At 41.7% G+C, this 57671-nt stretch carries 51 protein-coding genes and 2 pseudogenes (2 of these 53 only partly in view); 17 read left to right on the top strand and 36 right to left on the bottom strand.

Annotated elements, in window-relative coordinates; genetic code table 11:
* From ACXAEO_RS07970 to ACXAEO_RS07950, 5 genes and pseudogenes are all read left to right on the top strand, one after another.
* Positions 1-256: the final stretch of a GerAB/ArcD/ProY family transporter gene (locus tag ACXAEO_RS07970; protein ID WP_474879934.1), read on the top strand. Its footprint begins 890 nt before the window's first position; 256 of the gene's 1146 nt are visible here — the last part of the coding sequence; its start codon lies off the left edge, out of view; the stop codon is at positions 254-256.
* A gap of 158 nt (positions 257-414) precedes the next feature.
* Positions 415-2038 (top strand): annotated as a pseudogene (locus ACXAEO_RS07965) (spore germination protein).
* Positions 2039-2070: 32 nt separating this feature from the next.
* Positions 2071-3273, top strand: coding sequence for a Ger(x)C family spore germination protein (locus ACXAEO_RS07960; protein WP_474879933.1), 1203 nt, complete (start codon positions 2071-2073; stop codon positions 3271-3273).
* A gap of 3 nt (positions 3274-3276) precedes the next feature.
* Positions 3277-3501 carry a hypothetical protein gene (locus ACXAEO_RS07955; protein ID WP_474879932.1) on the top strand — a complete coding sequence of 75 codons (225 nt, stop codon included), beginning with the start codon at positions 3277-3279 and terminating at the stop codon, positions 3499-3501.
* Between the two features lie 35 nt (positions 3502-3536).
* Complete coding sequence (locus ACXAEO_RS07950; RefSeq protein ID WP_474879931.1) at positions 3537-4649, top strand: GerAB/ArcD/ProY family transporter; 1113 nt, start codon at positions 3537-3539, stop codon at positions 4647-4649.
* A gap of 251 nt (positions 4650-4900) precedes the next feature.
* On the opposite strand, the gene ACXAEO_RS07945 is transcribed toward ACXAEO_RS07950, so the two are convergent.
* The 6 genes from ACXAEO_RS07945 to ACXAEO_RS07920 all read right to left on the bottom strand — a co-directional run bounded on the left by ACXAEO_RS07945 (position 4901) and on the right by ACXAEO_RS07920 (position 12177).
* On the bottom strand, positions 4901-5050 hold the full coding sequence (locus tag ACXAEO_RS07945; RefSeq protein WP_474879930.1) for a hypothetical protein: 150 nt from the start codon (positions 5048-5050) through the stop codon (positions 4901-4903).
* Between the two features lie 2 nt (positions 5051-5052).
* Complete coding sequence (locus tag ACXAEO_RS07940; protein WP_474879929.1) at positions 5053-6495, bottom strand: carbon starvation CstA family protein; 1443 nt, start codon at positions 6493-6495, stop codon at positions 5053-5055.
* A gap of 162 nt (positions 6496-6657) precedes the next feature.
* A complete protein-coding gene (locus ACXAEO_RS07935) occupies positions 6658-7386 on the bottom strand; it encodes a LytR/AlgR family response regulator transcription factor (RefSeq protein WP_474879928.1) in 729 nt (242 codons plus the stop codon).
* 149 nt (positions 7387-7535) lie between these two features.
* Entirely contained in the window at positions 7536-9257 is a 1722-nt protein-coding gene (locus ACXAEO_RS07930; RefSeq protein WP_474879927.1) for a LytS/YhcK type 5TM receptor domain-containing protein, read from the bottom strand.
* Between the two features lie 100 nt (positions 9258-9357).
* Positions 9358-11154 (bottom strand): sensor histidine kinase, encoded by a 1797-nt coding sequence (locus ACXAEO_RS07925; protein ID WP_474879926.1) that lies wholly within the window; start codon positions 11152-11154, stop codon positions 9358-9360.
* A 21-nt stretch (positions 11155-11175) separates the two neighbouring features.
* Complete coding sequence (locus tag ACXAEO_RS07920; protein ID WP_474879925.1) at positions 11176-12177, bottom strand: BMP family ABC transporter substrate-binding protein; 1002 nt, start codon at positions 12175-12177, stop codon at positions 11176-11178.
* 513 nt (positions 12178-12690) lie between these two features.
* Between ACXAEO_RS07920 and ACXAEO_RS07915 the strand changes: the two genes are divergently transcribed.
* The 3 genes from ACXAEO_RS07915 (at position 12691) to ACXAEO_RS07905 (ending at position 14447) form a co-directional block, all read left to right on the top strand.
* Complete coding sequence (locus tag ACXAEO_RS07915; RefSeq protein WP_474884040.1) at positions 12691-13512, top strand: Cof-type HAD-IIB family hydrolase; 822 nt, start codon at positions 12691-12693, stop codon at positions 13510-13512.
* Between the two features lie 184 nt (positions 13513-13696).
* A complete protein-coding gene (locus ACXAEO_RS07910) occupies positions 13697-13966 on the top strand; it encodes a GlsB/YeaQ/YmgE family stress response membrane protein (RefSeq protein ID WP_474879924.1) in 270 nt (89 codons plus the stop codon).
* A gap of 280 nt (positions 13967-14246) precedes the next feature.
* Entirely contained in the window at positions 14247-14447 is a 201-nt protein-coding gene (locus ACXAEO_RS07905; protein ID WP_474879923.1) for a hypothetical protein, read from the top strand.
* Positions 14448-14549: 102 nt separating this feature from the next.
* On the opposite strand, the gene ACXAEO_RS07900 is transcribed toward ACXAEO_RS07905, so the two are convergent.
* Together ACXAEO_RS07900 and ACXAEO_RS07895 are read right to left on the bottom strand one after the other, a co-directional pair.
* Complete coding sequence (locus ACXAEO_RS07900; protein WP_474879922.1) at positions 14550-15236, bottom strand: pseudouridine synthase; 687 nt, start codon at positions 15234-15236, stop codon at positions 14550-14552.
* Positions 15237-15398: 162 nt separating this feature from the next.
* Positions 15399-16361, bottom strand: a complete 963-nt coding sequence (locus ACXAEO_RS07895; RefSeq protein ID WP_474879921.1) for a BsuPI-related putative proteinase inhibitor — start codon at positions 16359-16361, stop codon at positions 15399-15401.
* Between the two features lie 158 nt (positions 16362-16519).
* Between ACXAEO_RS07895 and ACXAEO_RS07890 the strand changes: the two genes are divergently transcribed.
* Together ACXAEO_RS07890 and ACXAEO_RS07885 are read left to right on the top strand one after the other, a co-directional pair.
* Positions 16520-17824, top strand: coding sequence for an ATP-binding protein (locus ACXAEO_RS07890; protein ID WP_474879920.1), 1305 nt, complete (start codon positions 16520-16522; stop codon positions 17822-17824).
* Between the two features lie 133 nt (positions 17825-17957).
* Positions 17958-18113: a hypothetical protein gene (locus ACXAEO_RS07885; RefSeq protein ID WP_474879919.1), complete on the top strand. Its 156-nt coding sequence runs from the start codon at positions 17958-17960 to the stop codon at positions 18111-18113.
* Positions 18114-18340: 227 nt separating this feature from the next.
* Here the strand turns inward: ACXAEO_RS07885 and ACXAEO_RS07880 are convergent, their stop codons facing one another.
* From ACXAEO_RS07880 to ACXAEO_RS07855, 6 genes are all read right to left on the bottom strand, one after another.
* Positions 18341-19345, bottom strand: coding sequence for a LacI family DNA-binding transcriptional regulator (locus ACXAEO_RS07880; RefSeq protein ID WP_474879918.1), 1005 nt, complete (start codon positions 19343-19345; stop codon positions 18341-18343).
* A gap of 141 nt (positions 19346-19486) precedes the next feature.
* Positions 19487-20800, bottom strand: a complete 1314-nt coding sequence (locus tag ACXAEO_RS07875; RefSeq protein ID WP_474879917.1) for a GntP family permease — start codon at positions 20798-20800, stop codon at positions 19487-19489.
* Between the two features lie 149 nt (positions 20801-20949).
* Positions 20950-22227 (bottom strand): histidinol dehydrogenase, encoded by a 1278-nt coding sequence (gene hisD, locus ACXAEO_RS07870; protein ID WP_474879916.1) that lies wholly within the window; start codon positions 22225-22227, stop codon positions 20950-20952.
* Between the two features lie 317 nt (positions 22228-22544).
* Positions 22545-23981, bottom strand: coding sequence for an alanine/glycine:cation symporter family protein (locus ACXAEO_RS07865; protein WP_474884038.1), 1437 nt, complete (start codon positions 23979-23981; stop codon positions 22545-22547).
* A 191-nt stretch (positions 23982-24172) separates the two neighbouring features.
* Positions 24173-24631 (bottom strand): hypothetical protein, encoded by a 459-nt coding sequence (locus ACXAEO_RS07860; RefSeq protein ID WP_474879915.1) that lies wholly within the window; start codon positions 24629-24631, stop codon positions 24173-24175.
* 1 nt (position 24632) lies between these two features.
* Positions 24633-25424, bottom strand: a complete 792-nt coding sequence (locus ACXAEO_RS07855; protein WP_474879914.1) for a hypothetical protein — start codon at positions 25422-25424, stop codon at positions 24633-24635.
* Positions 25425-25709: 285 nt separating this feature from the next.
* Here ACXAEO_RS07855 and ACXAEO_RS07850 point away from each other — a divergent pair, with 285 nt between their 5' ends.
* Entirely contained in the window at positions 25710-26147 is a 438-nt protein-coding gene (locus ACXAEO_RS07850; protein WP_474879913.1) for a DUF3888 domain-containing protein, read from the top strand.
* A gap of 63 nt (positions 26148-26210) precedes the next feature.
* Here ACXAEO_RS07850 and ACXAEO_RS07845 read toward each other — a convergent pair whose 3' ends face one another.
* Entirely contained in the window at positions 26211-26768 is a 558-nt protein-coding gene (locus tag ACXAEO_RS07845; protein ID WP_474879912.1) for a sugar O-acetyltransferase, read from the bottom strand.
* A 220-nt stretch (positions 26769-26988) separates the two neighbouring features.
* Between ACXAEO_RS07845 and ACXAEO_RS07840 the strand changes: the two genes are divergently transcribed.
* Entirely contained in the window at positions 26989-28089 is a 1101-nt protein-coding gene (locus ACXAEO_RS07840; protein ID WP_474879911.1) for a GerAB/ArcD/ProY family transporter, read from the top strand.
* A 160-nt stretch (positions 28090-28249) separates the two neighbouring features.
* On the opposite strand, the gene ACXAEO_RS07835 is transcribed toward ACXAEO_RS07840, so the two are convergent.
* The 7 genes from ACXAEO_RS07835 to ACXAEO_RS07805 form a co-directional block, all read right to left on the bottom strand.
* Positions 28250-29443: a Ger(x)C family spore germination protein gene (locus ACXAEO_RS07835; protein WP_474879910.1), complete on the bottom strand. Its 1194-nt coding sequence runs from the start codon at positions 29441-29443 to the stop codon at positions 28250-28252.
* A complete protein-coding gene (locus tag ACXAEO_RS07830) occupies positions 29440-30999 on the bottom strand; it encodes a spore germination protein (RefSeq protein ID WP_474879909.1) in 1560 nt (519 codons plus the stop codon). The genes ACXAEO_RS07835 and ACXAEO_RS07830 overlap by 4 nt, the downstream gene beginning before the upstream one ends.
* Positions 31000-31301: 302 nt before the next feature.
* The gene (locus ACXAEO_RS07825; RefSeq protein ID WP_474884036.1) at positions 31302-32762 is read right to left on the bottom strand and encodes a CoA-acylating methylmalonate-semialdehyde dehydrogenase; all 1461 of its coding nucleotides are present in this window, start codon (positions 32760-32762) and stop codon (positions 31302-31304) included.
* Between the two features lie 46 nt (positions 32763-32808).
* On the bottom strand, positions 32809-34011 hold the full coding sequence (locus tag ACXAEO_RS07820; protein WP_474879908.1) for an iron-containing alcohol dehydrogenase: 1203 nt from the start codon (positions 34009-34011) through the stop codon (positions 32809-32811).
* A gap of 333 nt (positions 34012-34344) precedes the next feature.
* Complete coding sequence (locus ACXAEO_RS07815; protein ID WP_474879907.1) at positions 34345-36138, bottom strand: sigma 54-interacting transcriptional regulator; 1794 nt, start codon at positions 36136-36138, stop codon at positions 34345-34347.
* 93 nt (positions 36139-36231) lie between these two features.
* A complete protein-coding gene (locus ACXAEO_RS07810) occupies positions 36232-37047 on the bottom strand; it encodes a uroporphyrinogen-III synthase (protein ID WP_474879906.1) in 816 nt (271 codons plus the stop codon).
* A gap of 149 nt (positions 37048-37196) precedes the next feature.
* Entirely contained in the window at positions 37197-38210 is a 1014-nt protein-coding gene (locus ACXAEO_RS07805; protein ID WP_474884033.1) for an LLM class flavin-dependent oxidoreductase, read from the bottom strand.
* Positions 38211-38502: 292 nt separating this feature from the next.
* Between ACXAEO_RS07805 and ACXAEO_RS07800 the strand changes: the two genes are divergently transcribed.
* The gene (locus ACXAEO_RS07800; protein ID WP_474879905.1) at positions 38503-39759 is read left to right on the top strand and encodes an L-lactate MFS transporter; all 1257 of its coding nucleotides are present in this window, start codon (positions 38503-38505) and stop codon (positions 39757-39759) included.
* Between the two features lie 38 nt (positions 39760-39797).
* On the opposite strand, the pseudogene ACXAEO_RS07795 reads toward ACXAEO_RS07800, so the two are convergent.
* A pseudogene (locus tag ACXAEO_RS07795) lies at positions 39798-40794 on the bottom strand (zinc-dependent alcohol dehydrogenase family protein).
* Positions 40795-40907: 113 nt separating this feature from the next.
* Between ACXAEO_RS07795 and ACXAEO_RS07790 the strand changes: the two are divergent.
* Positions 40908-41870 carry a D-2-hydroxyacid dehydrogenase gene (locus ACXAEO_RS07790; protein ID WP_474879904.1) on the top strand — a complete coding sequence of 321 codons (963 nt, stop codon included), beginning with the start codon at positions 40908-40910 and terminating at the stop codon, positions 41868-41870.
* A gap of 152 nt (positions 41871-42022) precedes the next feature.
* Here ACXAEO_RS07790 and ACXAEO_RS07785 read toward each other — a convergent pair whose 3' ends face one another.
* On the bottom strand, positions 42023-43195 hold the full coding sequence (locus ACXAEO_RS07785) for a diguanylate cyclase domain-containing protein (protein WP_474879903.1): 1173 nt from the start codon (positions 43193-43195) through the stop codon (positions 42023-42025).
* Positions 43196-43707: 512 nt separating this feature from the next.
* Here ACXAEO_RS07785 and codB point away from each other — a divergent pair.
* Together codB and codA are read left to right on the top strand one after the other, a co-directional pair.
* A complete protein-coding gene (gene codB, locus ACXAEO_RS07780) occupies positions 43708-44976 on the top strand; it encodes a cytosine permease (RefSeq protein WP_474879902.1) in 1269 nt (422 codons plus the stop codon).
* 3 nt (positions 44977-44979) lie between these two features.
* A complete protein-coding gene (gene codA / locus ACXAEO_RS07775; RefSeq protein WP_474879901.1) occupies positions 44980-46248 on the top strand; it encodes a cytosine deaminase in 1269 nt (422 codons plus the stop codon).
* Between the two features lie 162 nt (positions 46249-46410).
* Here the strand turns inward: codA and ACXAEO_RS07770 are convergent, their stop codons facing one another.
* From ACXAEO_RS07770 to ACXAEO_RS07715, 12 genes are all read right to left on the bottom strand, one after another.
* Entirely contained in the window at positions 46411-46836 is a 426-nt protein-coding gene (locus ACXAEO_RS07770) for a threonine/serine exporter family protein (RefSeq protein ID WP_474884031.1), read from the bottom strand.
* A gap of 16 nt (positions 46837-46852) precedes the next feature.
* Positions 46853-47608, bottom strand: coding sequence for a threonine/serine exporter family protein (locus tag ACXAEO_RS07765; RefSeq protein WP_474879900.1), 756 nt, complete (start codon positions 47606-47608; stop codon positions 46853-46855).
* A gap of 253 nt (positions 47609-47861) precedes the next feature.
* Positions 47862-48056 (bottom strand): IDEAL domain-containing protein, encoded by a 195-nt coding sequence (locus ACXAEO_RS07760; RefSeq protein ID WP_474879899.1) that lies wholly within the window; start codon positions 48054-48056, stop codon positions 47862-47864.
* A gap of 250 nt (positions 48057-48306) precedes the next feature.
* Complete coding sequence (gene rbsB, locus ACXAEO_RS07755) at positions 48307-49224, bottom strand: ribose ABC transporter substrate-binding protein RbsB (protein WP_474879898.1); 918 nt, start codon at positions 49222-49224, stop codon at positions 48307-48309.
* A gap of 13 nt (positions 49225-49237) precedes the next feature.
* Positions 49238-50209, bottom strand: coding sequence for a ribose ABC transporter permease RbsC (rbsC, locus tag ACXAEO_RS07750; protein WP_474879897.1), 972 nt, complete (start codon positions 50207-50209; stop codon positions 49238-49240).
* Position 50210: 1 nt separating this feature from the next.
* Positions 50211-51692, bottom strand: coding sequence for a sugar ABC transporter ATP-binding protein (locus ACXAEO_RS07745; protein ID WP_474879896.1), 1482 nt, complete (start codon positions 51690-51692; stop codon positions 50211-50213).
* A 14-nt stretch (positions 51693-51706) separates the two neighbouring features.
* Positions 51707-52102, bottom strand: a complete 396-nt coding sequence (gene rbsD / locus ACXAEO_RS07740; RefSeq protein WP_474879895.1) for a D-ribose pyranase — start codon at positions 52100-52102, stop codon at positions 51707-51709.
* Between the two features lies 1 nt (position 52103).
* Entirely contained in the window at positions 52104-52982 is an 879-nt protein-coding gene (gene rbsK, locus ACXAEO_RS07735; protein WP_474879894.1) for a ribokinase, read from the bottom strand.
* Entirely contained in the window at positions 52982-53965 is a 984-nt protein-coding gene (locus ACXAEO_RS07730; protein WP_474879893.1) for a LacI family DNA-binding transcriptional regulator, read from the bottom strand. Before ACXAEO_RS07730 ends, rbsK begins: the two co-directional genes overlap by 1 nt.
* A 168-nt stretch (positions 53966-54133) precedes the next feature.
* Positions 54134-55405, bottom strand: coding sequence for a LysM peptidoglycan-binding domain-containing protein (locus ACXAEO_RS07725; protein ID WP_474879892.1), 1272 nt, complete (start codon positions 55403-55405; stop codon positions 54134-54136).
* Positions 55406-55560: 155 nt separating this feature from the next.
* Positions 55561-56217, bottom strand: coding sequence for a peroxiredoxin-like family protein (locus tag ACXAEO_RS07720; protein ID WP_474879891.1), 657 nt, complete (start codon positions 56215-56217; stop codon positions 55561-55563).
* 271 nt (positions 56218-56488) lie between these two features.
* Positions 56489-56806 carry a DUF3784 domain-containing protein gene (locus tag ACXAEO_RS07715; protein WP_474879890.1) on the bottom strand — a complete coding sequence of 106 codons (318 nt, stop codon included), beginning with the start codon at positions 56804-56806 and terminating at the stop codon, positions 56489-56491.
* Positions 56807-57247: 441 nt separating this feature from the next.
* Here ACXAEO_RS07715 and ACXAEO_RS07710 point away from each other — a divergent pair, with 441 nt between their 5' ends.
* Positions 57248-57671 carry the start of a bifunctional diguanylate cyclase/phosphodiesterase gene (locus ACXAEO_RS07710; RefSeq protein WP_474879889.1) on the top strand. It continues 2477 nt past the right edge of the window, so the window shows 424 of its 2901 coding nt (coding positions 1-424); the start codon lies at positions 57248-57250; its stop codon lies off the right edge, out of view.

Here is a 57671-nt window from a genome sequence, read left to right as displayed (position 1 = left end):
CTATAAAATTATGCTTTATTTTTATGCGTGTGTGCTCGGGATTGCTCAAATCTTTCAACTAAACAACTATCGACCTCTCCTCTTTCCGTTAGGAATGCTTACGGCGCTTTGCTCAATCATTGCCTATCCGAACACCGTCTATGCAGCCAAATGGGATTCGATCATCTGGATTCCGTACTCCTTAACCATTGCCTTTGTCATTCCACTTGTGTTGCTTATCATCGCCAAAATTCGATTTCGCTATGAACGGAAGTAAATCATGTTTAGCACCAGTGCAATCTTTTTAGCTAAAAGAGCTGTTGTTCCATGAAACGCTATTCATTCGTGTAAAAAACAGGAATTAGGTCATAATGATAAATACACTAGTTATTCACGCGTCTTTTTACCAAAACATCATGCATTAGAGGGTTAGTGATGAAAACAATTAAACAACTACTAAGTGAAAGCAAACGCAAAAAAGAAAGAGGACAGCAAGACTATATAAAAGAACAAACAAAAAAACTGGAAGAAGCACCTCCAGCTATGTTAAGCCCTTCGCTTGCTGAAAACATTTCCATCTTAAAGGAAAAAACGGGAAACAGCAGTGACATTGTCATTCGTCAATTTCCCATTGGAAAAGATGATGCTGTTAATATGGTCGTTGCTTATACAGACGGACTTTCTGATAAAACATTTGTCCAAGATTTCATTATTGAAACATTGATGATTGATATTCGAACAAGCTCATTAACTAAAAGGGTGTGGGAGAAAGAAGATTTGTTTAACCTTGTTCGAAACCATTCTGTTCCGGTAGCCGAAGTGACAGAAGTGTGCGATCAAAAAACCATGTTTTTCCACCTTCTGTCGGGGGATACGATTATCTTTATAGATGGATATCATAAGTGCATCGCTGCCTGTTCAAGAGGCTGGGCAGACCGCGGCATTCAAGAACCTTCCTCTCAAACGGTCGTTCGGGGACCGAAAGATGGGTTTAGCGAAACGTTACGCATCAACACCGCCCTTATTCGCAGAAGAATTAAAAATCCCGATTTATGGATTGAGATGAAACAAATTGGAGAAAAGACACAAACAGATGTGGCGGTCGTTTATTTAAATGGGGTTGTCAATCAAAAAATTGTTGAGGAAGTGCATGAGCGTCTCGATAAGATTGACATCGATTCCGTATTAGAAAGTGCCTATATTGAAGAATTGATTCAAGATGATACGTATACCCCCTTCCCAACGGTTTTGAATACGGAACGCCCCGATACGGCCGCTGGCGATTTTGGAAGGAAGAATTGTCATCATTGTCGACGGGACCCCTTTCGTCTTAATCGTTCCAGCCTTGTTTGCCCATTTCCTTCAATCAAGTGAGGACTACTATAACCGAGCGGACATCAGCATCGCTATCCGTTTTTTGCGCTATCTATCTTTTTTATTGACCTTGTTAGTTCCATCTGCCTATATCGCCGTTACGACCTTCCATCAGGAAATGCTCCCGACTTCTTTACTTGTCAGTCTTGCCGCCCAGCGGGAAGGCGTGCCTTTTCCAGCGATTGTCGAAGCGTTTTTAATGGAAATTACGTTTGAAATTTTGCGAGAGGCTGGTGTTCGAATGCCTCGCGCCGTCGGCTCAGCAATTTCTATTGTCGGGGCACTCGTACTCGGACAAGCGGCCGTAGAAGCTGGAATCGTCTCTTCCGCGATGGTCATCGTCGTTTCTTTCACGGCCATCAGTAGCTTTGTCGCTCCTTCCTCTAATATCGCTGTTTCAGTTCGGTTGCTTCGGTTTGTATTCATGATTTTAGCGGGTACACTCGGCTTGTTTGGTATTATTTTAGGGCTTTTAGTGATGCTTTTGCACTTGAACAGTTTGCGCTCTTTCGGTATTCCTTACATGGCACCGTTTTCCCCATTTATTTTAGCTGACCAAGCCGATGCCATTATCAGACTGCCGCGCTGGACCATGAAACAGAGACCCAAATTATTAAATAAAAATGATTTGATTCGAGCACGAACACCTGCACCGAAGCCGGAGACACAGGAGTCGAACGAATAAGAGATATTTTGATGACAAAAAGGAGACGTTGTATGAAAAAAATGAGCATCATTTCGTTCATTCTTTTTCTATGCTTTCCAATGTTAACAGGATGCTGGAGCAAAAATGAATTAAGTGATATTGCCATTGCAACTGCTTTAGGAATTGATAAAGCTGATGAGAAGTTTCGTGTTTCGGTTCAGCTTTTAAATCCTGGAGAAATCGCTTCAAAGACGCCGACAGATCGAACTCCTGTGTTCGTCCATTCTGTCGAAGCTGATACAATTTTTGAAGCGATGCGCAAACTAACAACATTGGCACCGCGAAAAATTTATTTATCGCATATTCGTCTTATCATTTTAGGGGAGGAATTGGCAAAAGAAGGAATATCCAAGCCGCTCGATTATTTATCGCGGGACCATGAAATGCGGACCGATTTTTTTGTGACCATTGCGAAAAATCATAGCGCTGAAGAGTTGGTCAGTGTACTTACTCCACTCGAAAAAATTCCCGCAAATCAAATATTTACAACATTGGAAATGTCGGAAAAAAACTGGGCACCGACAAGAGGTGTGAACTTAGATGAATTGATTAATAGTCTCTTGAGTGATGGCAAATCGCCTGTTTTAACCGGTATTTCTCTCCATGGTTCGGCAAAGACAGGGATGTCGATGGAAAGTGTGTCGACTGTTCAACCGGAAACAGAAATTCAAGTAACAACTCTCGGAGGATTTAAAGGAGATAAGCTTATCGGTTGGATGACAGAGAAGGAAAGCAAAGGCTTCAACTATATTACATCCAATATTGAAAATACAGTTGGCTCCTATCCTTGCCACGACCAAAAAACAGAGCGGATTACAATTGAAGTTATTCGCTCACAAGCCGAACTCATCGGACATATGAAAAATGGCAAACCCTCTATGACAGTCGAGATTACAGCAGAAGAAAACATTGGGGAAGTGCAATGTGATATCGATTTGACAAATCCGGACGTTATCAAAGAGCTTGAGAAGAAGGCTGAAGGTGAAGTGAAAGATATCGTTTATGCGTCCATTAAGCGGGCACAGGAAGACTTTCAATCAGATGTGTTCGGATTTGGAGAGGTCATTCATCGCCAACACCCGAAAAAATGGAAAACGTTGAAACAAGATTGGAATCAGCATTTTTCCGAAATGGACGTAACCGTGAAGGTTGATATTCATATTCGTCGTGTTGGAACAATTACAGAGTCTTTTCAAAAGAAAGCGAGGGAATAGGCTTTGATCACAAAACTCATCTTGCTTCTTGCAGGCACCTTCATTGTTATGTTTATTCAAATAAAGCGGCTCGCCCAGCAACAATTAAAGAGAGAAATATGGGGGTGTAGCTTTTTCTATCTTTTGGCGGTCGGACTGGCTGCCTCTATATTAATTGGCCTTTCGATTCCTACTCCCCTTAAATTACTTGAATGGATTTATGAGCCGCTTGTCACACCGTTGCTTTAAAGTACAATTGTTGTATACGAAGGAGCACGTCTTTTATGCCGAAAATTAGCTTAAGTCTCTTTCAATTATTTTCCTTGCTCGTCTTATTTGAGCTAGGGAGCGCTATTGTTGTTGGGATTGGATTGGATGCAAAAGCAGATGCGTGGCTGGCCGTCTTAGTTGGCCTTGCAATTTCCTTAGTGCTTCTTTTTTTCTTCGCCTTTTTATACGCCCATTATCCGAAAGAACCGCTGACGGTGTTTGTTCGGTCCATCATCGGAGACAAACTCGGCATCTTGCTTGCGGTTTTATATACATGTTATTTCATGTACATTGGTGCAAGGGTACTACGGGATTTTTCTTCGCTCATTATTATGGACTTGCTAAAGGAAACGCCTCCTATTATCATCCCTTTTTGCATGATGGCGGTCGTTTCTTACGGTTTGTATCTTGGCATGGAAGTCATTGCGCGAACAGGGGAGCTTTCTTTTCTCCTCACCCTCTTATTTTCAGCTCTTTTTCTAATCTTTGTATATATTTCTGGCGTTGTAAAAGCTGAGAATTTACAGCCAATGCTGGAAAATGGCTTTCTTCCGGTCTTAAAGGCGGCTGTTCCAGGCATCGTTACTTTTCCGTTCGGTGAATCGATCGTCTTTTTAATGTTTTTTTGTTTTGCAAATGAATCAAACAAACGAATCGTCATCCAAACAGGGGTTGGGGCTATTTTATTAAGCGGATGTTTAATCTGTTTGACGACGTTAACGAATACAGCGGTTCTTGGATCGTATATGGCGGGGCAATCTAGGTTTCCGTTGTTAGAAACCGTGTCAAGAATCAACATCGGAAACTTTCTCCAACGACTTGATCCCCTCATTATCGTCATTTTAGTCATCGGTGGCTTTTTTAAAATTGTTATGTTCACAGGTGCAGCGGTGCTAGGGCTTGCTTCCATCAATCCGAAGAAACAGGCAAATAAGTTTATTTTGCCTGTTTCCCTTATCATGATTATTTTATCTGTTGCCATGGCTGATAATTTGACGGAGCATTTGCAATTTGGATTGAACATCGTTCCTTGGATACACATCCCCTTCCAATTCGGGTTTCCTGCTCTTTTATGTATCATGGTGTTCATAAAAAAACGGCTAGCTCACAAAGAGCGTAATGCTTGAACATCTTCCCGCATTCTCGCTTTTTTGTATCAAAACGGTTTTCAGCACATAAAAAAAAGCAAAGCCTCCCATCACAAAGGCCTTGCTTTTAGAACAAGATCCGACCGTTTCATTTATCAGAAAGGGGACGGCGAATCATCCGTACTTTATTGTATGAAATACGAGAAAAGCTTGTCTCTGGCAAACGCCTTTTTTTACAAATAGACGTCCGAAATCTATGAAAAAGGCCGGGAATGCCCCGACCTTCTCATTCATAGGAAAACGATAATCGCTGTCGTCAAGATGATAATCGCGGTAACAAGTATTTTGAGTGACAGCGGCACGTCCTGTTTCCCTTTTGCATTAATCGCTTCTTCTTGTTGATTGACTACTTCCCGATATTTCGGATTGCAGCACCCCATTGTTATGCTACCTTTGAAATGTCTTCTTCAAGCGGCACTCCACTTTGTCGCGCTTTTTTGGCAGCCACAAAGAAGATGACGATGATGGCTGCTGTAATGATGCTTGCAGCGATATAAGACATGTTCAGAGAGAAACCGAAACCAATTGGTGCATTTAAAATGTACGTGAACGTCGCCATTGTCATAAACACACCTGGAATCATCGCAATCCAGTAGTTTTTCTTCGCAATGAACAAGTACATCGCTCCCACCCAAAGTGCAATGACAGCTGTCGATTGATTCGCCCATGAGAAGTAGCGCCATAATAATGTAAAGTCAATTTTCGTTAAGGCAAATGAAATGGCGAATAACGGAATAGCAATCCATAAGCGGCTCGCCACTTTCTTTTGCGAAATGTTTAAATAGTCGGCAATAATCATACGGGCACTGCGGAATGCTGTGTCACCAGATGTAATAGGTAGAATGATAACACCAAGAACGGCTAACGTACCGCCAATAGCGCCAAGCATTGCTGTGGAGACTTCGCTGACAACAGCTGCAGGACCGCCGTTTGCTAATAGTTCGTTCAACCCTTCTGAGCCATTAAATAAGCTCATCGCAGCAGCTGCCCAAATCATCGCGATAATCCCTTCCGCAATCATCATCCCGTAAAAAATAAAGCGGCCTTGACGTTCTGTTTCCGTCGTACGAGAAATGATAGGTGTTTGCGTTGCATGGAATCCAGAAAGTGCGCCGCAAGAAATTGTTAAGAATAATAATGGAAAGATTGGTGCATTATCTGGATGCATATTTTCAAGCGTTAATTCTGGAATTGGTGCACCTGTGAAAATAAGCGCTCCCCCTACCCCAATCGCAGAAATAAGAAGCAATGCACCGAATGCTGGGTAGAAACGACCGATAATTTTATCGATTGGCAATAAAGTAGCTAAAATATAGTAAACGAAAATGGCACCGATAATCATTCCCATCGTTGCCCAGTCCCCCATCAAGCCTTTTAATAATCCTGCAGGTGCCGTAACGAATACTGTTCCTACAAGAAGTAAAAGCAAGATGGCAAATCCATTAACAACATGTTTCATAAATTTCCCTAAAAAGCGGCCGGCAAGCTCTGGTAAGTGAGCTCCGCGATTGCGAATGGAGATCATGCCTGTCAAATAGTCATGGACAGCTCCGGCGAAAATACAACCAATTACAATCCAAATGAAGGCAACAGGTCCGTACAGAGCCCCCATGATTGGTCCAAAAATCGGTCCGACACCTGCAATGTTCAGCAGCTGAATTAATGAGTTTTTCTTTTGATTCATCGGTAAATAGTCGACACCGTCACTATGCGTGTAAGCAGGTGTCTTTCGCGCTTCGTTCACGCCAAATACTTTTTCAACAAATTTTCCGTACGTAAAATAACCGATAATTAATAAAATAATGCCTCCGATAAATGTAAGCATGTGTAAGCCTCCTTTATTGAATTCGCTTACACTCATTATAAATGAAAGCCTTTTCAAATGGTCATGAACATGTGTAACATGTTAAAAATGAGGCATAACATGCATAAAAGTCAGATTGACGGGTTATAGCCCGGCTTTTTTCACCGAATATGTCACATTGGGCTATAACTCAAGGCGGGATCGGAGTCCTTTCACATAATTGCGACTAACAGACAGCTTCTCCTCTTTTCCTTCAATTTCAAGGTGATAGGCACCGTTAAACCATGGAATCAGGCGCTTTACATAGTCAAGGTTCACAAGATAACTTTTATGAATCCGGTAAAAAGAAAATTCCTTCAGTCTCGCTTCCAAATCTTTTAACGCTGTTTTCGTTTCATATTCTTGCTGTTTTAGTACGACTCGCGTCACCCGTTCATCGCGATACACGTATAAAATATCCTTCGGTTCTAGGTAAACGATTTCTTCATCTCCCTCAATCGCTAGTTTAGACGGGTGGGTTCCTTCTTGTTTTTTGTTTCCTATTAGCAGCTTTTCCAGTCTCATCACGGTTTCATGAAGTCGCTCTTCATCAAACGGCTTTACTAAATAATCGACGGCTTCATGTCGGAACGCTTCAGCCGCAAAATTCGGGTATGCAGTGGCAAAGACAAGAAGCGGAACTTTTTTCAGCTCTTTCAGCATAGCAGCCGCTTCCATTCCGTTCATTTTCGGCATTTCAATATCTAAAAAAATGACATCTGGCTGGATTTGAAGTGCTTTTGTAATGCAGCTTTCCCCGGAATCTGCCTCTCCTGCTACTTCGATTTGTTCGTATTCATTGAGCAAATGTTTCATCTCATCACGGCTGTAGCGCTCATCATCGACGATTAACACTTTTATTTTACGTTTCATAGCATTTGTCTCTCTTTCTCCCAATTTTGAATGAATCTAGAAAATTTGAATGATCATTCAGGAGGTCTAAAAACCTCTTGTGAACACGAAATAAAGTCGTGCTCAATTATGAAGTACCATGTCTATCATACACGGAAGCGAGTTCTAGATTATGATAGTTGAAACGAGACGCGCGTTCCTTTGTCGGGTTCACTTTCGATGTGTAAACGAGCAGATTCGCCAAACATCATGACAAGGCGGCGGTTGACGTTGTATAATCCCATACCCGTCCCCTTTTCGGAATGAACGAGCTCGTTTCCTACTTTTTTTCGTCTCTCTTCTTCCATTCCTCTTCCGTTATCTTGAACAGATACACAGACGGTTTCGCCATCACGCTGAACGGTAATTTCAATTTCACAGTTGCGCTCTTTATCTTTAATGCCATGCTTGACCGCATTTTCTACAATGGGCTGTAAAATGAGTGGAGGGATTTTTTGCTGAAGAGCCGCCTCATCGACATGAAAATGAATTTCTAGCTTATCAATAAAGCGCGCTTCTTCAATAGATAAGTACGCTTTTACATGCTTTAATTCTTCTTCAAGCGATGTCCATTTAGCGGTCGTTCCCGTTAGATTTTGGCGCAAAAAATGAGAAAGGGCAATAAGCAGTTTCCGAGCTTGGCCAGGGTCTGTCCGAATGAGCGACACGATAATATTTAATGAGTTAAAAAGAAAATGCGGACTAATTTGTGCTTGCAATGCTTTAATTTCCGCTTCTTTTGCGAGCTGGTACGCCTTGTCTGCCTCAGCAACATCAAGCTGATTGCTTAATAGTGAACTCAGTCCCCTCACAAGCTGAATGACAACAGGTGTAATGTCTTTTTCAGATTGAAAGTAAAATTTGAGCGTCCCAATCGTTTTCTCCCTCTGCTTCAAAGGCGCAATGACAACCGCATTTAACGGACAGTCTTCGTGTATGCATTGAATGCCTTCATGAGAGGCGACGATCAAGTGTCCTTCCTTAATCACTTTTTTCGTCAAGTCTGTTTGAATCAAATTTCCGGCATGATGATGGTCTTCGGCAATTCCGACATGCGCCAAAATTTTTTCGTGGTCTGTAACAGCAATTGCGCTTGCCCCGACTTCACGAAATAAAATGAGACACGCCCCTCGTGCGGAGTCGCTGTTCAATCCTTTTCTTAAATAAGACAGCGTCAGTTCAGCAATGCGCAACGCCTTTTGTGCTTGGAGAGCCCCCATTTTCTCTTCTTCGCTCAACACACTGCGAATAATGACTAAAAAAAGTGCCGACCCAAGTCCATTCGCCATGATCATCGGTACACCAATACCTTGAACGAGGGCTAACGATTGAGAAAACGGCCTTGCAAGAAGGAGAATCATCATCATTTGAATGAACTCTGCGAAAGCTCCGAGCATAAAGGCGGTGGACAAAGAAACATGTCGGTTCTTCCGATGGAACGCCCCCGCAATAACACCTGCTACAACGGCCGACAGCCCGCAGGCAATATCAGTGAAGCCGCCGAGTGTAAAACGATGGATACCCGCAATCAACCCGGCCCCAATCCCTACTTTATACCCGCCAAGCAACCCTGCAATAATAACGCCAATTACTCTCGAGTTGGCAATGGCTTCATCATGCGCTAGACTTGATGCCCAACGGTTAAATTGGGAAGAATCCGGATGAAAAGTCAGTCCAGAATAAGTGCCGATAATGCCAAAGAAGCCAAAAAACAAAATGGCCATATACTGTTGTTTTCGTCCAAGCTCACCGTGGTGAATGAGCTGGCGAAAAAAGCGGAAGCGAGTTAGCACAAAGGCGATGGTCACAAGAATTCCTAGCCTCTCAATCATCGTCAGCATAAGTTCAAACATAGGATGTTCTTCCCTCCTCTTCCTTCCTTAACAGTTATTGTAGCAAATAACAGAAGCCAATTGCATCTACCTTCTGTGCGTTTGAGTGAGTGCCAATGCGTTATTTCAGGAGAGGAAGGTTGATGACAAACGTTGTGCCTTCATGTGATGTGGAAACCAGTTCGATGCTTCCGCCATGATTTTGAAGAATCGTTTGGACGATAGTCAACCCTAAGCCTGTGCCATTTTCTTTTGAAGTTGAGAACGGATTGTATAAAGAGGCGACCATCTCGTTTGGAATGCCGGTGCCGGTGTCTTTTATGTAAAGGTGATAAACGTCGTCCTCCATACGGGAATACATGGTGATGGTTCCTCGTTCCTTGATGGCATCTATGCTATTTCGAATCAAATTGTGAAGAACTTGTTTCAGCTGATTCGGATCCGCAGGGACGGCCAGTCTTTGTAAATCAACGATGAATTCAACATGCTTGTCATTTGGCAGCGAAGTTTGCTTCATTAATGGTAAAATTTCTTGAGTAATGTCTTCAATGAAGGTTTTTTGCAAAATAGGTGCAGCCGGCTTGGAAAGAAGCAGCATTTCTTCAATAATGGAGTTAATCCGTTCAATTTCTTTCATGACGAGCGGCAAATGGAACCGTTCACGTTCTAAGTCCGAAATGGATTGATTCATTAACGTTAAAAATCCTTGAATGACCGCTAGTGGATTTCGGATTTCATGGGCGGCCCCTGCCGCTAATTCTCCGACTAAGGCAAGCTTTTCTGATTGGTGAATTTTATGCTCAAGCTCTTGCGTTTTCGTAATATCGACGAAATAAAAAATTCTCCCGATGATGTCTTGTTCATCGTTTATCAGTTCGGATTGGGATACTAATAACTGATAACGCTTTTGATTAACTATGAACGGGACCTTTACGTTTTGGCAAATCGTCTTTGATAATAAAATCTCCCAAAATTCCTTGTTTTCGTCATACAAACTAGATTGTGTAACTGTTTTTAGAGTATTCAGCTGAAACAAGCTTTTAGCTGCCGTATTAAGCGAAAAGTGAGTCGTTTTGTCATCCACGGTTATAATGCCTACAGGCAAGGAATTCAAAATTTGTTCCCGATACTTTTTGTCAGCCAAAATTGTCTTAAACGACTCTTGCAGTCGAAGCGACATTTCATTGATGGACGTAGTTAAGTGCTGCAACTCCACTTGACTTGTTTCATCAAGTGTTAAACCATACTGTCCGTTGGCGATATGCTCAACTTTGTCCACCATTCGCTCAATCGGCTTCGTTAAGCTGCCGCTAATTCGATAAGAAACGTAAACGGATAATGCAATGACCACTAATGTGATAAAAAACAATAATAGCAAGGACTTTTCAATAATGGAGGGAAACTGATTGGAATGGTTCGTTAAAGAAGAGAGAGTCTCCTCCTCTAACGAACGCAATTCTTGCTGTAACTCTTCCATTTTCGGGAGGTATTCGTTTGTAATGTATTTTCTAGCCCCTTCATTGTCTCCATATTGAATGAGTCCATGCACATTGTTTAGCACAGAAAAATCAAGCAGCTCCATTTTGATGTGCATGTTTTTAAGCGGCTCGGTCACATTTGCTTCATGTTCCTGAGCATTATACGGTTCGACTGATTGATACATTTGAATAAACCCGTCTTTGGAATGAGTCGGGTCATACGTTTCCACCATGTATTTTTTAATCGCTAATTCTTCTTGCCACTTAGAAATCAGCATCAGCTCAGGAATGTGGTTGTTTTTAATTTTTTCGCTTACGTGACTGATTTCTTCAATAGATTGGACAAATAGAAGTGAAAAGCCGCTTAATAATATTGTATTCAAAAGGAGAATGACTAATATTTTACTGCGAAATGACATGCTCCAAAAACGTTTCTCCATAACACCATTCCTTATCCTCTATTATTCAAAGGATAAATCTTTCTTCTCTATCTCATTTATCTCTGAACGAATATATTGTTTTTCTTTTTCAGTAAACATGGGACCTAGTGGCGCCATTTTGTAAACGCCATCGGCTTCAGTCAAGATGACTTCTCCTGACGGGATGCCATCTTCGCTAAAAAAGTCTTTCATAATCGCGACGTATGCCATGGACATATCGTTTAATATACTCGTCAGAACATGGTTTTCTCCCATATAAGATTGATCGTCCAAATAGCCGATCACAAACACATTTCGTTCTTTCGCGTAATTAATCACATCACGATTATAACCATTTCCTTTAGAGAAAATGACATCCACACCACGATCAATCATTTCTTTCATTAACCCGACGGCCTTTTCGCCATCATCTCGACTATTTACAACTTTGTAGTCAAAGGACGCTTCCGGTTTATAGTGAGCGAGGCCTGTTTCAAATCCGGTAAATGTCTTTCTTAAATCATACGCATCTAATAAACCAACCTTGTTGTTTTTTGTTTTCAATGCAGCGGCTAACGCCGCAACATACTCTACTTTCTGCTGATTAAACGTGTAAACAGTTTGGTTCGGATGTGTCGCTGTACCGTGAATGGTAATAAAATGAACGTCTGGATATTTAGGCGCAAGCGCTGTAAACACGTCAGTAAATTCCACGCCGTGCCCGATGATGACTTCGGCTCCCCCGCTTACAGCATCCGTCACCGTGCTTTTCATTTGTTCATCTGTTTTAATCTCGCTGAACAGCTCAGCTGAAACTGGAAATTGATTCTCAATTTTCAGCTTTCCTTTATAAGCAAGACTTCCCCAACTTTGGTCTTCAATGACATCTGAAGTCAAAATGGTCACCTTCGTTTGTTCAGAATCAGAAACGACCGTTGGACTCCGCAAAACTCCATTTGTTTGCACAAATAAAATAAGTAAAAAAACAACCATAACAACAATGGCCATCATTAATATACGTCTAACTTGTTGCGATTGTTGCATATAAGCTCCTTTTAACTATGTAAAACCTATTTGTTTAACTTCTTCTTGTTCGTAAAAATGGTTTATCTCAAATAAACTACTTATATAATATCATACTTATCTACTACAATATTACAAAATATAACCAATTTCGATAGATTTTTTAACGCGACAAAAAACCCTCTCTTTCCCTCTAAACGAAAGCCTCACTTGACTTCACTATATACACAGCTTTTGCCGGTACCCAATCTTGTATATTTATAGTAAGATGGTAGAATACAGCCTCTCATAATGGGGCAAAGATTTAGTGCATTTGATATAACAATCTTTTTGTGATGTCAAATATGCTAGATTAATGTAGCTATAAGTATTCTACTTTATAGCTTGATATAATGGTATCTTCTTAAAAAATATTTGCGGTGTGCTCTTTCGTCACTTTGAATAAACCGACAAAGATTCACCTCATCCGATACGACTGTTTGTTAGTCATAGCGGATTGGCTAAATCAATTAATACATGGAAGGAATTGTGATGATGACATATAAAATGATTGTACTAGACTTAGATGACACCCTACTTCGCGATGACCAAACGATTTCTCCGCGTACGAAACAGGCGCTAATGGATGCACAAGAAGCGGGCATGAAGGTCGTATTAGCGTCAGGCCGACCAACATACGGCATGCGCAAAATTGCTGAGGAGTTACGTTTAAAAGAGTATGGAAGCTTTATCCTTTCTTTTAACGGCGCGAAAATTATTAACTGCCAAACGAATGAAGAATTATTCAGCAGTACATTGTCGCCGGAAACAGCCCACCGGTTGTATGAAATTAGCCAGCGCGAAGGTGTCGGCATTTTAACATACGTAGGTGATGAAATTGTGACGGAAACAGCAGCACCTTATGCTGAAATTGAAAGCAACTTAACAGGCATGCCCTTGAAGGAAGTGGAAAGCTTTGTCGATGCTGTACAAGAGCCGGTCGTAAAAACACTCATGCTGAAAGAAGCAGAGCGATTAGCGGAAGTCGAGAAAAAACTTCAAGAAGAATTACACGGTGAACTTAGTGTGATGCGTTCAAAGCCGTTCTTTTTAGAATTTACCGAAGTTGGCGTAACGAAAGGGACAAGCTTACACTATTTAATCGGTCAGCTTGGTATTCAGCGTGAAGAAGTGATTGCGGTCGGTGACAGTTATAATGACTTAGCCATGATTGAGTTTGCAGGTCTTGGTGTCGCGATGGGCAACGCTCCTGACGATATTAAAGCAAAAGCCGATTACGTAACTGACACGAACATGAACGACGGCGTCGCCAAAGTTGTTGAACAGTTTATGCTAAAAACGGCACCAACCGTTTAATCATTTTAAAGCATTTGTAAAAGGCTGATATGCGGCCCTTTTACAAATGCTTTTTTGTTGTCTAACAGGCATACGTCTAAAAAATACGATAATCATTCGACATTTTTTCTTCATTTCATGCATAACTTGTCTCTTCTTTGGGTAAAAACAAGTAACACCATGAATCATAAGGAGGTTACACTATATGTCATTAATATGGAGTTTAATTATTGGAGGTCTTATTGGATGGTTGGCTGGAATTATTACGAAGCGTGATATTCCAGGAGGCGTTATCGGAAACATTATCGCTGGTTTTCTAGGCGCATGGATCGGAACATGGATTCTTGGGGACCTCGGTCCTGAAATTGGAGGCTTCTCCATTATTCCAGCCATTATCGGAGCTGTTATTTTAGTGTTAGTTGTCAGCTTTTTATTAGGAAAAGTGAAGCATAATCGTGGTCATGGTCACGCCTAAAAAGAAAAGACGCCTATAAATAGGCGTCTTTGATGCGTTTTGAGGCGAGAGACCGTACGGCCACATCCATACGTTTAACCCGAAGGCTTGTCTGTCGACTTACACAAATTAGCTCATCGCTATGTAAATATAACATTGTTTCGCCACTATAGCAAGAAAAAGTTTTGATTTCATCCACCCCTTTCTTTCCCCTACTATTTTTCTTCTTCCGGTTCGATTATAATGAGAAAGCAATACACAAGTATCATGAAAACGTGTCATGGAAAAGGAGACTCATATAATGTCTGATTTAAATAAAGAGCAAGCAGCTCCCGAAAAAAAGAAAGTTAGCTTAGAAGAAGCGATTAAACAGAAACTCGCAAGTAAAAAACAAAACAAAGCGACGGGAAAAGCAGGTCAAGGTCCTGTGAAAACAGCTGGAAGCATGAAAAGCCAACAAACGAAAAAGCGCAACAATCAGCGCAAACGTACAGGCGTCTAACCATTCTCTTATGGGACAATAAAGGCTCTGCCGCTGAAGCTTGTCGTTTCAGCAGCAGAGCCTTTTGTCACCGTACCTCTACACGGATGGAGGTTTTCTTTATTATAAGGAGGAAAGCAATGTTTCCCGTTCTTCATCTGTCAAGTCACGCCATTGCCCTGTTTCTAGTTCAGCAAGTTCAATATTCATGATGCGGACACGCTCAAGCTTTGTAACGGTATAGCCGAAAAAGCGGCACATTCGGCGAATTTGGCGATTCAGCCCTTGCGTTAAGATAATTCGAAACACATCATCCTCGATTTGAACTACTTCGCACGGCTTCGTTTTCCCAACTAAAATGTCCACCCCTCCGGCCATTCCTTTTAAAAACTCGTCTGTCAACGGCTTGTTGACGGTTACGATGTATTCCTTTTCATGTTCGTGTTCTGAGCGCAAAATTTTATTGACGATGTCTCCGTCATTCGTCAATAAAATGAGCCCTTCTGATGCTTTATCGAGTCGTCCGACTGGGAAGATGCGGTGTGGATAATTGATAAAGTCCATAATATTTCCTTCTATATGCTTTCCCGCCGTACATGTAATGCCGATCGGTTTATTCAAGGCAATGTAAATCGGTTCAGTTTTACTCGGAATCGGTTTGTCGTCAATGAGTACGACGTCGCCAGCGTGAACATTATCCCCTTCTTCACAAATCCGTCCATTAATCGTAATTCGCTTTCCTTTAATAAGACGATCCGTTTCCCTCCGTGAGCAAAAACCGGTTTCACTTATATATTTATTAATGCGCATTCCATTCCTCTTCTCTCATGGATATGGTAAAAATCCGTCCTTCCATTCTACCTTATTTTATGTGGAAGGACGAGTTCAAGCGTATATGCACGAAAAAAGAAGCGGTTCCGTAGGGCTAAATGGGTTGAAAAATGATGATTTTTCTTTTATGCATCCCCTTCTTTACTCAAATACGATTGTTTGGCGCTCTTCATGGCCGTTCGCTGTTAGCCAAAACTCCATCGTATATGTTCCTTTAGGTAAATCGGCTACTTGCTCGGTGAATGAAAGCTCTTCTCCTTGTTTCAGTTGAATTTCTGATGTTGCCATCGTGAACATTCGAATAGCAGAATATGAATAGACGTGTTTTCCTTCTTCATACAGATTAAAATCAAGGCGTTGACCGCTTGGGAAGAAAAGGGTTTGTTCTCTCTCCGTCTGGTTTTTAAATGTGAAAGTAAATTCATAGCCACCTTCTTCCAGCTTCTTTACCGTCGCTTTTCGTTCGATGGAACCAGCCACGATGCCTTTTTCGCCCTTACTTTCTTTCCATTGATCAACAGCGTACGCGAGCTGGACAAAATCGGAACGTAGGGCTAGTGTACGATAGTCATCGGTTTGCGTTAACATTCCTTCTGTCAAGGCTGCCGCCACATAAGGTTTATATTCATCGGAAGCTGGTAATGAAGGGATAGAAGCATATGCGCCTTCATCCAGTTCAAGTGCTTTTACAAATGCCGTGGCTGCTTGTTCGAGCGGAACGTAGGCATTCGGTTCGAAATATCCGTCCTGCGCTACTGAAATCAAGCCGCCTTGCACAGCCGCTCCAATTTCTTTTTCTGCCCAATGACCGCTCGTATCTTGAAACGTCCGTGACTCATAGCGATCTGTTAAGGAAAACATCCGATTTAAGACAACCGCAAGCTGCGCTTTCGTCATCTTTTTCTCGAAGTTTGCTTGCCCGTCTTTTTGGCCGGTAAAAATCCCTTTTGCCTTTAACAACTCGAACTGTTCATCTAATGACACCCCTACTTCCAGACACGTCATCTCACCATGTCGGCAGTTTCCGTCAATGGCCGCTGATATAGACGGCGTTATTCCAAACAGCAAGACTGCCGCTATGAATGTTGTCCCTACTTTTTTCATAAACATCCCCTCCATATGATAGGACGGTACAAACAGGAAAAAGTTACATATTGATCGATGAAAAAAGAACCGGCCCCCCTCTTCATTTTTCGGAAAAATGCGATAAAATAAAATGATAAGGCAAGCATATAAAACAGAAGAAAGTCGGGTTGCATACGATGATGAAAGACTTATTGCTGCAAATTCTTATTATTTTAGTTCCTTCTCTCTTGTTTGTCGTTATTAAAAATAAGTTATCCACTTTACGAAACGATTCTAAAATCTACATCGGTATTACAAACAGTATTAGTGTTATTCTTTGCATGATGTTCCCTATTACATTAGGAAGCGGCATGTATTTTGACTTACGAACCGTTCCGTGGCTCCTTTCGTTTTTGTATGGAGGCAAAACGACCGGATTAGTCGTTACCTTCGTTTTATTCAGCTATCGCTTATATATGGGCGGTATCGGTATGTATCCGGTATTTATCGTTTTCCCACTCGTCATCCTCTTTCTTATATTCACGCTAAAAAACTATCAAACATATAGTCTGAAAGGAAAAATGATTTATTCATCCTCCTTGCTCGTCAGTCATTTGCTCCTTATTTTTGCAACGAACGATTTTTTCAGCCGAAGTATGCTGTTTGCTTCACCAGATTATCTTTCATTTTGCTTCTTCCATATTTTCGCCAACTTGCTGGCTCTTTGGCTCAGCCTTTCGTTAAAGGAAATGATTTCGGAAAATGAACGGTTGAATTACGAAGTACAGCGCGCAGAAAAAATGAATATTGTCGGTCAACTTGCAGCAAGTGTCGCACATGAAATTCGCAATCCGATGACATCTGTTAAAGGCTTTTTACAACTTTTAAAAGAAGATGATCTTAGTCAAGAGAAAAAACATACGTACATCGACCTTTCGTTGGAAGAACTGACTCGAACCGATACAATCATCAATAATTATTTGTCTTTAGCCAAACCGACTGATGAATTAAAAGTCGTCGAGATTCGAAAAGAAGTATGTTATGTAATGGAAACAATGGCGTCGTTTTCCTCCTTTCATAATGTGAAAATGACCGTCGATGCGGATGAAGAATCCTTGTTTATAAAGGGAAACAGTGAAAAATTGAGGCAAGTGTTGATTAACATTGTGAAAAATGGAATTGAAGCGGCCTCATCAAGCATCAACCCAACGATTCACATTCGCACATCCTCGTCCCAATCGAGTATTATCATTGAAATTGAAGACAATGGAAACGGTATGTCCGAAGAAGAGGTTAATCGATTAGGGATGCCGTTTTATTCCACTAAAGAATCCGGCACAGGACTTGGAATGATGGTATGCTATCGAATTATTAAAACAATGCAAGGAACTATTCATGTTGTCAGCCGCAAAGGAGAAGGCACTTGTTTTATGATTTCATTGCCAAAAGCAAAAATGCCACAGGAGAAATATCCTGTTCAAACGCCTTCCACTCCGCTATAAAGGTAGATGTTTTTGATCGTTCACCAAAAGTTCCCTTTTCTTTGTAAATTCAGCACATTTAGTTAACATAATGATTCTCATCAAGCGAAAAAAAAGATATAATAAATAAAAACTGAATGGGATGGTGCTGATCATGTCAAATAATCAAACAATCAAAAAAGACGTAAATGTTGGCGCGAAAGTATCGCTGAACGGGCTTGTCACTGCCGTTTTTGGCAATGTTGCCCATATTAAAATCGGCGGAAAAGTCATTGCGATCCATACGAAAGATTTGAATTTAAACGCGTGATCCACATTCCTTTACACATTCAGACGAAATGAGAAGTTTTCCTTTCTTTTTTCGGTCATACGACGAGAAGCCTCGTTACATTCATTCTGCAATAAAAAGGATGATGCAGCGGGGCTTTTTATTCAATGAACGATTAACCACTATGCTGATCTTCCCGTTGCGCGGGCTTTTTAGCAGCTGAACAAAATATGAAAAGAGCCCTTTCAGTAAGGACAGGGCTCTCTTTGTTACTCTGCGAAAGAACGGACAGACGTGCGTTCAATTAATGTTCCCGGAATGAGTACAGAGAATGGTTCTTCATTCGCTTCCTCTATTTCGCTCAGCAAAATGCGAATGGTTGTGGCAATCATTTCATCGACGGGCTGTTTCCATGTTGTCAGAGAATATGGAGGCCATGAAGCCATCGTAATATCGTCAAATCCGATAATTGATATGTCATTAGGAATGGACATTCCTAATGATTTGGCCGCATCCACCGCTCCTAATGCCATAATATCATTGGCGCAAAAAAGGGCCTCTGGCCTGTTCTCGTGCTTCAATAAGCGCAGGGCAGCTCTGTACGCTTCTTCATATGTATAATGCCCTTCTGCCACAATCGGCTCGATGCCATAGCGGTTCAATGCTTCACAGAAGCCGCGCTCGCGGTCGTGGCTCGTTGATGTATTTCGATGTCCTGCAATATACGCAACGTTCCGATGTCCCCGCTCCCATAAATATTCGCCAATTTGTTTGCCTGCATTGTAATTGTCACAGCAAACCGCATGGCACGGAAAATGTTGAATGTAGCGGTTAAACAAAATAACTGGAATATCATTTTCCGCCAGCTGGGAAACGACGTTAGACGAAAGCAGTGCGTCTGTGACAATCACGCCTTCTACGTTATATTCGAGAAACTGGGAAATCTCCTCTTGCTGAAGTTCATCGTTTTTCGTATGGACGAATAAAACATGATACCCCTTCTCTCCAAGTCCTTTCGTGAACTTATCTAAAATTTCCGGATAAAATGGATTGTGAATATTGCCCATGACGAGACCAATCATGTTTGTTTTATTCATAATTAAGCCTCTTGCAAGCGCATTCGGGCGATAACCGAGCTCTTTTGCCGCCTCTAGTACACGGCGGCGTGCTTTTTCTGATACATTGGCCCCTGGCGTGAACACGCGTGAAACGGTCGATTGTGAGACACCCGCCAGACGGGCGACCTCGGTAGCATTTGCTTGTTTTTTCTTCAATGCGGACTGAACCTCCTCACATTCACATGTTTTCCTTCATTTTACTCTTTTGAACGGAATTTGAATAGATTGGGTACAAATCGAAAAAAAGACTGCTGAATCAGGAAACCACTCCTTTTCAGACAGTCTTCGTAAAATCGTTTATAGTCCTAATGAAAATAATAGAATGGCTAGTACAACACCTAAAAGCGGAACGACGACCGTTAACGCACCGAACGCTGGATAAGCATCTTGATGTGTTTCTCCTGCGATGGCACGAATGGTTGTCACTACATACCCTCCGTGTGGGAGTGAATCAAGTGCACCGGAAGAAATGGACACGACTCTGTGCAGCGATTCCGGGTTGACACCAATGTCTAAATAGTGTGGTGCCAAAAGCGGCAAGGCAATCGATTGACCGCCAGAAGCAGACCCTGTTAGGCCAGCAATGACACAGACGGCCACCGCACTCCCAATGAGCGGACTCCCTGGAATGCTTGTCATCACTTCGACCGTATGGGCAAACGCTGGTGTTGCTTTGGCAACGCCGCCGAATCCAACTACAGCCGACGTATTGGCAATCGCAATGAGCGCTCCGATGGTTCCTTCTGATACCGCATTCCAAAAGTTGATAAAATATTTTCGATGAAGAAGGTAAGTGGCCATAACCCCTCCAAGTAAAGCAACAATTAAAGCAGATTGCGCCAAGGAATCATGGAAAATAAACGAAATGATCAAAACAACCACTAACGGAATTAAACTGACGTATGGATTAGGCAAATCTTTTCGCACAGTCGTTTTATCATCTGCTCTCGCAATAAAATGCTCCCCGCTTTGAACCGCTTTCATAATCATGCGCTTCAGCCACCAGTAGCCGAAAATCATCATAAAGACAGCGACTATCAAGCTCACTTCCCAGCCTGCATATGGTGTGGTATCTAAAAACTGAATTGGAATCCAGTTTTGAATTTCAGGTGACCCTGCCGATGTCATGGTGAAAGTAGTCGAACCGAACGCAAGTGCTGCTGGAATGAATCTTCTCGGCAAATTCGCCTCTTTAAACAAGCTAATCGCCATTGGATAGACAGAGAAAGCGACGACAAACAAACTCACCCCGCCGTACGTTAATACGGCGCATGCAATGACAATCGCTAAAGCGGCATTTTTCATGCCAATTTTTCCGATAATCCACTTTGATACACTATCAGCAGCCCCGCTATCTTCCATTAATTTACCAAATATTGCGCCGATTAAAAACATTAAATACCATGATGTAATAAATCCAGCGAAACCATTCATATAGTTTCCTAGAAAATTAGCTTCTCCTTCTGCCGCTAACTGCGGAAACAGTGGTAGCCCGTTTAATACAGCGACAAACAATGCGGAAATTGGCGCTACAATGAGCAAGTTCATCCCTCGCATTGTTAAAATAATAAGAAGTGCTAATCCTCCAATAAGCCCCATCATACTAATCAACTCGTTTTCCCCCTTTGCTTCTCCCATGTTGTCACGTTCTTTCTAATGGTTACTATTTGCAAACCTCTTCATTAGAAGGAACAAAATCATTTCTTTTCCGTAAAGAAAAGTTGAAATCATCGGGAGACAGACATCCCCCGATGACTTTATCATTTTTTCCCGTAACGGCGCACACGAAGCAGCGCTTGTTCCGCATGTCCTGCGAAGTTTTCAAGCTGGCAAAGTCGAGCCGCATATTCACCGATATAAGCGCTTGCTTCTTCTGTCACCTTTTGGTAGGTCACGGTTTTCAAGAACTTTCCAACCCAAAGTCCGCCTGTATAACGTGCGGCACCTTTTGTTGGGAGAGTGTGGTTTGTTCCAATTACTTTATCACCATACGCTACGTTTGTTTCTGGACCGAGGAACAAGCAGCCATAGTTTGTCATGTTGTTTAAGAAATAATCAGGGTCTTCCGTTAAAATTTCTACATGTTCGTACGCTAATTTATCTGCTTCGGCCAATGCTTCTTCTTTGCTGTCAACGAGGATAATCGTACCGTAATCTTCCCATGATACACGTGCTACATCTGCCGTTGGAAGCACTTGCAGCTGGCGTTCAATTTCCACTAATGTTTCCTCTGCCAGCTTTTCAGATGTTGTAATTAACGCACCTGGTGATGTTGGACCATGTTCCCCTTGACCTAAAAGATCTGTTGCAATCATTTCCGCATCTGCTGTTTCATCCGCTACAACTAACGTTTCCGTTGGGCCAGCAAACAAATCAATTCCGACACGACCGTACAATTGACGTTTCGCTTCTGCTACATAAGCATTACCAGGACCGACAAGCATATCCACTGCTTCAATCGTTTCCGTCCCAACAGCCATAGCAGCCATTGCTTGAATACCGCCAAGAATATAAATTTCATCGGCCCCAGCCATGTGCATCGCTGCAACGGTCGCTGCTGGAATTTCACCGCGGATTGGAGGTGTACAAGCGATAACACGCTTCACTCCTGCCACTTTTGCAGTAAGAACACTCATATGAGCAGATGCGACCATCGGATAACGACCACCGGGAATATAGCAGCCAACGCTGTTCACTGGGATATTTTTATGCCCAAGAATCACTCCTGGCAATGTTTCTACTTCAATGTCCTGCATCGATTTGCGCTGTTCTTCGGCAAACCGTCTCACATTGCTTTGAGCAAATTGAATGTCTTCAATTGTTTGCTCTGGCACTGTGCTGATAATCTCTTCAATTTGCTCTTGTGTCAGGCGGAATTGTTCCGGTGCCCATTTGTCAAACTGCTCGGATAGTTCTCTTACTGCCGCATCCCCTTCTTTTTCAATGCGGGCAATTGTCTGGCGTACAACCTCTGACACTTGCGCATCATTTTGTGCAATTTCTGCTTCTGTTTTTCCTTGTTTTAAAAATCTAGCCATTATTAATTCCCCCTTATAAATGTATGAATACGTATTCAAATATCTGAAAATAAAAACGACATTTCCATGTCATAAACGATAAAACAAAAATGAATACGTATGCAAATTTGTAAAATGAAAAAGAGATACTATAATCTCCTTCAACATAAAACATAAAAGGCTTACACAATCTGAATGTATAAATCAGATGTTGCCTTCCTTCTATTACTAGAATAGTAGAAGCATTTTCAATTGTCAAACATTTTTTTGAAAGGGTTTGCAAAAAAACCAAGCCAAAAGAAGCCCACCGCTCCTTTATTGACGCGATGGGCCTTTTCTTATGAAACGTGCTCCTGTTGTTTCTTGTCGTAGTCTCTTTCCCAAAAATCGGCGTTTTTAATGCCAAGCGCCTTCGGGTCAAATAGAGGATCAAGTCCCCGTTTTTTCTGATCTTCATAATCTTTTAATGTTGCTAATGCTGGCTTGGCGAGAATGACAATCGCAATAACATTCAGCCATACCATAATTCCTAAACCGACATCCCCTAACGCCCAAGCTAAGGAAGCGGTTTTAACTGATCCGTAAAATGTAGCCCCAAGTAAGACAAGCTTGACGACAAACATCGCTTTTTTCCCGCTTCGTCCTTGTGTTAGATAAGCAATATTTGTCTCGGCAATGTAATAGTAAGCCATGATTGTGGTAAAGGCGAAGAAAAACAACGCGACAGCGACAAAACCTGCTCCAAAACCTGGTATGACCGTTTCAATGGCTGCTTGTGTATAGCCAGGGCCAGGCTCTACTCCTTCTACATTTTGAACGATGAACGAACCGTCTGTTGCTTGTGTGTTGTACATACCTGTAAACAAAATCATAAACGCGGTTGCCGAACATACAAACAATGTATCAATATAAACGGAAAAAGCTTGAACTAACCCTTGTTTCGCCGGGTGGGACACTTCGGCCGCCGCTGCTGGATGAGGACCGGTTCCTTGCCCTGCTTCATTTGAGTAAATGCCGCGTTTGACTCCCCAAGAAATCGCCATCCCGATTAATCCGCCAAATGCTGAGTCTAACGCAAAAGCACTTTTAAAAATAAGGGCAAGTACGCCAGGAAGCTCTCCAATGTTCATTAATACAACGAGAACTGATACGAGGATATATCCAAGCGCCATAAAAGGAACAATAACTTGAGCGACACTGGCAATGCGTTTGACTCCGCCAAAAATGATAAATGCTAACAAACCAACAATAAGGGCACCTGTAATCATCGGATCAATTCCGAACGCATTTTCCATACCAGAAGCGATGGAATTTGATTGAATCCCAGGCATGAGGATGCTCATCGCAATTAAAGCTGCTACGGCAAAAAGAGCTGCAAACCATTTTGAACCCATTCCTTTTTCGATGTAATAAGCAGGGCCACCGCGGTATTGCCCATCTTGTTTCACTTTATAAATTTGCGCCAATGTGGATTCAATGAACGCACTGGATGCACCGATGAAGGCAATCATCCACATCCAAAAAACGGCCCCCGGTCCCCCGAACGCAATCGCCGTTGCCACCCCGGCAATATTCCCTGTTCCAACACGCCCCGATAACGCAATCGATAACGCCTGGAAAGAAGAAACGCCCGCTTCCGAGCTTTTTCCTTGAAACATGAGCTGAATCATATCTTTTAAAAGTCGAACTTGTAAAAAACGGGTTAAAATAGAAAAAATAAGACCTACCCCTAATAAAATATAAATAACCCACTTGCTCCACAACACTTCATTCATAGTTGCAATGACTTGTTCCAATCAAACTCCTCCTTTTGTTGTCTTTCCTGCTTCATTTTCATATTATCGTCGATGAACGCTCCTCTCACATTATCTTTGGCAGAGAAGCTGACAAAGTTTTCGAAGAAGTTTGATAATAGAGTTTCGTTTCAGCAGCTAAGGCAAAAGGATTCAGTAAGAATGTTACGTTCTTATTTTACTTTTGCTACTCCTAAGGCATAATGACTAAATAAAATATTCTCAACCATCTCTCCTTGGGAATCATCACAATCGACAATTACGATTATTTCAGAATGGGCCCCTTTTAACAGTCTGCGCTTTTTTTTAATAACTAGCTCTGTGAATAGGCGAATGGCCAAGCCAACTATAAACCCGACAAATGCCCCTATTAATCCCCAATAAATCGGTCCCCAAGCGAGCTTAAAACCTATACTAGCACCGATAACCGAAAATGCAGTCGCAAGGGCTGCTCCTATATCAATGAGAGAGGTACCGTCTGAACGATGGATATTATCAAAAACTTTCCTTTCCTCAGTACGATTATCAAGAGGAAGGATAAATATATTTTCTTTTTTTATACCCTTTTTCTGTAGAGTGGCAACGGCCATTTCCAGGAAAGCGGTATGTTCAAATGTTGAAAACAGCTGCATTTTATTTCTTCACCTTCGTCCCTTTTAACACTTTAAAAGATGGAGATTGATGATTTTTCTTAAAGAAACTTCGTTGTTCCATGTCATATAATTTATTGTTTTCAACCGTGTTCATATATGAATCGAAAACTGCAAAACCATATATAGAAGGAAAAAATAAGAGCCATTCAGGCTCTATAACAGACGTAGCCTTTTCTGTTTCTCCTAAAAACAACAGCGAAATAGCTTCGAGAGCATGAGAGTAATAAAAGAAGACAACCGTCCAGACAATAACAAAAAATGCTGTCACAATTCTATGTATATAGAGTTGGCCTAACCCAGGAACAAACATTGACCAAATGACAGCCATAACAGGATCTCTTTTATCTAAGTAATTAATTTCAAGTGCGCCTATGCTGAAGGAATTGAACCTGTGTTCCTCACGTTCTGCTAAAACAGAAAATTTATTCAAGTCTACAGTTGTACGATAACTATCCCAGATTCCGAATATATAGACTGGAATATAAATTAATAACCACCGTGTATCTAAAATCTCCTTTGTTTTCTCAATCTCTCCTTGAAATGAATAAATCATGGCCAAATTAACATTTGATTGGATATTAATGACTACTTCCCAAATGAATAAAACAAATCCGCGCAGATATTTGGATAAAAGGAGATGCCCAAATCCAGGAAAAGCAGCACTCCACCAAGCAATGATATACGGGTTTCTCAGATGAATTTGGGTTGTACCTAGAATACTGACGTGAGCTTTGTATCTTCTTGCTGTGTTGTCGTTACTATAATTGTTCATGATTTTTTCACCTTATGAATGTCTTTTTTATCATTTCTTACCTGATGACCCTTCTTTTATACAAATTTACACATTCGGCAAAATGAAAAAGCCGCCTAAATGGGCAGCTACATTTAGGCTTCTTATTTAACGTACCCGTTAGTTGAATTTTCTTTTTTGGAAATTTGACACAAAGAAAGCAATGTCATAATAAAAACAATCGAGATAATGAATAGTAAATCGACTCTCATGAAATCTTATGATACTGGAAACCATAAAGAAACTAAACCAATGAAGGTGAACACAATGAAAAAAGCGTTAATGACTCTAATCGTTTTATCTAACTTTATTCTCTGTTCTACTGTTTATCCAGCCAATTCATATTCTCCACCAAAAGGTTCAAAGGAAGAACTGTATCAAGATATCTTTATTAGCCTTCTCCTTCCTACAATTGACTTGAAAATCGAAGAGTTTTATAAGGATATATTAACGATTGATCCCACAGTATATCCCTATGACATTGTAGTAAGAGAAGTAACAAGAATAGGTGAGGGACGAACTTTTCAATTTTTAGTAACTCTACATGTACGCCCAGTAGTTGGCGCGCATAATGATGTAGGGCTTGATGAATTTGTATTCTATATTGATAGTAGTAAATTCAAACTAATGAGATTTACCCATTTAAAGACTGAAAAAAATCTCCCACCAAATTGGAAACATATTTTAAAGAATAACAAAAAATAAAAGCTGGATTTTATCATTCATTTTTGTTTTTCGTTCACATCACCCTCGAAATGGGCAGCTAATTTAATCTAACTTTTTTATCATTTTCGCAGGATTTCCTCCGACTACTACGTTATCGGGAACATCTTTTGTTACGACGGCTCCTGAAGCGATGACAGCATTATCTCCAATCGTAACACCTGGATTAATGACCGCTCGCCCTCCAATCCATACGTTATCACCAATTGTTACAGACTTTGTGTACTCAATTTCTGTAATTCGTTCTTCTGCATTTATCGGATGAGTATTTGTGTAAATATGTACACCTGGAGCCATCATACAGTTCTTCCCAATCGTAACTCGCCCTCCATCTAAAATGGTACAGTCAAAGTTGGCATAGAAATTCTCTCCTACATGAATGTTGTACCCATAGTCACAGCGAAAATTAGATTCAATATAGATTCGTTCTCCTGTTGAGCCAAATAGTTCTTTTAACAATGCTGTACGTTTTTCATAGTCTGTCTCATCTGTCAGATTGAACAAACGAACCAGTCTTCTTGACTTTTCTCTATCCCTTACTAGTTCTTGGTCTGCTGGAAAATAAAGATCACCATTCATCATTTTTTCTTTTTCAGTTTTCATTTATCTGTTCTCCCCTTTTTCGATGTTAACTTTATGCTTGAAATCTTTTACATTCTATCATGACAAAAACAATAAAGAATACACCTCTTTCTAATTTCAAGAGGCGTTCACCTATGTATAGATGCCCCTTAATCCATGGCTTGTTATGAAAATGACTTATGAACGAATCGTTAAATGGCTATACTGCTTGATAGATTAACTTTTAAAAAGGTTGCATACGATGATACGAATTACGAAAACTCAATTATTTTCACTCATGTTATTATATGAAATTGGCAGTACCACATTGTTTGCCTTAGGGATTGGCGCAAAGCAGGATGCTTGGATTGTCATCGCTATCGCTGCTGTTCTCAGTTTAGGTTTAGTTTGGGTTTATACGGAAATTCAAAAACGATATCCTAGTCAAAACTTAGTAGAAATTTTGCAAGATTTATTGGGAAAATGGCTTGCGCTTCCATTAATTCTCCTTTATGCTTTCTATTTTTATGTAGAGGCTAGCTTTAACTTTTATGAATTTGGAGAAATTGTTCGTACAACATTTTTAACGAATACACCACAAATCGTCATTTTAAGCGTATTTATGTTTACGATTATTTATATGATTGTATTAGGATTTGGAGTGGTTGCACGAACAGCTGAAATATTAATGCCTATCCTTATTATCTTTCTCCTCACAACTTATGTTTTAGCTATGATTTCAGGAGGGCTTGATGTTGAAGAGTTGTTTCCTATTGGAGGAAACGGCGTGAAACCTATTTTCAAAGAGGTGCTGCCTGTTATCAATTTTCCGTTTGGACAAACGCTCACCTTCCTTATGTATTGGCACTTTTTAGATAAACACGAGTCTGTTCGCAACATTTCATTTCTCGCCGTTGGCGTGACAGCCAGTTTACTTATTTTATCTACCTTTATCATGATCATGATGTTAGGCGCAGAACTTACTTCACAAACAGAAATTCCGTTGTTACGAGTTCTGTTTGATATTAATATTGCGAACTTCATTACAAATCTCGATATTATTGGGGTGGGCATGATTTTTATTGGAGGCTTTTATAAAACGCTTCTTAACTTTTATGGGGCTGTATTAGTAGTGACAACCTTATGTAAACAACGTAATCAAAAATGGATGACCATTGTAATGGGGATTGGTTTTATCGTATACGCAATGCTTTTTTTGCCAGATATCGCTTTCCATCGATGGATTGGAAACGAAGTGTACATGCCTTATGTTCACACTAATTTTCAAGCCCTCCCGATTTTTATTTTAGTACTTGCTTGGTTGAAAAGTAAAATGAAAAAGCCACATGAGAAACAAAGGTGAGGACCATGTTAAATATGCAAACATTATACGAAGCGGGGATTACGATGAGCATTCTTTATCTAGGAGGATTACTCTATCTTGTAATCCTCCTGTTACTCATTTTTTATTATGCGATTGTTTATCTCGTTAAACATGTTTTCGGTAAATGAAAAGGGAAATGTTACTCCGTTGACTTCAAAGGCTGTGTTAAAAGTTGTTGTGAGCCAATATGTGCTTTCACGTTCACATTGACTTCAGCATTGCGAAAGTAATCTTCCCATTCATCTTTTAATTCATTCCATTCCTTCGGATGTTTGCGATGCAATGTATTTCCAAATCCGAAAATATCTGTTTGTAATTCTTTTTGTGCAGTTTCAATGACGTTTTTCACTTCTTTTTCAACGAGCGTTTCCAGTTCTTTTTCTAGCTTCTTCAAGTAGTCAAACTGTTCTTTTCGACTCTTGAATTTTCCGGCTCCTTGCTCTTCAACGAGGAGACCGGATGTGTCAATATCGATACTAATAGAAACTTGTTTATTTTTTACTTTAGGCACGACTTTTGAACTTGCTTTTCTAATTTCAATCGAAACTAATTTTCCTTCTTCAAGTAAAGATGGAAGAGAAAGCACTCCATTTTTTACTCCCCCAATAATCCAGTTAAACCCTCTTGCCTCTCGTTCATTAAGAAATCCAATGAACTGATCTTCTTGAAATGCGGCACCGCCTGAAAGTTTTAGTTGGGGAGCTGCGTTTTCTACCGTTTCATCACTTGAAGGATTCGTTGGTTTGACGATTTTTAATACACCTGCAACAGGATGAATGCCGTTTTTAAGTGCTTGTTTATAATAATCATTCAATTGTAAAATAGTGGAATCGAAGTTGATGCTTTGGTTTTTAAGAATCCCTTCTAAATAATTGGCAGGCACTTGTTCCATTCCATCTGGTTTAAAATGAAGAATATCCCTCGCCTGCTGATCTTTTGCTATACAAAGCCATACATATCCCCTTGCTTCTCGTGCTCTCGTAATGCCATCAAGAATGGGCAATACGCCCTCTTTCGCTAGCTGTTCGCCAATAATCATGATTTTATTATGGGCGTAAAAATTTTGACGGTCGAACTGTTGATGAGCATTTCGAATCGCTTTGAAAACCGTATCGCCTGTTCCCGTCAAAATTTTAACAGGAGACTCTGCTCCTTGACCTTCCGGCTTGAATGAAGAGGGGTTTAGTACTTGCGCTGTAAAAATAATATCGCCTGTATCAACATCTCGATCTATTCCCATTGCGACAACAATTCCAACTTCTTTTATTTCCTTTTTATCCCAACATCCCGTTAACATTACTATACAGCAAATCATTAAAATAAAACGTTTCAATTTTCTTCACGCCCATCATGGTGCTTTGGTGTTTCCCAATGAATCGATTTCGGTCGCGCATTTAGTTTCCAAAGCGGCGCTCTTATTAATGTATCTTTCCATTCACGCCAAATAATGGGAGCATGTGGAGCTAAATAAGGCGATCCAAAAGAACGTAAGGAGCACATATGTGCAAGAACAATTAAAAAGCCGATTAAAACACCATATAACCCAAGCACACCTGCCAACAAGACAAAAAATAATCGGGAGATGACTACCGCGTCGTTTATAGCCGGAACGATAAAACCAGAAATTCCCGTTAATGCCATCGCAATAACCATTGGTGCACTAACAAATCCTGCTTGAACCGCTCCTTCGCCGATAATTAAAGCACCAACAATCGAAATCGCTGATCCAACTGGTCTTGGCAAACGAACGCCTGCTTCCCTTAATATTTCAAAAGCGGTGCCAATTAATAACGTCTCAAGCAAAATGGGGAAAGGGATCGCTTCTTCAGACTCTGCCATTGTTGATAACAAAACTGTTGGAATCATTGCATGATGGTACGTTGTCAGTGCGACATAAAGCGCTGGTGTCGTAACGGTAAGAAATAAAGCTAAAAGCCTCATTAACCTAATGAGCGATGCAAAATAAGGACGAGAATAATAATCTTCACTTACTTGTAAATTCTCAACAAACAAGTGTGGAATCGTTAATACAAATGGCGTACCATCACATAAAATAGCGACTCTTCCTTCTAATAATTTTGCCGCAACAATGTCGGGCTTTTCGCTGTTCCCTACTGTCGGAAAAATGGAATGAGGATGATCTTCAATCATTTGTTCGAGATAGCCGGATTCTAAAATGGAATCAAGGTCGATGTGTTGCAACCTCGTTTTCACTTCATCAACAAGCGTTTCGTCCGCGATGCCAGCGATGTAAGCGACCCGAACCTTTGTGGATGTTTGTTTTCCAATTATGAGTTTTTCAAAGATTAAATTCGCATTAATAATTTTTCTTCGAATTAATCCAGTATTCACTTCAATGTTTTCCGTAAAGCCTTCCCTCGGTCCTCTTACGACCGATTCTGTATCAGGTTCTGTAACATTTCGGGAGGCAAAGCCTTGTGCTTCAATTGTTAACACTTTGTCATATCCATCGATAAATAGCGCGGCTTGCCCTGATAAAATATTTGTTAACACATCGTCTATTGATGAAACCTCTGACATACTGCCGGCATCAAGCACATGCTCTTTCAACACTTGGAGCACGCTCTCATGGGAAGTAAATTGACTAAGGTTTGTCCTGAATAAAGGCTTTATCATATACTCGTTAATATACTCTCTGTTTGAAAGTGTGGACATGTAGCAAAGAAACACTTTGATTGGCTTGTCAATAACCGTTTCATATTCTCTAAACACAACATCCGTGTTTTTTTCAAGCCGCTCTTTTAGTAACGCAATATTTGCTTCAATGTTTTTCTCAATTGAATCATGCGCGTGATTGAATCCTACTTTTTGTCGGGTGCCAGCTTTTTTAGCTGCGGTTTTCTTGAAAAAGCGAAAGGGTTTGACCACTTTGACCACCTTCTAAAGCTAGTTTTCCTTGTAGTGTTTGTAAGAAATAGCGATTTTAACAAAAAAGGCAATTCATTTTCTTAGAAAAGGTGCGGCACATAAAAAAGGGATTCGGAATGCGTTCATTCCAAATCCCTTTTTGCTTTTTGATTGAATGTGAAGCGATTAAATATCTTTGCCCTCAAAGGTTCACCTAAGCGGATGACACCAACCCCGCAAGGGGAGTGTCATCCGCTTAGGTCTATGAAATTTGGCATGACCGCTCTTTGGTCATATCAAATTTCATAGATCGATTTATAGAGTTAATAGCGGGCTGTCACCATTTTTTTGCGTGTATAAAACTCTACTCCATCACGTCCATTTGCATGAAGGTCCCCGTAGAATGAGCTTTTATAACCTGAGAACGGGAAGAAAGCCATCGGTGCAGGAACGCCAAGGTTAATGCCGAGCATGCCTGCGTCAATATCCTCACGGAACTGGCGAACGGCTTTGGCGCTGTCTGTATATAAGCATGCCCCGTTTGCAAATTCTGACTGATTGACGATGTCAATCGCTTCTTCTAAGCTTTCCGCACGGACAATTGACAGAACAGGTGCAAAGATTTCATCTTGCCAAATTGTCATACCTGGTTTTACTTTGTCAAAAATAGTTGGTCCGACAAAATAGCCACTGCCATTTGTTGCTGCATCGTTACGGCCGTCGCGGACAAGAACCGCTCCTTCTTTCTCTCCAACTTCAATGTATTTTATTGTGCGTTCTTTATGGGAATCACGGATTACCGGCCCGAGGAACACACCCTCATCTAAACCATTGCCGATTTTAATGTCCTCTGCCGCTTTTTGTAACCGTGCGACGACTTCTTCTCCAATATCCCCAACGGTTACGACAACAGCACAAGCCATGCAGCGCTCACCGGCCGAACCGAAAGCGGCATTAATAATGTTGGAAATCGTATTATCTAAATCAGCATCTGGCATGACGATCGAGTGATTTTTGGCCCCAGCTAATGCTTGGACACGCTTCCCGTTAGCCGCTCCTGTTTTATAAACATATTCGGCAACAGGCTGAGAACCGACAAACGATACAGCTTTAATGTCGCGATGCTCTAAAATTCCATTCACGACATCGTGCGCACCGTGAACGATGTTTAAGACGCCATTTGGTAAGCCTGCTTCCGTGAATAATTCGGCGAGGCGGTTGGCCAATAATGGTGTACGCTCAGACGGTTTTAAAATGAACGTATTGCCGCATGCAATTGCAAGCGGGAACATCCAGCATGGAACCATCATCGGGAAATTAAACGGTGTAATGCCTCCGACAACCCCAATTGGGTAGCGATACATCCCAGACTCCACGCCTGTTGCAATGTCTGGAAGCTGACTGCCCATCATCAACGTTGGCGCACCGGCAGCAAACTCCACACACTCGATTCCACGTTGTACCTCTCCATAAGCTTCTTCATAACTTTTCCCATTTTCTAATGTGACAAGCTTCGCTAGTTCATCCCAATTTTCAATAAGAAGTTGTTGATAGCGGAATAAAATACGCGCACGACGAGGCACAGCCGTTTTGCTCCACGTTTTATAAGCTTCTTTCGCGACTTCTGCCGCATCATCTAAATCTTGGCGGTTGGAAATCGGAACATATGCTAGCGCTTCACCTGTCGCTGGATTTGGAACGACTTCTGTTTTTCCAGATGCTGATTCAATCCATTTTCCACCAATAAAGTTTTTTAACATTTGAACTTTTGCTTCTGTTGTCATCATTCATTTCCCCTTTCAATGTTAGAAAAATATAAGATTAGTAGTCTCAGTTTGTCGATGAAGCTTCTGCTTTTTCGCTAAAGGTGTATTCATAGCACGCTCGATAAAGCTGAACAATTTCCTCATGAGTCGGAACCCGTGGGTTATTTCCAGGACTTCCGCTTGCCAGTGCATCCTTAGCCATCTTTGGCAGCACATTTTCAAATGATTCTCTGTCAATTCCCCACGTTTTCATGTTTGGGATTTTTAAATGTAAGCATAATCTTTTTATGTCAGATACAGTTGCTTCGACTACTTCCTTATCCGAAAGCGCTGTTAGACCTGGGTTTATTAAACGGCCAATCACCGCTAAGCGCTCCTCTGCTTGCTCTTTTGTAAACTCGAGCACCGCCGGAAGAAGCATTGCATTGGATACACCGTGCGGCACATGGAACATGGCTCCAACTGGTCGGGACATGCCGTGCACTAACGTAACAGAAGCGTTAGAAAAGGCCATGCCCGCTAACATTGAACCTAGGGCCATATGATCTCTTGCCTCCATGTTCTTGCCATCTTCATACGCCGTTCGGATGTTGTCCACAATGAGTTTAATCGCTTTTAAAGCTAATGTGTCTGTCACAGGTTGTGCACGCTTTGAAATGAACGCTTCAATCGCATGGCATAAAGCATCGACACCTGTAGCAGCGGTCACAGACGGCGGGCAAGAAAGGGTTAGCACCGGATCTACAATCGCTGCTGAAGGCATCAACTCAGGCTGTTTGAGCATCATCTTAATGTCATGTACGCTATCGGTAATCACAGTTACCGCTGTTACTTCAGACCCCGTTCCAGCTGTAGTAGGAACCGCAACAAACGGCAGAGGTTTTTGATTGAAAGGTTTTTTACCGCCATAATAGTCTCGAATATAGCCGCCATTTGTTACGAGAACCGCGACGGCTTTAGCCGTATCAATGCAGCTTCCCCCACCGACTGCAATGACAACATCGCAATGCTCTTCCTGACAAATGGCAAGTGCTTCATTTACATGAATATCTGTCGGTTCAGAATCAACACCTAAGTATGTCGCATAAGGAATCTCTTTTTCTTGCAAATACTTTTCACACAACGCTACATTTCCGATTTGCGCCATAATCGGATCACTAATAATAAGTACCTTTTTTCCTAACTCTTTTGCTAACTTCCCTATTTCAGCAAAAGAATCCTTCCCGTACAAAATATTATTTGGCATAAGTAATTGATGAAAACTCATTTTGAACATCCCCCTTTGCTCATACGCTTATTTCATTCCCCTCGCCTATTTACTATTGCAAGTCTCATGCCAACCCTACACCTGTAAGCGATTCCAATCTTTTCAACTTTTTCCCCCTTAAAAAGTGTCGGATGAACCAACATTCACCCGACGCTTTTATACACTTTTTGTACAAATACTAGACATATCACTTCTCTATATTTCAATTGATAACTGGATATAGATTTCTAAATCTGTATAATCATTAAGTTTTTAACATTGATTTGGCTGTAATGCCTCTTTAAGATTTTGGGATTCTGTATTTTGAATAAGCGTTCAATTCTTTATATGGATTTATACTAATTTATATTTGTTCATTTTTTCGTAGAGAGTAGAGCGATGAATCCCTAATTTTCGGGCCACAGCTGCTTTATTTCCGCGCTCCTCAATGAGCGCTCTTTGAATGGCCATTTTTTCTTCATGAGCAATTACATCTCTCCAATGACTTTGGTCCTTCTGTTCTACCTTCTTGTCATGCTCTTTTTTATCCAACGCTGTTTGCGGTCCTTTATCCTCTAAGAATACGTCTGGCAAATGCCCCCTCTTTATAACGGGACCATCTACAAGGCCCATAAGCATTTCCAATGTGTTAACAAGCTCCCTTATGTTGCCTGGCCATGAATAGTTCATAAAAGCATCCATCGCTTCTTTTGAAAACTCTTTTTTTTCAACTTGAAATTTCCGGCAAATTTTTTCCATATGATAAGAGGTTAAATAAGGAATATCGCTCTTTCTTTCCCGCAAAGAAGGAATGTGAATGCGGATAATATTCAATCTAAAAAAGAGGTCTTCTCTAAATTGGCCGTTTTTGACCATTTTTTCTAAATCTTTATTTGTCGCAGCAATAATTCGGACGTCAACGGCTGTTGTCTTTAAGCCGCCTACTCGCTCGACAACTCTCTCTTCTAGCACTCTTAAAATTTTCGCCTGCATATAAAGGGGCATATCCCCGATTTCATCTAAAAACAATGTTCCGTGATGTGCCAACTCCACTTTGCCCATTTTCCCGCCTTTTTTAGCTCCGGTAAAAGACCCTTCTTCATACCCGAATAATTCCGCTTCTAATAAGTGCTCTGGAATGGCGGCACAGTTGACACTGACAAAATTTCCGTTGTTGTAAAGGCTCGCGCCGTGAATTGATTTTGAAAACACTTCTTTTCCTGTTCCGCTCTCGCCTGTAATTAAAACGGTGCTTGGTACCCTCGATGCTTTCGAGGCCAATCGTTTAATTTTTAATATTTCAGGGCTCCTCCCTATAATGCCGTCAAATGTAAATTCACTGACACGCGGAGAGGTTTCGGGCAGATAACGTTTCTTATCTACTGTTCGAGACATATCTTGAACTCGATTTAAGATATGGTACAGTTCCGAAACGCCTTGAAAAATAAGCATGCCAATCGCCCCTACCACTTTGCCGTCTCGCCAAATCGGAATACGATGAACAATCATGTTTTGCCCCATTATGTTTTGAATAGACCCTCTTTCCGGAATGCCGGTTTCGACTGTGACATGTAATTTCGTATTTTCAATGATTTCTGTTACATGTTTTCCAATTGCTTCTTCTCTTGTCACGCCGATAAACTGGCTGTACGCTTTATTAAAATCACGAATGATACCTTTTGAATCAATGACCGCGACTCCTTCGTATGCAGTGTCCAATACAATTTTTAATGTTTCCAGCATATGATTGGCTTCTTCGCTCGCTTTCTTGACTTCCTTTAACTCATAAGTTAACGCTTTCATTTTTTGCTCGTTTGTGACGATTCCTAACAGTCTTTGCTCGTTGTCAATGACAGGCAAAAATCCATATGGAAAATCCATCGGCACCTCTTCAATCGCTGTATCTTCTTGAATGCTCACCCAGTCTTTCTTCATGATCGTCGCGATGTTTGTTTGCCATGATACCTCGTGAATAAGGGCATCAATGACGTCATCTTTAGAAACCATCCCTTTTAGCTGATGTGAAGAGCTCACAACAGGTAAAGCATGGAACGAACTACTTGAAAGCCGTGATAGTACTTTTTGTAACGTTTCATTTTCATAGATGATAGAAGAAGCTTCCGACATCCAATCTTTTACGAATGACATTCTCTTATCCCCCTTACTGCTTGTATGAAAAAAGCACCCGGATGGATGCTTTTTTCATGTTGATGGTATGTATATGGACAAAAAAGGAACGGATTACTCCCCTATTGCTTCATAATATTTTCCTAGTTCAATAATCATGGCGCCCATTCGCTCTCGTTCTGGAACGACGAGACGCTCTACCCCTTCTTCCTCAAGCGCTTCGGCCGTTACTTTTCCGACAGCGGTTGCTACCGCTCTGCCTTTAAATGCCTGAAGCAGTTCCGTAACTACGTTTCGCTCGCGGGCAAAGTTAAAAAGAGAACGTACTTGGATAGCCGTTGTAAAGCACACAGCATCGACTTCTTCGTTTAGCAGTTCTTCCCATAACGTCTCAACTGCTTCTCGTTCTGGGGCGATATGCTGGTAAGGAAGGAGCGGTAATACAGATGCCCCTTGGTCTTCTAAAAATGTTAATAACGACGGGGCATTTTCGCCGTGAAGCTGCACCATGACGCGCTTTCCAGAAAAATCATACCCGTCAAGCGCACGGACAAGCCCTTTTGTTGTGCCATCTTCATCGACCGCAACGGGTTTAATGCCCATTTTTTTAAGGACGGCAAATGTTTTATAGCCGCGCGAAGCAACGTTTGCCTGACGGAGAGTCTGTAAAAATCGCTCCTCCATTCCCGCTTTTTTGGCTAAGTCCAGCAACGTTTCCGTTCCGATACCTGTCGTTAAAAGCACCCAGTCTGCTCCTTCTTCGACAAAACGCCGTAAATCTGGCTCCACTTCCTCTGCCGCTAAAAAGACGGTTCCTTGTAAAGAACGAACAGCCGGAAGTCCTCCTTGCTTTTCAATTAAAATGCTCATTTCATCTGTTTTGCGTGAAGCGGCAAGGACAATTCGCTTCCCTTCTAATGCTTTTCCCATTGGATTCCCTCTTTCTAACTCAAATTAATACTGGATGAACAAGTCACCTCATGTCATTCAGGCCATTGTTCCTTGAATTGTTAAAATTATCATACTATGAGAAGAGGATGATTTATGTCTATTTTTGTCGAAAGAGAAACCTATTTTATTTACATTTTTTTCGTTCCTAGTCCTAGTTCTTCTGCAAGAAGTCGATATGATTGAATTCGATCGCCAAAACGGTGGGTAATGGTGACAAGCATCATTTCATCTGCGCCGTACAATGTTTGCAATTCCATTAGCCTTTGTTTTACTTCTTTCGGGCTGCCGATGACTATTTTTTTCCGCATTGATGCCGACCGCTCTTTCTCTTCGTTGTCTCTAAAATATGTTTTCGCTTCTTCGATGGAAGGAACGCCCTTCCCCCCGTCACCTTTTTCCTGCTGGATGTTCCATAAAAACAGACTTAAAGCGATTTCCTCCGCTTTTTCCGTTGTTTCAGCACATATAACTGAAACAGCGACAATCGTTTCTGGCTTTGTATGCTTCTTCCTTTGCTTAAAGTGTTGCAGATAGTGCTGCATAATCTCTGGCCCATTCTTCTCACTCATAAAGTGGCCAAAAGCATAGGCAACCCCATTTTCCGCTGCCAGCTTCGCACTTTTTTCGCTTGTCCCAAGAACCCAAGGCTGTGGCGGGATGGATGGAACCGGGGCTGCCTGAAGATTTTGATAGGGGTGGTCCGCAGGAAAATCGTTATACAAGAAATGAAGGAGCTCTGTAAACGATTCAGGCATTTTCCATACTTGCTGTAAAAAGTTGTCTGAAAGAGCTGTTGTCGCCTCAGATGAACCACCTGGCGCTCTGCCAATTCCTACATCCATCCGGCTTGGAAACAAAGTGGCAAGCATGTTATACGTTTCAGCCACTTTGTACGGCTTATAATGTGGAAGCAGCACCGCCCCCGAACCGATTCGGATGGTTTTCGTTTGCGCACCGATGTAGCCAAGCATCACTTCAGGGGTGGAACAAGAGAGACCGGAAAAATCATGATGTTCAGCAATCCAATACCGAGCATACCCAAGCTCTTCACCGATTTGCGCAAGCTGGAGTGATTCCTGAAGAGCTTCCCCCGCTGTTTTCCCTGAAGACATCGGAGATTGATCTAAAATGCTGACTTTTATCACAAGATTTCTCCTTTCTTGTCCGTTTTGAGTTGATAGTTATGAACACGTGGTTATCTTTTCATCATATAACAGTTTCATCACTAATGAAAAAATTATGTTTAATTATCCATAAACAGGCAGGAAATCTTCGCGAATGGATGAATGTTTTACTATAACCACTATTAAAAATAAATTTTTAAAATAGTTTGATAGTTTTGACTATTTTAAAAATAAATTGTAAAATTTATGTAAGTCATCCAGTTAAATACATTTGAATGCACCATTTATTTTTTTACAAGGGGGAAGTAACATGGGAGAGAGTAAAAACAGATGGTTCATTGCTTTATCTGCGATTGCGATTCATCTTTCGATTGGCGGTGCGTACGCTTACAGTGTATATAAAAAACCGCTAGTTGAAACAATGGGGTGGTCTTTGACTGATGTAACGTTAGCTTTCACGATTATGATGGCGCTTGCAGGATCGTCTGCGGCCATATTTGGAAAATTCGTTGAACGAAACGGCCCAAGAAAATCGGCGATTGTTGCTGCTGTTTTGTTTGGATTAGGACAAGCTGGCTCTGGATTATCTGTCGCCATGGACTCCGTAGTACTATTTTGGCTTACATACGGGTTACTTAGCGGTCTCGGTCTTGGAATCGGTTACATTTCGCCTGTTTCTACACTTGTGAAATGGTTTCCAGATCGCCGCGGTTTAGCTACGGGGATGGCCGTGCTTGGCTTCGGAACAGGAGCGCTCATTACAGCACCTGTTGCGGCAGCACTTATGGAGGCCATCAGCATTCCAACGACCTTCTATCTATTAGGCGCAGCTTATTTTCTGTTCATGATTCTTGGCGCTTCTTACATCGCCCCACCGAAAGAGGGCTGGATGCCAGATGGAATGAAAAAAGACATCGCAACAGGCAAGAAGGAATTAAAAGAAGATTTGGCACAGCTGACAGCAAAAGAAGCGGTCAGAACAAGACATTTTTGGATGCTTTGGACGATGATGCTTATTAATACAAGTGCGGGGATTATGATGATTTCAGTCGCTTCTCCGATGGCGCAGGAAGTAGTCGGGTTATCGGCCGCTGCGGCCGCTGCGATGGTCGGTATCATGGGCATTTTTAATGGTGGAGGCCGACTTGGCTGGGCAGCTGCTTCTGACTATATTGGCCGCCCTACCGTTTTCATCATTTTCTTTATCATTCAAACAGCTGCGTTCTTTCTACTTCCAAGTGTCACCAATGCGCTTTTATTCCAAGTGCTGATTTTACTTGTAGTAAGCTGTTACGGCGGAGGGTTCTCCAACTTACCAGCCTTCATTGGTGATTTATTCGGAACGAAGCAGCTCGGGGCGATTCACGGTTATTTGTTAACAACATGGTCTTTAGGCGGTGTGTTCGGTCCGATGCTCGTTACACAAATTAAAGAAACGACAGGCAGCTACATTCCGGTTTTCTATGTGTTTAACGCACTCATTGTATTTGCCTTCATTTTATCCATTCTGCTTCGTCTTGACATTAAAAAAGCGAAACAAAAACGACAACAGCAAGGCGTTGCCTAATAAAACAATCGGCATGGTATAGCACCATGCCGATTGTTTTATTCCCACGTATTGCGAAGCACAATTTTTCCGACCGCTTTTCCCGATTGTAAATATTCATGGGCTTGTGCGGCTTCCTCAAATGTAAATACACGCGGATCGATTAGTGGGCGCAGCTTTCCTGCTTCCGCCACTTCAGCGACTTTCTTTAAAATGTCTCCATGATGGTGTCGCTTCTTTTCATTAATAATTTTCAGCAGCATGAACACAACATGGAACGAAAGTCCTTTCGCATGGAGCGGTGAAAGATCATGCGTTGAACGGGCGGCAATGGCTACAACTGTGCCATCGACTGCGGCTGCTTCAAAAGAACGGTCTAAATTTTCTCCGCCGACTGTGTCAAATACAATATCAAACCCGTTTCCGTCCGTATATGTTTGGACGTAATCTGGAACAGATTCTGTTCGGTAATTAATCGCAACATCTGCTCCTAAACGTTTCGCTATGGCGAGCTTGTCCTCCGAAGAAGCGGTCGTATAGACATGTGCTCCAGCCCATTTCGCCAGCTGAATCGCTACATGCCCGACACCGCCAGTCGCGGCGTGAACGAGAATATGTTGGTCAGCTTGAATATTGGCACGGTCAAATAGCGCTTCCCATGCAGTAATGGAAACGAGCGGCAACAGCAGCTTCTTCCATCGTTAAGTTTTTCGGCTTATGTGCAAGCAAGCGCGCATCGGCCAGCATCCACTCTGCTAACGCGCCACCGGTTCCTTTAAAACCGCCCGCACAGCCAAATACTTCATCCCCTACTTGAAATGTGGTCACACCTTCCCCTACTTCTACAACGACTCCTGCTACATCCCCGTGCAACACGGCTGGAAGCTCTGGCGCGACTCCTGGAACGGCTCCACTTCGAACTTTCGTATCAATCGGATTGACACTTGTTGCCTTCACATGAATTAACACATGTCCAGGCAAAACGTCTGGTTTGGTGATTTCCTCTACTTGAAACATCGATGGGTCTCCAAAAGACCGAATGATTTGTGCTTTCATTTTTTTCACTCCTTCCCCTCTTATTTTACTGAAAATTTTAATGATTTCCACCAAAATACTCTCTCTTTTTCCACACTTATGCTAGAATAGTGTCGGGATTGGAGGAATGGACGATGACCAAAAGAAAGCTTATTATTACCCATAATATTGAGCAAATCTACTGTGACAAAGTAAAAGCACTTCTACCAGATTGGGAAGTGATTGTCGGGAAAGACCGTGCAGTTTGGGAACCGCATGTAAAAGATGCGGAAATTATTGCAGGTTGGAAAAAAGACATGACTCCACTCATTAGCGAACAGGATACTGCTCTTCGGTGGGTGCAAACATGGAGTGCTGGCGTGAACAGCTTGCCTTTAAAATCATTGGAGGCGAAAGACATTATCGTGACAAGTGCGAACGGAGTTCACGCCTTTCCGATTTCGGAAACAATATTTGCACTCATGCTTGGATTGACGAGAAACATTCATACATACGTCAAAAACCAGCAAACGAAAAAATGGGATGGTTCGGACTTATCACTGGAAATACACGGAAAGACGCTAGGCATCATCGGTGTCGGCGCGATTGGAAAAGAAACAGCGAAAATTGCGAAAGCTTTCGGCATGCAAGTGCTTGGCATGCGCTACTCCGGTCAGCCAGCACCCTTTGTCGATCTCATGTACACAACCGAGCAGCTTCCCCTCATGCTCCCGCAATGTGACTATGTTGTCATTACGCTGCCTTTGACCGATTTAACACGCCATTTGTTCGGGCGAGAAGAATTTGGCATGATGAAGCCGTCTTCGTTTCTTATTAATATCGGGCGCGGAGAGATTATAAAAGAAGACGACTTAATTGAAGCGCTTCACCATCAGCGCATTGCCGGTGCCGGATTGGATGTATTCGCAACCGAGCCGTTGCCAACAGACAGCCCTTTATGGGCGTTTGATAATGTCATTATTACTCCTCACACTTCTGGTTCGACCGGGCAGTATGATCAGCGTGTAATCGAAGAAATTTTCATCCCAAATTTAAAAAACTATCTTGAAGGTAAAACACCTCATATTAACCTTGTAGACTATTTAAAAGGATATTAAGTGGGAAAATAGAAAAATGGGGCGACGTTTATGCGGGAGTGGTAGCCCGGTACTCGCTACTGTCGTTGCCATTATTTTAAACTTGTTAATCAATAATTAAAAAGCACCCCAATCGTTAGACGTAACTCTAATGATTGGGGTGTAGTTGTATCTTATAGTTCCTTTTTTAAACGTTTGAAAATTTTCTCCATCATGCTGAGCGGTTCCGGTTGAATGTCAGACATGTCGTTTGTGTAAAATTGATACGTATTCTTTCCATTATTTTTCGCCACATACATCGCCTTATCTGCTTTCACTATCAATGTTTCTTTCGTCTCACCGTCATTTGGATAAAGGCTAATGCCAATACTTGGAGAGACGAAGGCTTTCCGCCCATTAAGAGTATATGGAAGCGAAATGTCTTTAATAATCCGTTTGGCAATGTTCGCAGCTTCCTCTTCCCCGACTTCTTCAAGAACGATAATGAATTCATCGCCGCCAAGACGGGCAACAAAATCATCCTCCCTTACGAGACGATGAAGCCGATGGGCAACTTCTTTCAGCAGCTGGTCTCCTGCTTCATGTCCTAACGTATCATTCACCGCTTTGAAGCCATCCAAATCGATAAACATGACCGTTAATGTTTGATTGTGGCGTTTGGAACGGGCTAATGCTTTTTCAAGCGTGAGCTGTAGCATTTGCCGGTTCGGCAACGCTGTTAAACTATCATAAAAAGCGAGCGTCTTTAATTGACCTTCTCTTTCTTTTACCTTTGTTATATCAATAATGGTCCCATTCAATTGCACCGTCCGCCCAAGCCTGTCAACAATCGGCTGAACATCTGCAATCACCCACCTTGTCTCCCCGTCTGGAGTGACGAGACGGTGCTCATGCTGACCTCCTGTCCCCTCGCTCCATTTTTGCAGCTGTAGGTGGAAGTCTTCTCGGTCTTCAAGATGAACAAATTCCATCCAAAGAGACGATCCGCTCGTGAATAGGTCACTCGGTACATGGTATAAGCGTTCTACCGCTTTCGACATATGCATTTGCTCAGATGGTATATCATAGGAAAAAACGACAACATCAATAGTATGAAATAGCTGTTCAAGCTGCTCATTTTGCTTTTTTAAGCCGAGGTTTTTCTTCGTCATTTCCTGAGTTTTTATTAACGCTCTTTCATGAGCTCCACGGCTCTCTTTCAATTTTTTTTGAAGGAGGAAAATAAAAAGACAGCCGACAATCGCCATCATATACGACACATAAGGCTGCTTTATCCTTTCGCCGATGAAAGGTGACAACATCGTTATATACAAACCTATAAAAATAAACTGCGGGCTCTTCTTCATTCTGTTTCACCCCTAATAAAACCGCTTTACATTGGCGAAAGCGCTTTGCTATATTCGAAAATACTCGAATTTTGTCGAAACCTTTATAACTATGAATATAGAATATTATGAGCAGGAAAGCAACCGATTTTCCTTATGCTTGATGAAATTTCCTTTCAAATCTATACCTTGGTTCCTATTCAGTTGAAAAGTGCCATCTACTATTATTAATCACTTAGGAAATTCCGCTTCTTTTATCAGAAATAGGAAAAAACATGTAAGGAAAGCTGACAAATTTAATGCGAGTTTTTGTTCAACTTTGTATATTAAGCTCATATATTAATTAAAATCTTTTCTAGGGTTCCGTTTTTTCTATTGAAAAAAGACTGGTCCGAGAAAAGTGGTATGGTCTCATACCCCACTTGGGAGGAAAAGTCCGGTGAAGAATTTTTAATTCTTCCCGGACTTTTTTCTTTAGAGAACCCCTCGTTTTTATCATCTATTAAATTTGTCCATGTTAAGGAGTGAGCGAAATGTCAGAAACAAAACGTGATCAAGAATTTTCTTTACAACCTGTCCCGCTAGAAAGCCGTAATGGATTTTGGAAAATACTTGCTGTTATGCTTGGCTTCACCTTTTTCTCAGCAAGTATGTGGTCTGGCGGCGCTTTAGGTAACGGATTATCATTTTCGCAATTTATATGGATTGTACTACTCGGTAATTTAATTCTCGGACTTTATACAGGGGCATTAGCTTATATCGCAGCTAAAACAGGATTATCGACACATTTGCTGACGAAATATGCGTTTGGGGAAAAAGGCTCCTATTTATCTTCTCTTTTATTAGGCATAACACAAGTCGGATGGTTTGGTGTTGGTGTCGCGATGTTTGCTGTTCCTGTTCAAAAGGCGACGGGGTTAAACGTGTATTTGTTGATTGGCATTGCTGGAGTATTAATGACGATAACCGCCATTTATGGAATGAAAGCATTAGCGGTTTTAGGAATCGTTGCCGTCCCTTCTATTGCGACTTTAGGAAGTTATTCTGTTTTTGAAGCCACAGAAACGGTTGGTGGCATCGAAGGATTACTGGCCTATGAACCACAAGAAGCAATCGGAATCGCCACCGCTTTAACCATTTGTATTGGTTCCTTTATTAGTGGAGGTACATTAACAGCTGATTTTGCCCGGTTTGCCAAATCTTCTCGCTCAGCTGTTACCGCCACCGTCATGGCCTTCTTTCTCGGAAATTCACTAATGTTTTTATTTGGAGCTGTCGGTGCGATTGCTTATGGGTATGCAGATATATCAGATGTAATGTTTTTACAAGGATTAATTGTGCCCGCAATTATTGTACTGGGCTTAAACATTTGGACAACGAATGAAAATGCGCTGTATGCTTCAAGTTTAGGTTTTGTAAATGTGACTAAAATTTCTAAAAAGAAAATTGTCATCTTTAACGGGCTAGTCGGCACTATCGCATCCATGTGGCTATATAACAATTTTGTCGGTTTTTTATCCGTATTAGGATCGACCCTTCCCTCCATTGGGGTAATTATTTTAGCAGATTATTTCTTATTAAAACGAGGCGCCTATGAGAAATTTGAAACGATGACTTTTAAACGAGTTAATTGGATAGCGATATTTGCGTGGGCAGGGGGCGTAGCGATTGCCAATCTTGCACCAGGTATCCCTCCGATCAATGGACTTGTAGGTACGGCGGTCCTTTACGTTATTGGAATGAAATATCTGTCGCAATACGCAGGACATCACACAAATACAATATATCAAAAGGTGGACTAATGAATGATTATTAAAAATGCCAAGCTAAGAGGAAAAAAGGAACGATGGAATATTGTTATACATGATGGGAAAATCCGCAAAATCACGCAAGAGTGGAATGAAGGTGCTGAACATGTGATCGATGTCAAAGGTGCTCTCGTTCTTCCGCCTTTCGTTGAACCACATATTCATTTAGATACAACCTTAACTGCCGGTGAACCTGAATGGAATCAAAGCGGGACATTATTTGAAGGAATTCAAAGATGGGCACAAAGAAAAGAAACATTGACAGAAGAAGATGTTAAATTAAGAGCGAAAACCGCGTTACAGTGGCAAATTGCTCAAGGGATTCAACATGTTCGAACACATGTTGATGTCACCGACAAACATTTAACGGCCTTAAAAGCAATGCTCGACGTAAAACAAGAAATGGCTCCGTATGTTGACCTTCAAATTGTAGCTTTTCCACAAGAAGGCATTCTTTCTTATCCAAGCGGCGCATCGTTATTAGAAGAAGCGTTAAAAATGGGGGCTGATGTTGTCGGCGGTATTCCTCATTTTGAATTTACTCGTGAATATGGAGTGGAATCTTTAAAAATTGCTTTTGACCTTGCTGAAAAATATCATCGCTTAGTCGATATTCATTGTGATGAAATTGATGATGAACAGTCTCGATTTCTAGAAGTCGTTGCAACAGAAGCGTATGAGCGCGGAATGGGAAGTCGCACAACAGCAAGCCATACAACCGCAATGGGCTCTTATAATGATGCCTACACGTACAAACTATTTAGACTGTTGAAGCTTTCTTCAATTCATTTTGTATCAAATCCACTTGTCAATATTCATCTTCAAGGGAGATTTGATACTTATCCAAAAAGAAGAGGTCTTACACGCGTCAAAGAGCTCCAAGAGGCCGGGCTGAATGTCTGCTTTGGACATGATGATATTTTTGATCCTTGGTATCCGCTTGGAACAGGCAATATGCTTCAAGTATTGCATATGGGCATCCATGCTTCTCAATTAATGGGGTATGAACAAATCGTAAACTCTATTGATTTTATTACAAGCAACAGTGCGAAAGCATTACATCTTGAGGAAACATACGGAATAGAAGAAGGAAAACCAGCTAATTTCATTGTATTGTCCGCAGAAAATGAATATGAAGCGATACGCAAGCAGGCGACTGTTACATATTCTTTTCGCAATGGTAAGATAATTGCTGAAACAAAGCCAAGTGACACGACCATTATGTTAGGTGAATTGGAAAAGAAAATTCATTTCAATAAAGTGTAACCAGTTAGGGTTGTCTGAGAAACGGAACTCCCTCCTTTTTCAGATCGCTCTCTTCATTGAGTTCGTACTAGCAATCCATTTCAGTAAGCTAAATGCTATAAAAAATCCCCTACAGGAAGACTGTAACAGCCTGCCTGTAGGGGATAAAGTTGTAACGATATTTTATAGTTTCGATCTGCGAATCATTTGGTTAATGACCTCGGAAAATACGAGTCCCATGGCAATGGCGCCTGAAATCATGAACGCTTTAGCTGCAAGCTGAATGGCGGTGTTATAATCATTTTCCACAACCTTTCGCATCGCATCATAGGCAAGCCCTCCTGGGACTAACGGAATAATGCCGCCGACATTAAAAATGATGATCGGCGTTTTATAAAGTTTGGCGAACAATTGGCTAATTACAGCAACGAAAATTGAAGCAATTAGCGTCGCCCCAACGACATCTACATCATACATTACTAAAAGAATATACACTCCCCAGCCAACCATTCCAGCAAATCCGCACTTCCATAAAGATTTCCTTGGTGCATTAAAAATAATACCAAAAGCGGCCGCTGAAATGAAACTAGTCAAAAGCTGTTGTACAATCACATAATCCTCTCCACTAAAAAAATGAAATAACGACAGCAATCCCTGTCCCAATAGCAAAAGCTGTTAAAAAGGCCTCGGCGCCTTTTGATAGTCCCGATACGAGATGGCCAGCCATTAAATCACGCACTGCATTTGTAATAAGTAAGCCTGGGACAAGAGGCATGACCGATCCGATAATAATTTTATCAAGCTCACTGCCCATTCCTGATACAACAAAGATAAAAGACACTAGACCGATAATGAATGAAGAAAGAAACTCCGCAAAAAATTTAATTTGCACTAAATGATGGAAATAAAGAAGGGCAGCAAACCCGACTCCTCCTGATACGAGCGCAGGTAGGAAGTCATGCCAGCTTCCTTGAAACATAATTAAAAAACAGCCGCTTGCAATGGACGCCGCTGCTATTTGAATCGGAATTGGGTAAGCGAGATTTGCATCTTCAATTTCCTTCAACATCTGGTAGGCTTCTTTACATGAAATGCGACCCTCGCTAATGCTTCTGGAAATGCTGTTGACCATCGTGACCTTCTGTAAGTCGGTCGTCCGTTCCGAAATTCGAATTAATTTCGTCGGTTCTGTTCCGTCCGTCGAAAAAAAGATGCCCGTCGGCGTCACGTAGCTGTGAGATTCATGAATGCCATAAGAAACGGCAATTCGCATCATCGTATCTTCTACACGGTACGTTTCAGCCCCGTTTTGCAGCATGATTTTCCCGGCAAGTAAACATACTTCCATAATTTCATATGTATCTGTTGCTTGATTTTTCATTTATTTATGACCTCTCCAACCATCGTCAAACTTGCTCAGTTCACAATCTGAATATGTTACAGTTTAGCGGAAAGATAGGGTATTTATCAATCCATCACGCCCATTTTTTTTGAATATCTGAATTGTAAGCGGTAAAATGCGCTCTGACCCGCAAACATAACGGCACCTCTCGTGGTAGAGATGCCGTTATGTTTGTTGGTCATTTTCATTCATTCTGTTTGTCAGTCCTCTCCTTTCGGTCTATGGTGCTTGTTTATGAAAAACTCTTTAACTTTTCAGATAGCTCAAGAAATGCTTCTTTATTTCCATCAATTAACGATTGGTCGATTTCTTTTTGGATGTGCTTTTTTTGAAACTCGGCAATAACTTTATCCAAAAACATTTCAGCAACTAAAGAATCCATTACACTAACTTCCTGTTGAGGTGCATTTAATAAATTCTTTTCCATCAAAACCAACTCCCTTATCCTTTTTTCTATTATAACAGAAAATTCAGACAAATCAAATAAAAATTCTCAACTTTCAAAATCCTTTGTCCGATAATATGAGATCAATCTTAAACATTGCAGGAATTAGATGTTTTTTCATGCAAAATGGACCGTTACGAAAACCCTTCGTATTGCTAGGTTTTCGTAACGGTCCATTTTGTTGATCTTTCTGAAAAGAGGCAGTTTTCTCTTATCAGAAAGATCTCCTATGTTATTCTTTCGTCACCAATTTGAGCGGGACAGGAATTTGCTTTTCCACTTTCTTTCCTTGCAAGACATCAGCCGCTGCTTGTACCGCAAGCTCCCCAATTAAATCAGGCTGCTGAGCAATGGTAGCGGCCATCTTTCCGTCATTCACCGAGTTGATGGCATCTTCATTTCCGTCAAAGCCGACAACCAAAATCTCTCTTCCTGAGCTTTCGATCGCTTGGATAGCGCCGAGTGCCATTTCATCATTATGAGCAAAGACCGCTTCAATGTCTGGATTTCCTTGTAATAAGTTTTCCATGACGTTTAACCCTTTCGTTCGGTCAAAATGAGCAGACTGTTTTGTGACAACATCAAGCTGTTCATCAGCAACAAGATGGAAGCCTTCGCCGCGCTCACGTGTCGCAGAAGCACCTGGCACCCCTTCTAGCTCCGCTGTTTTGGCGTTTTCACCGAGCTGTTCGACAATGTATTGGCCGGCCATTTCGCCGCCTTTCACATTATCAGAAGCAACTAATGTTTCAACCTTCCCTTTTTCAGCAGAACGGTCCAACGTAATGACTGGTACGCCAATATTATTAGCCGATTGAACAGCAGTAGAGATCGCTGCTGAATCCGTCGGGTTTATTAACAAAGCGTCGACACCTTGCTGAAGCAAATCCTCGACATCGTTAATTTGCTTTGCTGAATCGTTTTGAGCATCGACAACAATCACTTCTATCCCATTTTGTTCCGCTTCCTTCACAACCCCGTCTTTTAATGAAACGAAAAAGGGATTATTTAATGTAGAAACAGATAAGCCGATTTTCATGTCTTCCACATTTTCTTTTTTAGCAGGCTTAGCCCATTCAGGCGGCTCTAACGAACAACCACCTAAAATGAGAAGTGACAGCGACATTAATACGAACAATATTTTTTTCATGCTGAAGCCCCCCTTATGCTGATTTTTTGCGGTCAATTAATACCGCGATTAAAATGACAATACCTTTAACCACCATTTGATAGAACGAAGACACACCAAGCAAGTTCAAACCGTTGTTTAATGTTCCGATAATCAGTGCTCCAATTAACGTACCGAAAATTCGTCCGCGTCCGCCAGAAAGGCTTGTTCCGCCTAATACGACTGCTGCGATCGCATCCAGTTCATAAGACGTTCCCGCTGTTGGCTGAGCGGAGTTTAACCGTGACGTTAAAATCGCACCGGCAAGCGCCGCAAGTAAACCAGCTAAAGAATAAATCATCACTTTTACACGTGGCACTTTAATCCCGGTGATAAGTGCCGCTTTTTCATTTCCCCCGATGGCATACGTTTGACGGCCAAACGGTGTTTTATGAAGAATGACCCATAAAACAGCAAATGATACCATCATTGTCACAGCCGGTACAGGAATACCTAAAAAGTACCCGCGTCCAAACAGTTGGAACAAATAGTTATCGCCAAGACCCGTAATCGGATTTCCTTCTGTGTAGACGAGCGTCAACCCTCGAAAAATCGTCATTGTTGCTAATGTCGCGATGAACGGTGCCATTTTTCCCTTTGTCACAAGCAAACCGTTTACCATTCCCATTAACGCCCCAAGAATACATCCAATGAGAACCGCTAAAATAGGATCCATCCCTGAAACAATCATGCCGGCCATTAACGCACTAGATAGCGCCAAAATCGAGCCGACCGACAAGTCAATGCCTCCTGTTAAAATGACGAACGTCATCCCATAGGCAATTAATGCATTAATCGCAACTTGTCTTAATAAATTTAAAATGTTTAAAGGTGCTAGAAAGCTAGGATTTAAGATGGAAACAATAACAATTAAAATCAACAAACCTAGTAACGGTCCGAGTTTTTGCATCGCATTTTCTACATAATGTAATCGTCCGGCAGCCTTCACTTCACTTTTTGTACTCATGTCACAGCCCCCCTGTTGCCAGTGTCATAATCTTTTCTTGCGTTGCTTCTTGCTTCGTCAATTCTCCGCTAATTTTTCCTTCATGGACGACAAGTACCCGATCGCTCATCCCTAAAATTTCCGGTAGCTCTGATGAAACCATAATGATGGCCACACCACGATCTGTTAGCTCGTTCATGAGCTGATAAATTTCCCGCTTCGCCCCAACGTCAACGCCCCGTGTCGGCTCGTCTAATATGAGCACTTTCGGACCGATGCCGATCCATTTGGCAATCACGACCTTCTGTTGATTGCCTCCTGACAAGTTCCCGGCATTCGTTTCGGACGACTCCGTTTTAATTGCCAGCCGCTTAATGAGCAAATCAACAAAATCTTGTTCCCCTTTTTGGTCAATTAACCCTTTTGGTGAAAAGCTTTTTAAATTTGGTAGCGCCATGTTTTCCCGAATTGAAAAATCAAGTACAAGTCCTTCATCTTTCCGGTCTTCTGTAATAAAACCGATTCCAAGCTTCACCGCTTCGTGCGGCGCTTTAATGATTTCCTTTTGACCGTTTATCCATATTTCGCCGCTGTCGAGCGGGTCTAAGCCGAAGATGGCACGCATCATTTCCGTGCGTCCTGCTCCCATTAATCCGGACACCCCGACAATTTCACCAGAGCGAACGGAAAAGCTGACTTGTTCGAATACGCCTTTTCGCGTTAACTGTTTTACTTCAAGTACCGTTTCTCCTGGGGACGGATGGCGTGCTGGAAAGCGGTCTGTTAATTCCCGTCCGACCATTTTTTTCACAACTTCATCAAAATTCGTTTCTGGAATGGGCTTTGTATCGACCGTTTTTCCATCTCTCATAACGGTGATGCGATCACACATGGCGAAAATTTCTTCCATTCGGTGCGAAATGTATACAATCGATACGCCTTCTTTTCTCAAAGCGTTCATAACATCAAACAGCTTTTCAATTTCCCTTTCTGTAAGCGCCGCGGTTGGTTCGTCCATAATGATGACTTTCGCCTTCGTCATAAGCGCCTTGGCGATTTCAATCATTTGCTGCTGACCGACCGAGCAGCTTCCTGCTTCGGCATCGAGCGGAATGGAGACGGCTAATCGTTCGAACTGCTCTTTTGCCAACGCTTTCATTTCTTTTTCTTTTAATAGCCCGAATGAAGAGCGCAATTCTTTTCCAATAAATAAATTTTCGAGAACGGTCATATCTGGCCATACATTTAATTCTTGATGAATAAACGCAACTCCGTTTTGTTCCGCTTCTTTCGGATTGGCAAAATACGTTTCCTTCCCGTCAATCATAATCGTTCCGGCATCCCGTTTATGCAGCCCTGTTAAAATATTCATTAATGTGGACTTTCCGGCGCCGTTTTCCCCCATTAGCGCATGAATTTCCCCTTCAAGCAATTCAAAGTCAACACCTGTTAACACCTGATTTTTTCCGAATGCTTTATGAATGCCGTGCATGGTTATATGCATGTTGTTCACCCCTTTTAGAAGATGACCCCCGCCTGCAAAATGCAGTTGGCGTAAGGTGTAGCTTCACCTGTCCGGATGACAGCTTTCGCTTTTTTCGTCTGCTCTTTAAACTGTTCATGTGAGATATATTCGATGGCTGTCTCTGGAAACGCTTGTTTCATCGATTGATGGGCTGTGTCATTCGCTTGAATGATTTCTTCAGCCAACACGATTTTTTCAATGACCATATCGTCTGCCACTGCTGAAACGACAGCTTGAAAGGACGGTACGCCAAGCGTTAACGCCAAATCAATTCTCGGGACGCCGTCAGGAATCGGAAGCCCCGCATCGGCAATGACGATACAGTCCGTGTGGCCAAGGTCTGTCAATATTTTCGCAATATGGCTGTTTAGCATTCCATGTTTTTTCATGTTACAGACTCCCTTCTACTTCTTGTCTCGTTGGCATCCCGCCTTGTGCTCCAAATTTCGTGACGGATAATGATGCAGCACGATTAGCAAAACGCAAGCTTTCTTCAAAACCTTTTCCTTCCGCTAAGGCGACGGCAAACGCCGCATTGAACGTATCGCCTGCTCCTGTTGTATCAACCGCTTCCACTTCATAGGATGGAACGAGCATTTCCTGTTCGCCGTTAAAATAACGAACGCCTTGTTTTCCTTCTGTAATAAACACTTTGTTCGGATAGCGTTTTAATGCTTCCTCACGGCTTAATCCGTTAAATAGCACCGCTGCTTCATGCTCATTTGGCGTAATATAGGTCGCCTTTTCGATGACTGTTTCGCTTAACGGACGAGCTGGAGCCGGATTCAGTAAAAGCGGCACTTGAAACTCAGCACATTTTTCCGCGACATACTCAACCGTTTCTTCCGGTACTTCTTGCTGAATGAGCACGATGTCTGCTTCTTTTATAACGGAAAGTGCCTTTTCCACATAAGCTGGTGTTACGTGATCGTTGGCTCCTTTGACGACGACAATGCTGTTGTCCCCTTCCGCTAAAATAATGTGAGCCGTTCCGCTTTCTGTATGTGTAACCGGTTCCACATTCGTTACACGAACATGATTCTCTTCGAAATTTTGTAAAATGGCTTTGCCGTAATGATCGTCACCGACACAGCCAATCATGTAAACATCTGCGCCAAGTCGAGCGGCCGCCACCGCCTGATTAGCCCCCTTACCGCCGGGAACCGTCTTGAAGGATTCTCCAAGAACCGTTTCTCCTGCTCCTGGACGTTTCGCTGACGTTACAACTAAATCCATTGATGAGCTTCCTACTACTGCTAATTTAATCATTACTCTTCCACCTTTCTCGTTGTCTGTCTTTCAATAAATGTGACCGGTAATTGAATATTCTTTTCGTTCACCGACTTTTTTTGAATGAAACGAATCAGCAGCTTCACCGCTTCTTTCCCCATCTCATAGGCAGGCTGTCGAATGGTCGATAAAGACGGAAACAGCAGGCTGCTTTGCGGGATATCGTCAAAGCCGATAATCTGCACGTCTTCTGGAATCAACTTCCCAAGACGCAGCGCTTCATGAAGCACGGCTGTTGCGACAATATCGTTGCTGGCAATGATGCCGTCTGTATCTGGGTATATATCGAACAGCTCTTTCGCTCGCTCTTTTGCATCTTGAAAAGAGAAGGAGTGTGTTGACATCACCGAAAAATCAACGTCAGACGCACTCAGCACTTCAAGTGCACCTTGAAAGCGTTCTTGAGCCGGTCGGATATCAGCAGGCCCTTTTAAAAGAGTCACCCGCTTGCTTCCTCTTTTCACAAGTTCAAGCGCTGCCAGTTTTCCGCCTTTTTTCCCGTCCGCATACACCGACGGATAATCATCTGCTGTTCGGTCTAAAAAGACGACGGGAATGGGGAGGTTTTCATAATTGGATTTGCTTCGATCGTTTGTCGCCGAAATGATGCCAACGACATTATTTTGAAGAAATGTATGAATGTAATCCATTTCTTTTTGAATGTTTTCATCACTGTTTCCGAAAAGCAAGCGAAATCCTTGCTCTTGCATTTCATCTTCCACACCGCGTGCGAGCTGCGGGAAGAAAGGGTTTGTAATATCAGGAAGAAGGAGGCCGATTAATTTTGATTCCTTCTTATACAATGATCGGGCCACTTCGTTTGGGCTGTAATTTAGTTTGTCGATTGCCTTCATCACCCGTTTTTTCGTGTCTTCATGAACATAACCTGTTTCATTCAGGACACGTGAAACCGTTGCAACGGACACGCCCGCTTCTTTCGCCACTTCTTTAATGGTAGCCATCGCCACCTCTCCTTCCATCATGTGTAACCGATTACACACCAAGAATATCATGAAAGCTCTTTCATGGCAACTATAATCTTTTCACGACATGAATGTCAACTAACGAAAAAGCCTCGTCCTATGCTGCTAGCATGCAGAAGCGAGGCTTTCCTGTAAAAAATATTTGTATCATTGAACACTAATTGCCTGCTCCATATAGGCCCAATTTTGTGGAAACGGAAAAGAAAGCTGCCAAAACGTAACCCCGAGAAGACCGTAAAGGTCCACAAGCTCGTATTTTGCCATGTAGCTTCGAATGTCTTCAAACCAGACGAGATGCTGATTGGATCCTTGCTGGTAAACATACGAAGGCGCACGGAATTGTGCATTATATTGAATAACAGCGCCCGATGTGATGGCATTGTTTTGGGCAGACAGCACGGAGCGAGCTTTGGCCATCTCGTTAGACGTATATGGAAGTTGCCAGTCATAGCCGTATAACGGCAAGGCTACTTGCAGCTTATTAGATGGAATGAGACTTGTGGCATACCGAATGACTTCTTCAAGCCAATTGGCGGGTGAAACGGGATTAGGCGGGCCTGTTGGGTAACCGTAATCCATAGTCATAATGGCGACAATGTCGGCCACTCGACCCATTTCTTCATAATCATAGGCTCCGATAATCGGATTTGTCGGGATGTCGACTGTTTTCGAATGAACATTCACGTGAAGGATTGCATCTCCTAATGCCTCTTTTAAATTACGAAGAAAAACGATAAATGCTTTTCGCCTCAACGGCGGGATAAATTCAAAGTCGATGCTCGCCCCGCTATATCCCTTCTCCTTCACTACCGCTGCGATTGCTTTGGCAAGCTGACTGCGCAATGCGGGATTGCCAAGTACAGCGCCTGCTAACTTCGCACTAAACTTTTCGTTCTCATAATTGCGAATGCATAGAAGCGGCGAAACATTCTGTTCTTGGCTTCGTTTTAAGACAGCATCATCATCTAATATGGCTTTTACTTCTCCTTTTTCCGTAAAGGTATAAGCAACAATAGCCGCATAGGTTAAATAAACCGCGACGTTGGAAAAAGACTCAAGAATCGACTTTGGGTCATACGGGACGATAAATCCTAAAGTCGTCGCTTTTAATTTGACTGGTGACGGAACGCGAAGGCGCTGTCCTGCATAGAGAATGTTTTCGTTTAGACCTGGATTGGCTGCCAAAATGCGGGCTGGACTTGTTTGAAACCGGCGTGCAATAGCAAATAATGTATCTCCCGGCTGCACTTCATAGTAACGGATTGGCAATTCCGTTGTTGGAACGTAAAGGGCAAGACCGGGAACAAGGCGACCCTCTGCTTGCAGTCCATTTATATCCATAATCTTTTCGGGCGATACACCGTATCTTCCCGCTATTGTCCATAGCGAATCTCCGGATCGAACGACATGTACGGGCATCAATCCACCTCCATCGATAATGACTCTTCATATCAATATATGGCATGTCCGTCCTAACTATGACGGAGAGGTTAAAATCAAAAAAAGAGAAAACCATTGAGGGCAATAAAGCCCACAGCGGTCTTCTCTTTATCTCGTCTTACAGTCCTCACGTCTTATGAATTCAGCTTTTGAACTTCTGCTAGTAAGTCAGCTGGTTCGACGCGGTCTTTGTAGTCTGCTTTCGTATATTCATAGGCAATCGTTCCGTCTTGGGCGATGACATATGTTGCGGCTACCGGCAATGTCCAAGAGTCGTCACCATTATGCTTCTCTACATCAAGCCCTCTTTCTTTATACAGGTCGATTAAATAGTCTGGAAGGCGGTACACAAGCTTGAACGCTTCCGCTGTCTTGTTGCCTTCATCACTTAATACGTGAAATTGAAGGTCATTTTTTTGTTTTGTTGATAAGGATTCATCAGGTGTTTGCGGGCTGATGGCAATTAGCTCTGCACCTGCACCGTGAATGTCCTCAATAATTTGTTGGTAAGCGCGAAGTTCCATGTTGCAATACGGGCACCATCCACCGCGGTAAAATGTTAAAATGACAGGACCATTTTGTAAAACGTCTGATAGGCGAACGGATTTCCCCGTTGCGTCAGGTAAAGTAAAATCAGGTGCTTTTTCCCCTGTTTTCAACCCTTTTCCTTCAGGTGAAGCTTCCAATTCAGCAATAGCACGTGCCATCTTTTCTTGAATGTCCGGCGATGCTTTCGCTTTGAACTGCTCAATGTATTCTTCGTACTCGCTGTGCATCGTTGTTTTGGTCATATCAATCCCATCCTTTTTTCGATAGTTTAGTTTTTATAATTCTGAGTAGTCTTAGGTGATATCAAGTATATAGTATCGCTTTTTCTTCCCATTTTCTATTATTTTGCTTTATGTAGATTAATCTCGAAACAGGGATATGACGAAAAATGGATTCTATCCCTGCTTAGGTGAACTTTTTTGGCATTTATTCTAAAGAAGCACAAAAACTGTCTTTCTTTAAAGCCATTTTTTACATTTCAGACTATGTTAATGTTGTTTTGACCCTAATAGTTTAAATATTCTTTTTGAATCTATCAAATTTTGTATTAGCGTACACTAAAAAAGTGATAAGTATTATTAGTAAAAGAAGACCCATCATCAACAAAACTTGGTTTTTTAACATCTCACTTAGCGCAAGTAGCAATATGCCAAAGCTAATACCATACATAATTTTACCTATAAACTTGCACAAGGCTATCTCATCGTATTTAGCCTTTTCGCTGTCAGGCATTGTATTGTAACCGGCAAGTATGGATGCTCCCTTACCTTTGGATAGTGTGACAGCAAAAATTAAGAAAAGTATTGAAATAATAAGAATCGCTGCTCCCAAACAAGTTACCTCCTTTTCTATTCAATTCTCTTTTGGTTCAACAATTGAGTGTTTAATAGTTAAACGTTCTTGATGAACTATAGGTTTCATTTAACTTTCATAATGTCATTCATTACAAACCACTCGAACTAATATTTTTACTACCATTACGGAACGCCTTTTTGTTTGGATCAAATAGCAATAGAGTTATTTAACAAAGCCATATCTTAAAAAAAACTTAACATTCACGATGGGGGAAAACCGTTATAATTTACTTATAAACACTTGTCGATTTTTGACATTTTTTGTATTTTGTACATATTAATTGACTGATGTATTACATAAAAAAGTATGGTTATGAGGAAATGACAACTAGAGCCCGTCTGCGTGTCGAAATGCATTGAAAAGCATTGTCATTATAGCCTAACAAAGCTCTTATTCACCACAGGAAGGGGAAACAGAATGAAAAGCCCGTTTCAATCTGCAAATGAAGCATGGGGGTTTTGTTTGCTTACGGTTTTTGCCTTTTTAGGTAACTACTTCTCTATACAGCTATTTTCAGGTGTAGATTTTATATTTGGCTCCATCTTTATTTTTATCATTATTCATTATTATGGAACAAAACATGCGGTAGCGGCTGTGGCCATTTCCGGTATCTATCTCTGGTTTTTATGGAATAGTCCGTACGGTTTTTTAACTGTTATTTTAGAAGCCTGGCTTGTAGGCTGTTACTATCACCGCATGAAGCGAAACTTAATGGCAGGTGGCATTTTATTTCTACTAGTGATTGGGATGCCCTTTTCCTTTTTTACAACAACGCTTCTTTTACAGCTTGACTTTCTAAATGCGATTCTCATTATGCTAAAACAAGGGGTTAACGCCCTCT

The organism is Bacillus sp. ABA4_010, assembly GCF_056159105.1.
This window is presented reverse-complemented; position numbering and strand designations above follow the sequence as displayed.

Excerpts from the sequence above, each read along its gene's own strand:
- ACXAEO_RS07730 (WP_474879893.1), bottom strand. The coding sequence starts at position 53,965 with ATGGCTACCATTAAAGAAGTGGCGAAAGAAGCGGGCGTGTCCGTTGCA.
- rbsC (WP_474879897.1), bottom strand. The coding sequence starts at position 50,209 with ATGAGTACAAAAAGTGAAGTGAAGGCTGCCGGACGATTACATTATGTA.
- ACXAEO_RS07900 (WP_474879922.1), bottom strand. The coding sequence starts at position 15,236 with ATGCGCATTAATAAATATATAAGTGAAACCGGTTTTTGCTCACGGAGG.
- ACXAEO_RS07790 (WP_474879904.1), top strand. The coding sequence starts at position 40,908 with ATGACCAAAAGAAAGCTTATTATTACCCATAATATTGAGCAAATCTAC.
- hisD (WP_474879916.1), bottom strand. The coding sequence starts at position 22,227 with ATGGCTAGATTTTTAAAACAAGGAAAAACAGAAGCAGAAATTGCACAA.
- ACXAEO_RS07825 (WP_474884036.1), bottom strand. The coding sequence starts at position 32,762 with ATGACAACAGAAGCAAAAGTTCAAATGTTAAAAAACTTTATTGGTGGA.
- ACXAEO_RS07855 (WP_474879914.1), bottom strand. The coding sequence starts at position 25,424 with ATGAACAATTATAGTAACGACAACACAGCAAGAAGATACAAAGCTCAC.
- ACXAEO_RS07860 (WP_474879915.1), bottom strand. The coding sequence starts at position 24,631 with ATGCAGCTGTTTTCAACATTTGAACATACCGCTTTCCTGGAAATGGCC.
- rbsB (WP_474879898.1), bottom strand. The coding sequence starts at position 49,224 with ATGAAAAAAATATTGTTCGTATTAATGTCGCTGTCACTTCTCATTTTA.
- ACXAEO_RS07720 (WP_474879891.1), bottom strand. The coding sequence starts at position 56,217 with ATGACCAAAACAACGATGCACAGCGAGTACGAAGAATACATTGAGCAG.
- ACXAEO_RS07885 (WP_474879919.1), top strand. The coding sequence starts at position 17,958 with ATGTCAAATAATCAAACAATCAAAAAAGACGTAAATGTTGGCGCGAAA.
- ACXAEO_RS07910 (WP_474879924.1), top strand. The coding sequence starts at position 13,697 with ATGTCATTAATATGGAGTTTAATTATTGGAGGTCTTATTGGATGGTTG.
- rbsD (WP_474879895.1), bottom strand. The coding sequence starts at position 52,102 with ATGAAAAAACATGGAATGCTAAACAGCCATATTGCGAAAATATTGACA.
- codA (WP_474879901.1), top strand. The coding sequence starts at position 44,980 with ATGATTATTAAAAATGCCAAGCTAAGAGGAAAAAAGGAACGATGGAAT.
- ACXAEO_RS07865 (WP_474884038.1), bottom strand. The coding sequence starts at position 23,981 with ATGAATGAAGTGTTGTGGAGCAAGTGGGTTATTTATATTTTATTAGGG.
- codB (WP_474879902.1), top strand. The coding sequence starts at position 43,708 with ATGTCAGAAACAAAACGTGATCAAGAATTTTCTTTACAACCTGTCCCG.
- ACXAEO_RS07940 (WP_474879929.1), bottom strand. The coding sequence starts at position 6,495 with ATGCTTACATTTATCGGAGGCATTATTTTATTAATTATCGGTTATTTT.
- ACXAEO_RS07960 (WP_474879933.1), top strand. The coding sequence starts at position 2,071 with ATGAAAAAAATGAGCATCATTTCGTTCATTCTTTTTCTATGCTTTCCA.
- ACXAEO_RS07810 (WP_474879906.1), bottom strand. The coding sequence starts at position 37,047 with ATGGGAAAAGCATTAGAAGGGAAGCGAATTGTCCTTGCCGCTTCACGC.
- ACXAEO_RS07850 (WP_474879913.1), top strand. The coding sequence starts at position 25,710 with ATGAAAAAAGCGTTAATGACTCTAATCGTTTTATCTAACTTTATTCTC.
- ACXAEO_RS07935 (WP_474879928.1), bottom strand. The coding sequence starts at position 7,386 with ATGAAACGTAAAATAAAAGTGTTAATCGTCGATGATGAGCGCTACAGC.
- ACXAEO_RS07820 (WP_474879908.1), bottom strand. The coding sequence starts at position 34,011 with ATGAGTTTTCATCAATTACTTATGCCAAATAATATTTTGTACGGGAAG.
- ACXAEO_RS07950 (WP_474879931.1), top strand. The coding sequence starts at position 3,537 with ATGCCGAAAATTAGCTTAAGTCTCTTTCAATTATTTTCCTTGCTCGTC.
- ACXAEO_RS07895 (WP_474879921.1), bottom strand. The coding sequence starts at position 16,361 with ATGAAAAAAGTAGGGACAACATTCATAGCGGCAGTCTTGCTGTTTGGA.
- ACXAEO_RS07760 (WP_474879899.1), bottom strand. The coding sequence starts at position 48,056 with ATGGAAAAGAATTTATTAAATGCACCTCAACAGGAAGTTAGTGTAATG.
- ACXAEO_RS07890 (WP_474879920.1), top strand. The coding sequence starts at position 16,520 with ATGATGAAAGACTTATTGCTGCAAATTCTTATTATTTTAGTTCCTTCT.
- ACXAEO_RS07915 (WP_474884040.1), top strand. The coding sequence starts at position 12,691 with ATGACATATAAAATGATTGTACTAGACTTAGATGACACCCTACTTCGC.
- ACXAEO_RS07815 (WP_474879907.1), bottom strand. The coding sequence starts at position 36,138 with ATGTCATTCGTAAAAGATTGGATGTCGGAAGCTTCTTCTATCATCTAT.
- ACXAEO_RS07905 (WP_474879923.1), top strand. The coding sequence starts at position 14,247 with ATGTCTGATTTAAATAAAGAGCAAGCAGCTCCCGAAAAAAAGAAAGTT.
- ACXAEO_RS07925 (WP_474879926.1), bottom strand. The coding sequence starts at position 11,154 with ATGGAGAAACGTTTTTGGAGCATGTCATTTCGCAGTAAAATATTAGTC.
- ACXAEO_RS07920 (WP_474879925.1), bottom strand. The coding sequence starts at position 12,177 with ATGCAACAATCGCAACAAGTTAGACGTATATTAATGATGGCCATTGTT.
- ACXAEO_RS07845 (WP_474879912.1), bottom strand. The coding sequence starts at position 26,768 with ATGAAAACTGAAAAAGAAAAAATGATGAATGGTGATCTTTATTTTCCA.
- ACXAEO_RS07840 (WP_474879911.1), top strand. The coding sequence starts at position 26,989 with ATGATACGAATTACGAAAACTCAATTATTTTCACTCATGTTATTATAT.
- ACXAEO_RS07725 (WP_474879892.1), bottom strand. The coding sequence starts at position 55,405 with ATGCCCGTACATGTCGTTCGATCCGGAGATTCGCTATGGACAATAGCG.
- ACXAEO_RS07765 (WP_474879900.1), bottom strand. The coding sequence starts at position 47,608 with ATGAAAAATCAAGCAACAGATACATATGAAATTATGGAAGTATGTTTA.
- ACXAEO_RS07745 (WP_474879896.1), bottom strand. The coding sequence starts at position 51,692 with ATGCATATAACCATGCACGGCATTCATAAAGCATTCGGAAAAAATCAG.
- ACXAEO_RS07930 (WP_474879927.1), bottom strand. The coding sequence starts at position 9,257 with ATGTTTGAACTTATGCTGACGATGATTGAGAGGCTAGGAATTCTTGTG.
- ACXAEO_RS07945 (WP_474879930.1), bottom strand. The coding sequence starts at position 5,050 with ATGGGGTGCTGCAATCCGAAATATCGGGAAGTAGTCAATCAACAAGAA.
- ACXAEO_RS07785 (WP_474879903.1), bottom strand. The coding sequence starts at position 43,195 with ATGAAGAAGAGCCCGCAGTTTATTTTTATAGGTTTGTATATAACGATG.
- ACXAEO_RS07800 (WP_474879905.1), top strand. The coding sequence starts at position 38,503 with ATGGGAGAGAGTAAAAACAGATGGTTCATTGCTTTATCTGCGATTGCG.
- rbsK (WP_474879894.1), bottom strand. The coding sequence starts at position 52,982 with ATGATTAAATTAGCAGTAGTAGGAAGCTCATCAATGGATTTAGTTGTA.